This is a genomic window from Paraburkholderia sediminicola (genome assembly GCF_046027355.1).
GTDB lineage: Bacteria > Pseudomonadota > Gammaproteobacteria > Burkholderiales > Burkholderiaceae > Paraburkholderia > Paraburkholderia sediminicola_B.
In genome coordinates this window covers 169092-226762 of sequence record NZ_JAQQEK010000002.1, presented here as the reverse complement: position 1 = coordinate 226762, position 57671 = coordinate 169092, and the positions used below count along the sequence as shown (strand labels likewise).

The 57671-nt window shown below is 62.4% G+C and carries 55 protein-coding genes and 1 pseudogene (2 of these 56 cut by a window edge); 30 read left to right on the top strand and 26 right to left on the bottom strand.

Features of this window, described 5'->3' with window-relative positions; genetic code table 11:
- Positions 1-433, bottom strand: partial view of an acylating sulfoacetaldehyde dehydrogenase gene (sauS, locus tag PQR42_RS04275; protein ID WP_408382661.1) — the 5' portion only. 1013 nt of this gene lie to the left of the window's left edge; 433 of the gene's 1446 nt are visible here — the first part of the coding sequence; its start codon is at positions 431-433; its stop codon lies beyond the left edge, outside the window.
- Between the two features lie 204 nt (positions 434-637).
- Between sauS and PQR42_RS04270 the strand changes: the two genes are divergently transcribed.
- Positions 638-1402 (top strand): IclR family transcriptional regulator, encoded by a 765-nt coding sequence (locus tag PQR42_RS04270; RefSeq protein ID WP_408222415.1) that lies wholly within the window; start codon positions 638-640, stop codon positions 1400-1402.
- Between the two features lie 110 nt (positions 1403-1512).
- Here PQR42_RS04270 and PQR42_RS04265 read toward each other — a convergent pair whose 3' ends face one another.
- Positions 1513-2823: an MFS transporter gene (locus PQR42_RS04265; RefSeq protein ID WP_408382659.1), complete on the bottom strand. Its 1311-nt coding sequence runs from the start codon at positions 2821-2823 to the stop codon at positions 1513-1515.
- Positions 2824-3001: 178 nt separating this feature from the next.
- Entirely contained in the window at positions 3002-4657 is a 1656-nt protein-coding gene (locus PQR42_RS04260) for a GMC family oxidoreductase (RefSeq protein ID WP_408382657.1), read from the bottom strand.
- Positions 4658-4862: 205 nt separating this feature from the next.
- Between PQR42_RS04260 and PQR42_RS04255 the strand changes: the two genes are divergently transcribed.
- Complete coding sequence (locus PQR42_RS04255; RefSeq protein WP_408204992.1) at positions 4863-5699, top strand: IclR family transcriptional regulator; 837 nt, start codon at positions 4863-4865, stop codon at positions 5697-5699.
- Between the two features lie 118 nt (positions 5700-5817).
- The gene (locus tag PQR42_RS04250) at positions 5818-6570 is read left to right on the top strand and encodes an IclR family transcriptional regulator (RefSeq protein WP_408204991.1); all 753 of its coding nucleotides are present in this window, start codon (positions 5818-5820) and stop codon (positions 6568-6570) included.
- A 40-nt stretch (positions 6571-6610) separates the two neighbouring features.
- Here PQR42_RS04250 and pdxR read toward each other — a convergent pair whose 3' ends face one another.
- Positions 6611-8140, bottom strand: a complete 1530-nt coding sequence (pdxR, locus tag PQR42_RS04245) for a MocR-like pyridoxine biosynthesis transcription factor PdxR (protein ID WP_408382654.1) — start codon at positions 8138-8140, stop codon at positions 6611-6613.
- A 289-nt stretch (positions 8141-8429) separates the two neighbouring features.
- Here pdxR and tauA point away from each other — a divergent pair, with 289 nt between their 5' ends.
- The 7 genes from tauA (at position 8430) to PQR42_RS04210 (ending at position 16821) form a co-directional block, all read left to right on the top strand.
- Positions 8430-9488 carry a taurine ABC transporter substrate-binding protein gene (tauA, locus tag PQR42_RS04240; RefSeq protein WP_408382652.1) on the top strand — a complete coding sequence of 353 codons (1059 nt, stop codon included), beginning with the start codon at positions 8430-8432 and terminating at the stop codon, positions 9486-9488.
- A 33-nt stretch (positions 9489-9521) separates the two neighbouring features.
- Positions 9522-10337, top strand: coding sequence for a taurine ABC transporter ATP-binding protein (locus tag PQR42_RS04235; protein WP_408204988.1), 816 nt, complete (start codon positions 9522-9524; stop codon positions 10335-10337).
- Entirely contained in the window at positions 10330-11250 is a 921-nt protein-coding gene (locus PQR42_RS04230; RefSeq protein WP_459252313.1) for an ABC transporter permease subunit, read from the top strand. The genes PQR42_RS04235 and PQR42_RS04230 overlap by 8 nt, the downstream gene beginning before the upstream one ends.
- A 191-nt stretch (positions 11251-11441) precedes the next feature.
- Positions 11442-12899 (top strand): phosphonoacetaldehyde dehydrogenase, encoded by a 1458-nt coding sequence (phnY, locus tag PQR42_RS04225; RefSeq protein WP_408382650.1) that lies wholly within the window; start codon positions 11442-11444, stop codon positions 12897-12899.
- Between the two features lie 153 nt (positions 12900-13052).
- On the top strand, positions 13053-14885 hold the full coding sequence (gene xsc / locus PQR42_RS04220; protein ID WP_408382648.1) for a sulfoacetaldehyde acetyltransferase: 1833 nt from the start codon (positions 13053-13055) through the stop codon (positions 14883-14885).
- A 140-nt stretch (positions 14886-15025) separates the two neighbouring features.
- Positions 15026-16063, top strand: coding sequence for a phosphate acetyltransferase (gene pta, locus PQR42_RS04215; protein WP_408382646.1), 1038 nt, complete (start codon positions 15026-15028; stop codon positions 16061-16063).
- Complete coding sequence (locus PQR42_RS04210; protein WP_408204984.1) at positions 16060-16821, top strand: TSUP family transporter; 762 nt, start codon at positions 16060-16062, stop codon at positions 16819-16821. Before pta ends, PQR42_RS04210 begins: the two co-directional genes overlap by 4 nt.
- 25 nt (positions 16822-16846) lie before the next feature.
- Here the strand turns inward: PQR42_RS04210 and PQR42_RS04205 are convergent, their stop codons facing one another.
- The 5 genes from PQR42_RS04205 to PQR42_RS04185 form a co-directional block, all read right to left on the bottom strand.
- The gene (locus tag PQR42_RS04205) at positions 16847-18574 is read right to left on the bottom strand and encodes a cobaltochelatase CobT-related protein (protein ID WP_408204983.1); all 1728 of its coding nucleotides are present in this window, start codon (positions 18572-18574) and stop codon (positions 16847-16849) included.
- Positions 18571-19560 carry an AAA family ATPase gene (locus PQR42_RS04200; protein ID WP_408204982.1) on the bottom strand — a complete coding sequence of 330 codons (990 nt, stop codon included), beginning with the start codon at positions 19558-19560 and terminating at the stop codon, positions 18571-18573. Before PQR42_RS04200 ends, PQR42_RS04205 begins: the two co-directional genes overlap by 4 nt.
- Positions 19561-19699: 139 nt before the next feature.
- Positions 19700-21130: an amino acid permease gene (locus PQR42_RS04195; RefSeq protein ID WP_408204981.1), complete on the bottom strand. Its 1431-nt coding sequence runs from the start codon at positions 21128-21130 to the stop codon at positions 19700-19702.
- Positions 21131-21368: 238 nt separating this feature from the next.
- Positions 21369-22784: an NAD(P)/FAD-dependent oxidoreductase gene (locus tag PQR42_RS04190; protein ID WP_408204980.1), complete on the bottom strand. Its 1416-nt coding sequence runs from the start codon at positions 22782-22784 to the stop codon at positions 21369-21371.
- A gap of 13 nt (positions 22785-22797) precedes the next feature.
- A complete protein-coding gene (locus tag PQR42_RS04185) occupies positions 22798-23208 on the bottom strand; it encodes a nuclear transport factor 2 family protein (RefSeq protein WP_408382645.1) in 411 nt (136 codons plus the stop codon).
- Positions 23209-23552: 344 nt separating this feature from the next.
- Between PQR42_RS04185 and PQR42_RS04180 the strand changes: the two genes are divergently transcribed.
- The 4 genes from PQR42_RS04180 to PQR42_RS04165 are packed head-to-tail and all read left to right on the top strand — an operon-like array spanning position 23553 to position 27767.
- Positions 23553-23762, top strand: coding sequence for a DUF3311 domain-containing protein (locus PQR42_RS04180; RefSeq protein WP_106300676.1), 210 nt, complete (start codon positions 23553-23555; stop codon positions 23760-23762).
- Positions 23763-23774: 12 nt separating this feature from the next.
- The gene (locus PQR42_RS04175) at positions 23775-25160 is read left to right on the top strand and encodes a sodium:solute symporter family protein (RefSeq protein ID WP_408382643.1); all 1386 of its coding nucleotides are present in this window, start codon (positions 23775-23777) and stop codon (positions 25158-25160) included.
- 22 nt (positions 25161-25182) lie between these two features.
- Entirely contained in the window at positions 25183-26841 is a 1659-nt protein-coding gene (locus PQR42_RS04170; protein ID WP_408382640.1) for an amidohydrolase, read from the top strand.
- Positions 26838-27767 carry a CobW family GTP-binding protein gene (locus PQR42_RS04165; protein ID WP_408382638.1) on the top strand — a complete coding sequence of 310 codons (930 nt, stop codon included), beginning with the start codon at positions 26838-26840 and terminating at the stop codon, positions 27765-27767. Before PQR42_RS04170 ends, PQR42_RS04165 begins: the two co-directional genes overlap by 4 nt.
- Before the next feature lie 67 nt (positions 27768-27834).
- Here PQR42_RS04165 and PQR42_RS04160 read toward each other — a convergent pair whose 3' ends face one another.
- Entirely contained in the window at positions 27835-28056 is a 222-nt protein-coding gene (locus PQR42_RS04160) for a hypothetical protein (protein ID WP_408382635.1), read from the bottom strand.
- Between PQR42_RS04160 and PQR42_RS04155 the strand changes: the two genes are divergently transcribed.
- From PQR42_RS04155 to PQR42_RS04145, 3 genes are read left to right on the top strand one after another with little or no spacing between them, the layout of a single operon-like run.
- Complete coding sequence (locus PQR42_RS04155) at positions 28025-28579, top strand: hypothetical protein (protein WP_408382633.1); 555 nt, start codon at positions 28025-28027, stop codon at positions 28577-28579. The two genes, PQR42_RS04160 and PQR42_RS04155, sit on opposite strands and share 32 nt — an antisense overlap.
- Positions 28576-29646 carry a hypothetical protein gene (locus PQR42_RS04150; protein WP_408382630.1) on the top strand — a complete coding sequence of 357 codons (1071 nt, stop codon included), beginning with the start codon at positions 28576-28578 and terminating at the stop codon, positions 29644-29646. Before PQR42_RS04155 ends, PQR42_RS04150 begins: the two co-directional genes overlap by 4 nt.
- A gap of 13 nt (positions 29647-29659) precedes the next feature.
- On the top strand, positions 29660-31420 hold the full coding sequence (locus PQR42_RS04145) for a ShlB/FhaC/HecB family hemolysin secretion/activation protein (RefSeq protein ID WP_408382628.1): 1761 nt from the start codon (positions 29660-29662) through the stop codon (positions 31418-31420).
- A 22-nt stretch (positions 31421-31442) separates the two neighbouring features.
- Here PQR42_RS04145 and PQR42_RS04140 read toward each other — a convergent pair whose 3' ends face one another.
- Entirely contained in the window at positions 31443-32264 is an 822-nt protein-coding gene (locus PQR42_RS04140; protein WP_408383019.1) for a LysR substrate-binding domain-containing protein, read from the bottom strand.
- A 126-nt stretch (positions 32265-32390) separates the two neighbouring features.
- Here PQR42_RS04140 and PQR42_RS04135 point away from each other — a divergent pair, with 126 nt between their 5' ends.
- Complete coding sequence (locus PQR42_RS04135) at positions 32391-33242, top strand: alpha/beta fold hydrolase (RefSeq protein WP_408382626.1); 852 nt, start codon at positions 32391-32393, stop codon at positions 33240-33242.
- Between the two features lie 95 nt (positions 33243-33337).
- Here PQR42_RS04135 and PQR42_RS04130 read toward each other — a convergent pair.
- The 4 genes and pseudogenes from PQR42_RS04130 to PQR42_RS04115 form a co-directional block, all read right to left on the bottom strand.
- Positions 33338-33622: pseudogene (locus tag PQR42_RS04130) on the bottom strand (VOC family protein); the annotation flags it as partial.
- Positions 33623-33629: 7 nt separating this feature from the next.
- Entirely contained in the window at positions 33630-34652 is a 1023-nt protein-coding gene (locus PQR42_RS04125) for an aldo/keto reductase (RefSeq protein ID WP_408493572.1), read from the bottom strand.
- Between the two features lie 91 nt (positions 34653-34743).
- Positions 34744-35610 (bottom strand): NmrA family NAD(P)-binding protein, encoded by an 867-nt coding sequence (locus PQR42_RS04120; protein ID WP_408382622.1) that lies wholly within the window; start codon positions 35608-35610, stop codon positions 34744-34746.
- A 49-nt stretch (positions 35611-35659) separates the two neighbouring features.
- A complete protein-coding gene (locus tag PQR42_RS04115; RefSeq protein WP_408382620.1) occupies positions 35660-36973 on the bottom strand; it encodes a serine hydrolase domain-containing protein in 1314 nt (437 codons plus the stop codon).
- Positions 36974-37205: 232 nt separating this feature from the next.
- On the opposite strand from PQR42_RS04115, the gene PQR42_RS04110 reads away from it, so the two are divergent.
- Positions 37206-38120: a LysR family transcriptional regulator gene (locus PQR42_RS04110; RefSeq protein ID WP_408382619.1), complete on the top strand. Its 915-nt coding sequence runs from the start codon at positions 37206-37208 to the stop codon at positions 38118-38120.
- A gap of 147 nt (positions 38121-38267) precedes the next feature.
- The gene (locus PQR42_RS04105) at positions 38268-38681 is read left to right on the top strand and encodes a DoxX family protein (RefSeq protein WP_408204966.1); all 414 of its coding nucleotides are present in this window, start codon (positions 38268-38270) and stop codon (positions 38679-38681) included.
- Positions 38682-38726: 45 nt separating this feature from the next.
- Here PQR42_RS04105 and PQR42_RS04100 read toward each other — a convergent pair whose 3' ends face one another.
- Complete coding sequence (locus tag PQR42_RS04100) at positions 38727-40337, bottom strand: Na+/H+ antiporter (protein ID WP_408204965.1); 1611 nt, start codon at positions 40335-40337, stop codon at positions 38727-38729.
- A 184-nt stretch (positions 40338-40521) separates the two neighbouring features.
- On the opposite strand from PQR42_RS04100, the gene PQR42_RS04095 reads away from it, so the two are divergent.
- Positions 40522-41559 (top strand): alpha/beta fold hydrolase, encoded by a 1038-nt coding sequence (locus PQR42_RS04095; protein WP_408382617.1) that lies wholly within the window; start codon positions 40522-40524, stop codon positions 41557-41559.
- 70 nt (positions 41560-41629) lie between these two features.
- On the opposite strand, the gene PQR42_RS04090 is transcribed toward PQR42_RS04095, so the two are convergent.
- Positions 41630-43057, bottom strand: a complete 1428-nt coding sequence (locus tag PQR42_RS04090; RefSeq protein WP_408493571.1) for a methyl-accepting chemotaxis protein — start codon at positions 43055-43057, stop codon at positions 41630-41632.
- A gap of 201 nt (positions 43058-43258) precedes the next feature.
- Here PQR42_RS04090 and PQR42_RS04085 point away from each other — a divergent pair, with 201 nt between their 5' ends.
- Complete coding sequence (locus PQR42_RS04085; RefSeq protein ID WP_408204962.1) at positions 43259-43630, top strand: LysR substrate-binding domain-containing protein; 372 nt, start codon at positions 43259-43261, stop codon at positions 43628-43630.
- Here the strand turns inward: PQR42_RS04085 and PQR42_RS04080 are convergent.
- Together PQR42_RS04080 and PQR42_RS04075 are read right to left on the bottom strand one after the other, a co-directional pair.
- Positions 43525-43938: a RidA family protein gene (locus PQR42_RS04080; RefSeq protein WP_408204961.1), complete on the bottom strand. Its 414-nt coding sequence runs from the start codon at positions 43936-43938 to the stop codon at positions 43525-43527. The two genes, PQR42_RS04085 and PQR42_RS04080, sit on opposite strands and share 106 nt — an antisense overlap.
- Positions 43939-43994: 56 nt before the next feature.
- Entirely contained in the window at positions 43995-44441 is a 447-nt protein-coding gene (locus PQR42_RS04075; protein WP_408383017.1) for a GNAT family N-acetyltransferase, read from the bottom strand.
- A gap of 129 nt (positions 44442-44570) precedes the next feature.
- On the opposite strand from PQR42_RS04075, the gene PQR42_RS04070 reads away from it, so the two are divergent.
- The gene (locus tag PQR42_RS04070; RefSeq protein ID WP_408204960.1) at positions 44571-45224 is read left to right on the top strand and encodes a helix-turn-helix domain-containing protein; all 654 of its coding nucleotides are present in this window, start codon (positions 44571-44573) and stop codon (positions 45222-45224) included.
- Positions 45225-45258: 34 nt separating this feature from the next.
- Here PQR42_RS04070 and PQR42_RS04065 read toward each other — a convergent pair whose 3' ends face one another.
- The 7 genes from PQR42_RS04065 to PQR42_RS04035 form a co-directional block, all read right to left on the bottom strand.
- Positions 45259-45864, bottom strand: coding sequence for a hypothetical protein (locus PQR42_RS04065; protein ID WP_408222358.1), 606 nt, complete (start codon positions 45862-45864; stop codon positions 45259-45261).
- Positions 45865-45965: 101 nt separating this feature from the next.
- Positions 45966-46721, bottom strand: a complete 756-nt coding sequence (locus PQR42_RS04060; RefSeq protein WP_408382613.1) for an amino acid ABC transporter ATP-binding protein — start codon at positions 46719-46721, stop codon at positions 45966-45968.
- Between the two features lie 29 nt (positions 46722-46750).
- Positions 46751-47371: a type 2 periplasmic-binding domain-containing protein gene (locus tag PQR42_RS04055; protein ID WP_408382611.1), complete on the bottom strand. Its 621-nt coding sequence runs from the start codon at positions 47369-47371 to the stop codon at positions 46751-46753.
- 60 nt (positions 47372-47431) lie between these two features.
- Positions 47432-48199 carry an ABC transporter permease gene (locus tag PQR42_RS04050; protein WP_408382609.1) on the bottom strand — a complete coding sequence of 256 codons (768 nt, stop codon included), beginning with the start codon at positions 48197-48199 and terminating at the stop codon, positions 47432-47434.
- Positions 48200-48202: 3 nt separating this feature from the next.
- Complete coding sequence (locus PQR42_RS04045) at positions 48203-48880, bottom strand: ABC transporter permease (RefSeq protein ID WP_408382607.1); 678 nt, start codon at positions 48878-48880, stop codon at positions 48203-48205.
- Between the two features lie 13 nt (positions 48881-48893).
- Positions 48894-49691, bottom strand: coding sequence for a transporter substrate-binding domain-containing protein (locus tag PQR42_RS04040; protein WP_408382605.1), 798 nt, complete (start codon positions 49689-49691; stop codon positions 48894-48896).
- 153 nt (positions 49692-49844) lie between these two features.
- Entirely contained in the window at positions 49845-51083 is a 1239-nt protein-coding gene (locus PQR42_RS04035) for a LysR family transcriptional regulator (RefSeq protein ID WP_408382603.1), read from the bottom strand.
- Between the two features lie 143 nt (positions 51084-51226).
- On the opposite strand from PQR42_RS04035, the gene PQR42_RS04030 reads away from it, so the two are divergent.
- From PQR42_RS04030 to PQR42_RS04000, 7 genes are all read left to right on the top strand, one after another.
- Complete coding sequence (locus tag PQR42_RS04030) at positions 51227-52078, top strand: amidohydrolase family protein (RefSeq protein WP_408382601.1); 852 nt, start codon at positions 51227-51229, stop codon at positions 52076-52078.
- A gap of 35 nt (positions 52079-52113) precedes the next feature.
- Positions 52114-53025 (top strand): substrate-binding domain-containing protein, encoded by a 912-nt coding sequence (locus tag PQR42_RS04025; RefSeq protein ID WP_408382598.1) that lies wholly within the window; start codon positions 52114-52116, stop codon positions 53023-53025.
- A gap of 68 nt (positions 53026-53093) precedes the next feature.
- Entirely contained in the window at positions 53094-54452 is a 1359-nt protein-coding gene (gene dctA, locus PQR42_RS04020) for a C4-dicarboxylate transporter DctA (protein ID WP_408493570.1), read from the top strand.
- 166 nt (positions 54453-54618) lie between these two features.
- Positions 54619-55659, top strand: coding sequence for a porin (locus tag PQR42_RS04015; protein WP_408382594.1), 1041 nt, complete (start codon positions 54619-54621; stop codon positions 55657-55659).
- A 64-nt stretch (positions 55660-55723) separates the two neighbouring features.
- Positions 55724-56749, top strand: coding sequence for an amidohydrolase family protein (locus tag PQR42_RS04010; RefSeq protein ID WP_408382592.1), 1026 nt, complete (start codon positions 55724-55726; stop codon positions 56747-56749).
- Positions 56750-56751: 2 nt separating this feature from the next.
- Entirely contained in the window at positions 56752-57435 is a 684-nt protein-coding gene (ligK, locus tag PQR42_RS04005) for a 4-carboxy-4-hydroxy-2-oxoadipate aldolase/oxaloacetate decarboxylase (RefSeq protein ID WP_408382590.1), read from the top strand.
- An 88-nt stretch (positions 57436-57523) separates the two neighbouring features.
- Positions 57524-57671 carry the start of a thiamine pyrophosphate-binding protein gene (locus tag PQR42_RS04000; protein ID WP_408382589.1) on the top strand. 1790 nt of this gene lie beyond the right edge of the window, so only the first 148 of its 1938 coding nucleotides appear in the window; it begins with the start codon at positions 57524-57526; the stop codon falls past the right edge of the window.

Here is a 57671-nt window from a genome sequence, read left to right as displayed (position 1 = left end):
TGAGCGCGTTGATGATCTTGTTGGCGGGCGTCGCCGCCGGATTCGTCGACGGCGTGATCGCCGCCACCACGCCGACCGCGCGAGCGATCTCGACGATGCCGCTCGCCCTGTCTTCCGCGATCACGCCGGTGGTCTTCTGTCCGTGCAGGTCGCGTAGCAGGCCGAGCGTTTTGCGATAGTTCTTGCGGAACTTGTCGTCGGCGTTGCCGAGACCCGTATCGTGCACGGCGCGTTCCGCCAGTTGCCGGTTGCGCTCCGGCTGCATGATGGCCCACGCGGCGGCGTCGGCGGCGGTGTCGAGCGCTGGTTGTCCTGCATTTTCGAAAGCGCGCTGCGCCGCGCGCGCCCTCGCGACGAGCGATGCAACGACGCGTTCGGTTTCGCCGTCCGCATGGTGGCCCGCGATTTCGGCTCCTGTGGCCCTGACGTTCATAGGGATTCGCTCCGTGTGAATAGATCGATTGCAGTGCTATCAATCTAGCCAGCCGCGCCGTAAGCGAAGTCCCGTTTTTCGAGCTATCCATTGCGGTGCGTTCGCCAGCATCGGAAAACGCAAATTTCGGTACTTTCCATAGTCCCGAAAAGCAATGAAGTCGATGCAAAATCAACGCTGTGAATACGCTGGCGAGGGAGTGGGATGTCGACGTCAAACCAGTCGAATGCAGCTGCAGTGCGCGCGTTTCGCGTTCTCGAAACGCTTGCCGAAGCGGGCGGCCCGCTTTCGATGACAGAACTCGTCAATGCGCTCGGACTGCCCAAGCAGACCGTCCACCGGATCCTCGTGCAATTGATGGACGCGTGGCTCGTCACGCGTGGCGCGGGCGATCGTCTTTACGAATGTTCGCCACGTGTGCGCATGCTCGCGGTCAATGTGCTGATGCATGCGGGACCGGCCGCCGCGCGCCACGTGCTGCTCGAACAACTGGTGGCGAAAATCGGCGAGACCTGCAATCTGACCATGCTGTCAGGCAACGATATCGTCTACGTGGATCGTGTCGAAACCGAATGGCCGCTGCGCATGCATTTGCAGCCGGGTTCGCATGTGCCGCTGCATTGCTCGGCGAGCGGCAAGCTGCTACTGAGCTTTCTGCCGAAGGACCGACGCGAGCGTGTGATCGAGACGCTGCCGCTGCGCGGCTATTCGGAACGGACCATCACCGATCGCGACGCGTTGCGCAAGGAACTAAGCACCACGCGGCGGCGGCTTCTCGCGATCAACAACCAGGAACATCTGCAAGGGCTGATCGCGATTGCGGTGCCTGTCATGCTGGATCGCAATCGCGCCTGCGCGGCGATTGCCGTGCAGGCGCCGGTGGGCAGAGTCACGCTCGACGATTTGCTCGCGTTTGTGCCCGACTTGCGCCACGCGGCGGAAGAGACTGCGAAGACGTTTCGGGAATGACGCGACGCGAGGCCGCGCCAACGTAGCTGCGGCGAGTAACCCGCTTTAACGAGTGGCGCACCGCACCACGCAGCGCGCCGCGCTTCTGCGATCCAAAGCGAAGTGCAGAATCACGACCGCGCATGCACAACCGCATCGAACGTCCCCGCCCGCTTCTTTTCGATCGCACGCACCGATAGCGCCGATATCAAAGCCGAGAACAGCACGTACGCGCACACCGTCCACGGTTTGCCGCCGTTCAGCCGCATCAGGATCGTCGCAATGATCGGCGTGAGCCCGCTCGCGAAGATACCCGAGAACTGATACACGAACGAGATACCCGTATAGCGCACTTCGGCGTCGAACAGTTCGGCAAACAATGCAGCTTCGGGACCGTACACCATTGCGTAGAAAATGCCGAATGGCACCACGATGGCCGCCCAGATCAACAGCGCGTTGGCCGGCTGCATTTCAAAGAGCCAGAAAGCCGGAAACACCGACACGCCGCAAATCAGCGAGCCCCAGAAATAAACCCGCGCGCGGCCGAGCTTGTCGGACATGCTGCCGAACAGCGGGATGAAAAAGCACATCACGCCGGCCGCGATCATCACGCCTAGCAAGGCGTCGGTGCGGCTCATCGAGACATGTTGCGTGAGGTAGCCGATCGAAAACACGGCGAAGATGTTGAAGAACACGCCATCGATATAACGCGCGCCCATGCCGAGCATCACGGCGCCGCGGTAGCGCGTGATCATGTCGACGAACGGAATCTTCGCTTCGCGCCGATTGCGTTTGAGCGTGAGGAATTCGGGCGTCTCCATCACCTTGGCGCGAATGTAGAGGCCGATCAGAACCAGGCCGAGCGATGCGCCGAACGCGATCCGCCAGCCCCACGACAGAAAAGCCGTTTCGGGCAGCAAGCGCGACAGGCTCGCAACCATCCCGGATGCAAGGCATAGGCCAATGGAAAGACCAATCTGCGGCAGGCTCGCATACAAGCCGCGCTTTTCAGGCGGGGCATATTCATACGCCATCAACACCGCGCCGCCCCATTCACCGCCGAGCCCGATCCCCTGCAACACGCGCAGCGACAGCAGCAGGATCGGCGCCCAGATGCCGATCTGCGCATAGGTCGGAACGAACGCGACGCCTGCCGTCGAAATCCCCATGATGATGAGCGTCAGGATTAGCGCCGACTTGCGGCCGATACGATCGCCGAAGTGGCCGAATATCACGCCGCCCAGAGGCCGCGTCACGAAGCCCACCGCAAAGGTCGAATAAGCGAGCAGCGTCGACACGAGCGGATCGCTGGCGGGGAAATAGAGCTTGTTGAAGACGATACCGGCGACCACGCCGTAAAGAAAAAAGTCATACCATTCGACGGTTGCGCCGATCACACTGGCGAACGCAACGCGCCGGATAGCGCGGGGATCGATTGCCATAGCAGCAGCTCCTCAATGGACGGCCATGCCGCGCGTATCGACACGCGTGCCCGGCCGATAACCCCAGTTGTCTCCTCCGGGGCGGTTTATGTGCAGCCTCCGAGGCGTCCATTCGCTGGCCGTCCCGCGACTGCGTATTGCGGCGGATATTGCTCGCCGTTGTTTTGCATCAACTACGCTACGCGGCCACTTTCGCCGCGGGCGTCGTCGCCACGCCTCGATCGACACCGCTCGCGTCGTGCAGAATCATGTCCGACGCTTTTTCAGCCACCATCACGATTGGCACGTTGGTATTGCCCGACACGAGCGTCGGCATGATCGAGCAGTCGACCACGCGCAGCCCCTGCGTGCCGTACACGCGCAGACGCTCGTCGACCACCGCGAGCGGATCGCCTGCCGCTCCCATCTTTGCTGTACCCGATGGATGGAAAATTGTCTGTCCGTACTCCCGGCAGAAATCGAGCAGTTCGTCGTCGGTCTGCGCGTCCGCGCCTGGCCGCACCTCACGCTTCATCAGGCCGGCCATAGGTTGCGCAGCCGCGACGCGGCGCGCGAAACGTACGCCGGCGAGGGTCGTGCGCCGGTCCAGATCCGTGTCCAGATAGTTGGGCTGAATGGACGGCGCCTCACGCGGATCGGCGCTGCGAATGCGCACCACGCCGCGCGATTCGGGGCGCAACTGGCAGATCGAGTAAGTGCAGCCAGGAAAGTCGTGCACGTTGCCGCCTGCGGAGTCCGCCGACAGCGTCGAGAAATGGAACTGGATATCCGGTGTCGCCGATTCTTCAGGCAACGCCCGGCAGAACATGCCGCCCTGGTTGATGCCGACCGCGAGCGGACCGCTGCGCATCAGCGCCCATTGCAGGCCCATCTTCGCGCGCCCGGTCCAGGAACGCAGTTGATCGTTGGTCGTGATCGGCTTCGTCACTTCATAGATCAGACGGATTTGCAGATGGTCCTGCAAATTCTCGCCGACGCCCGCGCGATTGGCCACCACGGGAATGCCGAACTCGCGCAGCAACGCGGCCGGTCCCACGCCGGACAGTTGCAGCAGTTGCGGAGACTGCAGCGCCCCGGCGGTCAGGATCACTTCGCGATTGGCGCGCACTTCCCGCAACTCGCCGTGCTGCCGATACTGCACGCCGCAGGCGCGAGTGCCTTCGAACAGAATCTTCGAGGCCATCGCGTCGGTTTCCACATGCAGGTTCTGGCGGTGCCGCGCGGGCTTCAGATAAGCAACGGCCGTCGAGCAGCGGAACCCGCGGCGAGTGGTCAACTGATAGTAGCCGACGCCCTCCTGATCGCCCGTGTTGAAGTCGTCGATGCTTGCCACGCCTAGCGAATTCGAGGCGGCGATAAACGCGTCGACCAGTTCATGCCGCTGCTTGATGGTCGAGGCCCACAGCGGTCCCTCGACACCGCGCGTCGGCCCTTCGCCCAGTTCGTTGTGTTCCAGCCTTTTGAAATACGGCAGGCAGTCTTGCCAGCTCCAGCCGCGATTGCCGAGCCGCGCCCAGTGGTCGTAATCGTCCTTCTGTCCGCGCACATAGATCAGACCGTTGATCGAACTGCTGCCGCCCAGCGTGCGGCCGCGCGGCCAATAGAGCCGGCGATTGTGCATGTTCGGATCGGGATCGGTATAGAAGCCCCAGTTGTAGACCGGGTGAAACATGGTCTTGCCATAACCGATGGGGATATGAATCCACATGAAGCGATCGGCGGGGCCGGCTTCGAGTAGACACACCGAGTAGCGGCCGCCTTCGGAAAGCCGGTTCGCCAGCACGCAACCCGCGGATCCCGCGCCGACGACGACAAAGTCGAATCGGTCTGCCATGTGACCTGTCTCCTGCATGTTTTATAAAAAACGGTATGTTTCGTTGAAATTTATGTTCAGCCCGTTTCCTGTTCAAGAAATTCCCGCTACTATCGGCTGATCTGAAACAGAAACAGCGTTTTTTGTTTCACTTTTAGAAATGACCGGCCGGCCCGCGCAACGTACGCGGACGCTGGACAGCCACTGATCGACAGCAAGGAAGCGTATGCAAGCACTCTGCTCGTCCCCACGCGGTGAACCTCTCGCCGAGGACTCACGGGCGCTGCGCGCCTTGGCCGTGCTCGAACAGCTCGCGGCCGCCGGACAGCCGTTTTCGCTTTCGCAACTCTCGCTGCGCCTGCACATTCCCAAAGCGACGCTGATGCGGCTGATCGAATCGCTCGAAGCGCAGGGCTATGTGACGCATCTGCCCGATTCGCGCGGCACGGACCGCGGCATCACGCTGGGCCCAAAAGCGGCGCAGCTCGCGCTCACTACGCTGTCGAATAACACGTTCGGGCGAGCCTGCCGCTCGCTGCTGCGCTCGCTGGTGGATACGCTCGGCGAAACCTGCAATCTCACCGCGCTGGATCGCGACACCGTCCTGTATCTGGAGCGCGTGGAGACCACCGAACCGCTGCGCCTGCATTTGCAGCCCGGCACGCGCGTGCCGCTGCACTGCACCGCAAGCGGCAAGCTGTTCCTGTCGCAGATGCCGCCGGCCGAGCGCCGCCCCGTGCTCGCGCGGCTGACGCTGGAGCGCAGGACGCAAGGCACGCTGACGGAACTGAGTCTGCTCGAAGCGGAACTCGACCGGCTCGCCGTGCGCGGCATCGGCATCGACAACGAGGAGCTGGTGCGCGGCATGGTGGCGGTCGCGGTGCCGGTGCGCGATGCCGCTGACGGGCACGTGCTGGCCGCGCTGGCGATTCACGCGCCGACCGCGCGCGCGAGTCTGAACGACCTGCTGAAGGCCGTGCCGAAACTCAAGGACGCGGCGCTGAAGCTGGTTCCGCTGTTATCCGCCGGCCCTTCGACGGAGCATCCGTACCATGAGCGCTGAGGCCTTTCCCATGAGCGATCCGTTAGACACGGCAGAGTCCCCAGCCCGCAGCGCCAAGGCCGGGCGGCCTGAAGCCGAGTTGTACAATGACGCCGATCCATTTTCCGGAACGGCAGGCATGACCAAAGCGGATACTCCGACGCTGCGCGCGTTTGCGTTGCTCGAACACCTCGTCAACGCGGACGGCCCGGTGTCGCTTGCCGATATCGCGCAGGACGTCGCGCTGCCCAAGGCGTCGCTGCATCGCATGCTGGCTTCGCTGGAGGCGGGCGGGCTCGTGATCCGCGAACCCGGCCAGAAGAACGCGTATGTGATCGGGCCGCGGCTCGCGCAACTCGCGTTAGGCGTCGTGATGCATTCCGGCGCACGACGCCTGCGTCATGCGATCCTCGCGCGTCTGGTGGCCGATCTCGGCGAGACCTGCAATCTCACCATGCTGCATGAAACCGAGGTGCTGTACCTCGATCGCATGGAAGCGCCGTGGCCGTTGCGCCTCGATCTCAAACCCGGTTCGCACGTCCCCGCGTATTGCAGCGCAAGCGGCAAACTGCTGCTGTCCATGCTGCCGCGTGAACAGCGCTCGGCGCTCGTGCGCGCGCTGAAACTCGAACGCTTCACGCAGAACACGATCACCGATCCGGAGCTGCTCGAGGCGGAACTCGACCGGACCGCGCACAAGCGCATTGCGATCGATAACGAGGAGTTTCTGGCCGGCATCGTGTGCGTGGCGGCGCCCGTGGTCGATGAGAACGGCACCTGTATCGCGGCGATCGCCGTGCATGCGCCGGTTTCGCGCGCGCCGCTCTCGCGCGCGCTCGAATTCGTGCCGCGTCTTCAGGAAGCCGCCAGGGAACTCGCGGCAACCTTCTGACGCAAGCTCACTTTTTGCTCGTGTTTGGCGACAGGCGCGTTCACAGCGCGGGCTTCTGCTTGCGCACAAGTTCGGCCAACAGGCGTACGCCGGCGTCGATCTTGTCGAGCTTGATCGCCGAGAATCCCATGCGGAAGCAGTTCTTCTGCTCCAGTCCATCCATGAAGAACACGCCGCCCAGTTCGATCAGAATGCCGTGCTGTTCGGCGTCGTCGGCAAGACGCACGGCGTCGAGCCAGGGCGGGCCTTCGACCCAGCATGACGCCCCGCCTGTAATCGGGATGTGACGCGCTTCGGGCATGTGCGTATCGAGCGCCGCCATCAGCGCCAGCGCACGTTCGCGGTAGGCGTGGGCCAGCCGGCGCAATAACGCATCGTGATGGCCGAGCGCGAGAAACGTCGCGAACGCACGCTGAATGTACGCCGCCGGGTGCCGCACCATGAGCCGACGCAGCGCGCGCAATTCGTGGACCAGTTCGCGCGGACCGACGATATACCCGAGCCGCAAGCCGGGCGCGAACGTCTTCGAGAGACTGCCGATGTAGATCACGCGGTCGGCCTTGTCCAGACTCTTGAGCGCCGGATGCGGCAGGCCCGAGAAGTTGTTTTCGCTTTCGTAGTCGTCTTCGATCAGCACGAAGTCGTGCTTCTGCGCGAGTTCGAGCAACGCATGCCGGCGTTCGATCGGCATCGTAGCCGTGGTCGGGCATTGATGGCTCGGCGTCACGTAGACGTAGTCGCACTGGGCGAACAAATGCGCGTCCTCGACGGGGCGCACGCCGCCTTCATCGACCGGCAGCGGCACCAGTTGCGCATTGCGGTTCTCGAAGATATTGCGCGCGTCCGGATAGCCGGGGTTCTCGAAACCCACCGTGGTGCGCTGGCGCGCGAGCAGATCGGCGACCAGATATAACGCCTGCTGGCAGCCGATCGTGATGACGATCTCATCCGGCATCGCGAACACGCCGCGCCGCGGCAGCACGCGCGTGCGGATCTGCTGGATCAACGTGTCGTCGTCGCGGCCGATCAGATCGGGCGCCCAGTTGCGAATCTCCATCACCGACAGCGCCTTCATACAGCATTCGCGCCAGTCGTTGGTCGGAAACAGCGACTGGTCGAATTGCCCATAGATAAAGGGATATTCGTAGTCCTGCCAGTTGCCCGGCTTGACGATATTGCGCTGCGCGGACGGTGGCCGTTGCACACGCTGGGCCCAATCGGGCCGCGCGGGCGCCTGCTCCTGCTCGCTGCCGGGCACCGTCTGCGCCGGCGCCTTGAAGCCGTGGCGTCCCTCCAGCATCGCCGGATTGACGAAGTGCCCGCTGCGCTCGCGCGAAATCAGATAGCCCTCCTCCACGAGTTGCTGGTACGCCAGCACCACCGTATTTCTCGCGACGCTCAATTGATCGGCCAATTCCCGGCTGGACGGCAACGCGGTCTGCGGCGGCAGTTGGCCGTCCAGAATCGCGGCCACCAGCATCTGGCGGATCTGCCCCTGCAGGCTCATGTTCGAGTCGCTCGGACGCTGAAAACGCTGCGTCCAAAGGGCCGTCGCTGTACGGCTAGACATGCTTCCTCCTGAAAGTGAAAGAGCCGCGCCAGTCGCGACGATGCTGCGCGTGACAGCCCCTGCCGCCGTGGCGGAGACGGGCGCGGGCCGGCCAGATCGGTTCGGCGCGCCGATGTGGACTCAACGATCGGCACCGTCTGGCACTAACTTGCTCTATTTTTTACTGACGATACTCGACTCACCCCGTCCAAGGCGATTGGGACAAGCACCCGTCGTGGCCACACGACTTCCATGCTCCATAGACAGGCGCTGTTCAGACCCGCTGTTCAAACCTATTGTGAGACCTATTATGAAACGCCATAAAAACTCGACATTACGGCCCTGGTTCCAATGGACGGCGCGCTGCGTCCTGTCGCTGGTTTTCGCCGCCACGGCGAGCCTCGTGGCGACGCCCGGCCACGCCGAAGACAAGGAAATCACGATCGCCTATCAGCAGATCGTCGATCCGTGGGTGGTCGGCATCGCGAACGGGTCGATCGAAAAGGCCACCGGCTACAAGATCAACTGGCGACAGTTCGAGTCCGGCGCGAAAGTCGCGACCGCGCTCGCCTCCGGCGACGTCAAGGTGGGCGTGATCGGTTCAAGCCCGCTCGCCGCCGCCGTGAGCCAGGGTCTCGATCTGCAACTCTTCTGGATTCTCGACAACATCAACCAGGCCGAAGCGATGGTGGTGCGCAACGGCTCCGGCATCACGAAGCCGGCGGATCTGAAGGGCAAGACCATCGGCGTGCCGTTCGTGTCGACGACCCACTATCACACCATGTTCGCGCTGCAGCACTGGGGCATCAATCCGTCTGACCTGAAGATTCTCAACATGCAGCCCAATCAGATCGTCGCGGCCTGGTCGCGCGGCGACATCGACGCCGCCTACGTGTGGGATCCCGCGCTCGCCGAGCTGAAGAAGAGCGGCAAGGTGCTGATCACCTCCGGCGACCTCTCGAAGCTCGGCAAGCCGACCTTCGACGGCATTGCGGTCGATCGCAAATGGGGCGAGGATCACAAGGACTTCATGGCGAAACTCGTCAAGGCCATCGCCGACGCCGACCAGCAATACCGCGGCAATCCGTCGCAATGGAATGCGACGTCGCCGCAAGCCGCGGCCATCGCGAAGATGATCGGCGGTTCGCCGGCGGACGTACCGGCGTCGCTGTCGCTCTACGCATTCCCCACGCTTGCCGAGCAGGCCTCCGCGCAATGGCTGGGCGGCGGTACGACGAGCCGCGCCGCGCTCGCGCTGAAGGACACCTCGGAGTTCCTGAAGAGCCAGAAGCAGATCGGCGCCGTCTTGCCCGACTACTCGAAATTCGTGACGCCGGCTTATGCCGAAGCCGCCGCGAAACTCAAATGACGTAACCGTGATCCTTTTGGATCGGGAGGCAACATGGAAAACATGACTGTCAGGAACGTGAGCGTGGTGTTTCCGGGGCAACGCCCCGGCCAGACCGTGCAGGCGCTCGACGATATCAACCTGACCATCCGCTCGGGTGACTTCGTGGTCGCGCTGGGTGCGTCCGGCTGCGGCAAGACCACGCTGTTATCGCTGATGGCCGGTTTCATCGCGCCGAGCCGCGGCGAGTTGCTGCTCGGTGGCGAACCCATTGCGGGGCCGGGCGCGGACCGTGGCGTGGTGTTTCAGAAGCATGCGCTCCTGCCGTGGCTCAACGTAATCGACAACGCGGAATTCGGCCTCAAGCTGCAAGGCGTGCCGCGCGCGCAGCGGCGCGAAATCGCCGTGCGCAATCTCGCGCTGGTCGGCTTGCAGGATTTCCACAAGCACATGATCTATCAGCTCTCCGGCGGCATGCAGCAGCGCGTCGGCATTGCCCGCGCGCTCACCTGCGATCCGGCGATGCTGCTGATGGACGAGCCGATGGCCGCGCTCGACGCGCTCACCCGGGAAACCATTCAGGAGCTGCTGCTCGACGTCTGGAAGAAGACCAACAAGATGTTCTTCTTCATCACCCACAGCGTGGAGGAAGCGCTGTTCCTCGCGAGCCGGTTGATCGTGATGTCACCGCGTCCTGGCCGTATCACGCATACCTACGAACTGGACTTCAACCGCCGTTTTCTCGAAACGCGCGACGCACGAGCGATCAAATCGAGTCCCGATTTCATCGCGATGCGCGAGCAAGTTCTCAACATCATCTACGGCGACGAGAAGTTGCACGGCGCCGAGGCCGGAGTCGCTCATGTTTAGTTCTAAATCCGCTCATGCCGTGTTGCACGGCGAGGCCGCGCCCATGGAGACGAACACGCCGGTCCGCCCGCCCCGCCGACCCGGGCGCGGACCTCGTATGCTCGCGAAGAAACCCGCCCGGCCCGGCGACACGTTCGGCGTGCCGGGGCAAGGCAGCAGTGTCGCCACCAGCCTGATCACCGTCGCCGCGTTCATCGCACTCTGGTTCGCGGCGACCAATCTGCACTGGATCAAGCCGCTGTTCCTGCCATCGCCACAGGCCGTCTACGCGAAGTTCATCTATGTCGCGACGGAAGGCTTTGCCAATTCGACGCTCGCCCAGCACACCGGCATCAGCTTGCTGCGGGTGTTCGGCGCTTTCGCGCTCGCCTGTCTCACGGCGATACCCGTCGGCGTGATGATGGGCGTGTCGCGCTTCGCGCGCGGCGCATTCGATCCGCCGATCGAGTTCTACCGGCCGTTGCCGCCGCTCGCCTATTTGCCGCTCATCATCATCTGGTTCGGCATCGGCGAATTCTCGAAGGTGCTGCTGATCTACCTGGCGATCTTCGCGCCGCTCGCCATTGCGGCGCGTGCGGGCGTGCGGTCGGTGTCGATCGAACAGATTCACGCCGCCTATTCGATGGGTGCCTCGCGCACGCAAGTGGTGCTGTACGTGATCCTGAAGTCGGCGATGCCGGAGATCTTTACCGGCATGCGAATCGGCATCGGCGTGGGCTGGACCACGCTGGTGGCCGCCGAAATGGTTGCCTCGACCAGCGGCCTCGGCTTCATGGTGCTCAACGCAGCGGAATTCCTCGCGAGCGACGTGGTGATCATGGGGATCATCGTGATTGGCTTCTTTGCGCTCTGCTTCGATTTGCTGATGCGTTATATCGAGCGCGTGCTGGTGCCGTGGAAAGGCAAGGTCTGACACGCGTCGCCGTACTTCGCTGACAAGGGCCCTTCTTCGGGCCCTTTCTTTTTTGCGCCACGTAGTGACACGGCGCTGGACTCAGCGACTCCCCCAAGCTGGCTCTACCCCGTTGGCGGGCCCAACGGCAATATCAACCTCATCGGTAAGACATTTACCTTCCACGATCGTCAATCCAGTCAGGGGGCCGCGTGAACGCCATCGTTGAACCGAAGCTGTCTTTTGAGGGGCGGCACGAGGCCATGCGCATCGGCGGTGAAAGGGTCACGCGCGCCGAAGTCATCGAGGTATTCAACCCTTATACGTGCGAGCGGGTCGGCACCGTTCCGAAAGCCACGGTCGACGACGTGCGCCACGCGTTCGAGTATGCGCACGCCTATCGCGCCCGGCTCACACGCTATGAGCGCGCGCAGATTTTGCGGCGCGCGGCGGATATCGTGCGCGAACGGACCGGTGAAATCGCCGACCTGATTACAGCGGAATCGGGGCTCTGCAAAAAGGACTCGCTCTACGAAGCCGGCCGCGTCAGCGACGTATTGATCTTCGGCGCCAATGAAGCGCTGAAGGACGACGGCCAGATCTTCTCCTGCGATCTGACGCCGCACGGCAAACAGCGCCGCGTTTACACGCAGCGCGAGCCGCTGCTCGGCGTGATCTGCGCGATCACGCCGTTCAATCATCCGATGAACCAGGTGGCGCACAAGATCGTGCCGTCCATAGCCACCAATAACCGTATCGTCGTCAAGCCGTCGGAAAAGGTGCCGCTGTCCACGTGTCTCCTCGCGGAGATTCTTTACAGCGCCGGCCTGCCTCAACAAATGCTCCAGGTGGTGACGGGCGACCCGAAAGACATCGCCGACGAACTCATCACGAATCGGCACGTCGACCTGATTACGTTCACGGGCGGGGTCGCCATCGGCAAAACCATCGCGAACAAGATGGGTTACCGGCGAGCGGTTCTGGAACTGGGCGGCAACGATCCGATCATCGTGATGGAAGACGCGGACCTCGACGAAGCGAGCACGCTGGCCGTTTCGGGCTCGTACAAAAACTCGGGGCAGCGCTGCACCGCCATCAAGCGGATGCTCGTGCATGAAGCGGTGGCGGACCGCTTCGTCGAATTGCTGGTGGAGAAGACCCGCGCGATACGCTACGGCGACCCGGACGACCCCGCCACCGACATGGGCACCGTGATCGACGAGGACGCCGCGAAGTTCTTCGAAGCGCAAGTCAACGATGCCGTGAGCCGCGGCGCGAAGCTGCTGGTCGGCAACGTGCGCCGCGGCGCGCTCTATTCGCCTACCGTGGTCGATCACGTCACGCCGGACATGCCGCTCGTCCGCTATGAGACCTTCGGGCCGGTTTCGCCGGTCATCCGTTTCCGCGATATCGACGACGCGATCCGTATTTCCAATTCCACCGATTACGGCCTGTCCTCTTCCGTCTGCACGAACCGGCTCGACTACATCACGCGCTTTATCGCGGAGCTGGAGGTGGGCAGCGTGAACGTGCGCGAGGTGCCGGGCTACCGGCTCGAACTGACGCCGTTCGGCGGCATCAAGGATTCGGGGCTCGGCTACAAGGAAGGCGTTCAGGAAGCGATCAAGAGCTTTACCAACGTGAAGACGTACTCGTTGCCGTGGCAGTGAACGTCTGCCTCACAACGAAACAAATTTTTGATACAAAACGTTCCGTTTATTTGAATTTTGGTTGACTGACGGAAATCGCTGGCCTACATTTCAGACACCAAGCATTTTTCGGTATTTTTTGTTCCACTTATCTCAAAGAGCTGGAGACACCCCATGAGCGAGCAGAATCCTTCCCCGCGTGACGCTACCGCCGACAACCGTGCCAGCGGCCCGCAGGCCATGACGCCGTCGGAAGCGTTTGTCGAAACCCTGGCGGCCAACGGCGTGACCGATATGTTCGGCATCATGGGCTCCGCCTTCATGGACGCCATGGACATCTTCGCGCCCGCCGGCATCCGCCTGATTCCGGTGGTGCACGAGCAAGGCGCCGGCCACATGGCCGACGGCTACTCGCGCGTCTCGGGACGTCACGGCGTGGTGATCGGCCAGAACGGCCCGGGCATCAGCAACTGCGTCACCGCCATTGCGGCGGCTTACTGGGCGCACAGCCCGGTCGTGATCGTCACGCCGGAGGCCGGCACCATGGGCATCGGTCTGGGCGGCTTCCAGGAAGCCAAACAACTGCCCATGTTTCAGGAGTTCACCAAGTATCAAGGCCACGTCACTCACCCGGCGCGCATGGCGGAGTTCACGGGCCGCTGCTTCGACCGCGCGATGGCGGAAATGGGACCGACGCAGCTCAACATCCCGCGCGATTACTTCTACGGTCAGGTCAAGGTGGAAATCCCTCAGCCGCAGCGTCTCGATCGCGGCGCGGGCGGTGAGCAAAGCCTGAACGAAGCGGCCGAACTGCTCGCGCAAGCCAAATTCCCGGTGATCATTTCCGGCGGCGGCGTGGTGATGGCCGATGCGATCGAAGAGTGCAAGGCGCTCGCCGAGCGCCTGAACGCGCCGGTGGTCAACAGCTACCTGCACAACGATTCCTTCCCCGCCAATCATCCGCTGTGGTGCGGCCCGCTCGGCTATCAGGGCTCGAAGGCGGCGATGAAGCTGCTGTCGCGCGCCGACGTCGTGATCGCGCTCGGCTCGCGCCTCGGACCGTTCGGCACGCTGCCGCAGCACGGCATGGACTACTGGCCGGCCAATGCCAAGATCATCCAGATCGATGCCGACCACAAGATGCTCGGCCTGGTGAAAAAGATCTCGGTGGGCATCTGCGGCGACGCGAAAGCCGCAGCCGTCGCGCTGACCGAGCGCCTTGCCGGACGCAAGATCGCCTGCGACGCCACGCGCGAAGAGCGCGGCAGTCAGATCGCATCGGAGAAAGCGGCCTGGGAGAAAGAACTCGACGATTGGACGCACGAACGCGACGCCTACAGCCTCGACATGATCGAGGAACAGAAGCAGGAACGCACGCCCGGCGGCGGCACCTATCTGCATCCGCGCCAGGTGCTGCGCGAACTGGAAAAGGCCATGCCGGAAGACGTAATGGTTTCGACCGACATCGGCAACATCAACTCAGTGGCAAACAGCTATCTGCGCTTCAACAAGCCGCGCAGCTTCTTCGCGGCGATGAGCTGGGGCAATTGCGGCTACGCGTTCCCGACCATCATCGGCGCCAAGGTCGCCGCGCCGCACCGCCCGGCCGTTTCGTATGCGGGCGACGGCGCATGGGGCATGAGCCTGATGGAAACCATGACCTGCGTGCGCCACAACATTCCGGTGACGGCGGTGGTGTTCCACAACCGTCAGTGGGGCGCCGAGAAGAAGAACCAGGTGGACTTCTACAACCGCCGCTTCGTGGCGGGCGAACTCGACAACCAGAGCTTCGCGGCCATTGCCCGCGCGATGGGCGCCGAGGGCATCGTGGTGGACCGTCTCGAAGATGTGGGCCCGGCGCTCAAGCGCGCGATCGACGCGCAGATGAACCACGGCAAGACCACCATCATCGAGATCATGTGTACGCGTGAATTGGGCGATCCGTTCCGCCGCGACGCGCTCTCCAAGCCGGTGCGCATGCTCGACAAGTACAAGGATTACGTCTGAGCGTTTTGGGCGCGCGGCGGGCTCCATGCCAAGGCGAATGGAGCACGCCGCGCTGACTGGCCGGAAACAGGGCGCGCCCGCGTGGACGCTCTGTTTCCGGCTTCTTCGTTACACCTCTCGCTGCCTCTTCGGCCATTCCTATGAAAGCCATCAACCGCATCATTGAACAAGCGCGTCGTTCGCCGATGCGCATCGTGCTGAGCGAGGCCGAGGATCCGCGCGTGTTGCAGGCGGCGCAACGCGCGACCCGCGAAGGCATTGCGCGCATTCTGCTGGCGGGCAACGCCACGCGCATCCGCGACGCCGCCACCCGCTTCGACATCGATCTGTCCGGGATGGAACTGGTGGACCCCGCCGCTTCTGCGCTCGCACCGTTATATGCCGACGAACTGTTCGCATTGCGCAGCAAGAAAGGCATGACGCTCGAACAAGCGCAGAGCGAAATCCTCAACCCGCTGTGCTTCGCGAACCTGATGGTGCGTCTCGGCCACGCAGACGGTTCCGTGTCCGGCGCCGTCAACACCACCGCCGACGTGGTGCGCAACGCGATCCAGATCATCGGCATCGCGCCTTCATTCAAGCTCGTGTCGAGCTTCTTTCTGATGATGCTGTGCGAGCCGTTCCACACGCTCAAGGGCGGCCTGATCTTTTCCGACTGCGCGCTCGTGGTGGAACCCGATGCCGCCCAACTCGCCGAGATCGCGATGGCCGCGGCGGACAGCGCAAAAAGCCTGCTGATGGACGAGCCGCGCGTGGCGATGCTGTCGTTTTCGACGAGCGGCAGCGCTCATCATGCGGCCGTCGACAAGGTAGTCAACGCAACCCACATCGTGCAGGAACGCCGCCCGCATCTCGCGATCGACGGCGACGTGCAGCTCGACGCGGCCATCGTCTCCGAAATCGCGCTGCGCAAGGTCAAGCATTCGCAGGTGGAGGGCCACGCCAACGTGCTGGTGTTTCCGAGTCTCGAGGCGGGCAACATCGGCTACAAGCTGGCCGAGCGGATCGGCGGCGCGAAGGCGATCGGCCCCTTGCTGCAAGGCCTGCGCAAACCGGCCAACGACCTCTCGCGCGGCTGCAGCGCGGACGACATCTACTACGTCACCGCCGTCACCGCGGTTCAGGCGCAAGCCGCGCTCACGCATCCCGACGCCCTCCTCACACCGTCTCATTCATGATCGTTCAGAAGTTACTGCCTCTCCTCGCGCTGATGGGCGTCGCGAGCTATTTTCAAACCATCACCGGCTTTGGCCTGAGCATGATCGTCATCGGCGCCGCCAGCGGTTTTGAACTGGCGCCGGTGACGAGTCTCGCTGCCTTGCTCAGTCTCGTGACGCTCGCCAATAGCGCGACCGCCTTGCCCGGCAAATTCCATCACATCGACTGGCGCGCGGTGGGCGCCGCCACGCTGGGCATTCTGCCGTCCGTGGTGGCGGGCGTGCTGGTGCTGGATCTGTTGAGCAATGCGGCTTCCAGCGTGTTGCAGCTGCTGCTGGGCGGCGTGGTGCTGTATGGGGGCTTGAGCGCGGCGCTGCGGCCGGCGCCGCTCGCTTGCCGCTCGGGCGATCGGAGTTTCTTCGTCAGCGGCATCTTTGGCGGCCTGCTGAGCGGCATGTTCGGCGTATCCGGACCGCCCTTGATTTTTCAGTTCTATCGCCAGCCGCTCTCGCTCATGCAGATCCGCTATGCGCTGATTCTGATCTTTACGGTGACTTCGATCACTCGCACGCTGTTCAGCGCGTACCAGGGCCAACTCGACGCCGATATCTGGATGCAGGCCGCATTCGCGGTCCCGGTCGTCGCGTTGATGACGCTGGTGGCGCGGCAGTATCCACCGCCGCTGTCGGGTGTGATGACGCGCCGCATCGCGTACGCGATTCTGGTGGTGATCGGCGGCTCGTTGATCCTGCATGCGTTGCAGCAGTTGATCCACTAAGGCGCCTGACAACGTCACAATCCACCTACCGCCGTGCGCCGATCCATCCGACGAGTTCGGCGAACAGCGACATGTCGGGCGGTGCGGATAGATCGACAGCAAGACAACGGCGGTAATACGGGCTGAGATCGAGTCCGACGCCAAGGCCCAGCAACTCGACGTCGCGCGCGGCTTCGTTGCGTGCGACTACTTGCTTCAGGTGATTGTCGAGGTAATAGGTATCGTTGACCTGAGCGGTGGCGCTATCCATCGGACTGCCGTCCGAGATCACGACGAGAATCCGCCGCGCCTCGGCACGCGCGCGCAGCCGCGTGCACGCCCAGTCGACCGCCTCGCCGTCCACGCCTTCGCGGAACAGATCGGCCTTGAACAACGCGGCGATGTCGGCGCGAGCGCGCCGCCAGCTCGTCGCCGCATCCTTGAAGACGAGGTGGGCAACCTCATTGAGCCGCCCCGGATGATGCGGCCGGCCGCCGGCCAGCCAGTCGAGCCGCGCGCGGCCGCCATTCCAGGCGCCGGTCGAGAAACCCAGCACCTCGCTGGCGACACCGGCCTGGTCGAGCGCGCGAGTGAGCACGTCCACCAGCAGCGCCACCGGCTCGATATAGGTTCGCATGGACCCCGAACAATCGATGAGAAAACTCACCACGCAATCGGCGTGCGGCTTGTGCCGTTCAAGCAGAAACAACCGCCGCTCGGCCGGCGAACTGACCAGTTGAGAGAGACGCCGGCCGTCGATGCGGCCGTGCTCTTCGCCGAACGACCAGCCGTCGCGTTGCGGCACGGCGAGCGCGGCCTTGAGCGCATACGCGAGTCGCGGCACGTTGATACGCTGCGCGGAGATCCGCTTGTCGAGCTGGTCGCGGTATTCCGCCAGCAACTCACTGCGTATGCGTGAGCCCGGCGCGAACTCGCGGTCGTAGCGCGTGGTGTACGCCAGGTAGCGATGTTCGGCGTCTCTGAGAACGCGGCTGTCGCCCGTGGCCGCGAGGCCCATGTCGACCTGCTCGCCGTCGTCGGTGTCGAACCAAAGCGCGAACATGGCGCGCACGGCTTCGTCGTCTTCCGGCGCTTGCTGGTCTTCTTCTTCGAGCGACTGCCCGCGGGCGTCATGCATCATCTGGCTGACGAGACGGGCCAATTCGAGCGCATGAATCGCGAACTCGCCCTGCTCCGTTCGGTGCCGCCGCATTGCCGCGAGCGGCACGCCCAAGCTCGGCGTGATCGCGGCGCGCGTGGCCTCGATCAGGCCTTCGGTTTCTTCCAGCACGGGCCAGCCCGACAGACGCGACCAGACGATCTGAGCCACGGTGTAAAGCAGAATGCCCAAGTGGCCGTCGATCAGGCCAGTGCGATAGAAAGCGCGCGACCATGTCTCGAAGCGATGGCGCAGATTCTGCGCGAGCCCCGGCATGCCGGAAGGCGCAAGCGCTTCGCAACGCAGTTGTTCGAACAGTTCGAACAGCAGCCGCTCGACCGGCTCAGCGGGACACAGACTCGCGTGGAGCTGCGTATCGGAATGCGTCAGACGTAATGCTGCGCCGTCCGCGGCGCCGCGCAGGGAACGCAGATCATCTAGTTGCGAGTCCGTGCGCAAATGCGGCGCATGCAGATGCACCGGACGCAGTCCACGGAATAAACGGCCGGCGCGGTAATGCAGCTCAGCATCCCCGGTCAATGCGCGCACCGTCGCCGCGCACAGGTTCTGACGCTGTTCGGCGCGGCGTGTCGCTTGCCGCTCGGCAGGCGTCATTGCGGCACCGTCGAGCGCGCCTCGCGCTCCGCCGCAGTCTCCAGTTCCCTATCGAAGCAACGCTGGAAATACTCGGCCACGATGGGCCGTTCCGCTTCGTCGCACTTATTGACGAAGGTCAGGCGAAACGCCATCGCCGGATCGCGGAAGATCTGGCAGTTTTCCGCCCAGTCGATCACCGTGCGCGGCGACATCAGCGTGGACAGATCGCCGGTCGCGAAGCCTTTGCGGGTCAGTTCCGCGACGCTGATCATCGACTCGATCAGCGCGCGGCCGGCCTCGTCGGCGAGTTCCGGCACACGCGCCAGCACGATGCTGGCTTCCTCGGCGCGCGGCAGATAGTTGAGCGTGGCGACCACGTTCCAACGGTCCATCTGCGCGTGATTCAACAACTGCGTGCCGTGATAAAGACCGTTCAGATTGCCCAGGCCAACCGTATTGGTCGTGGCGAACAGCCGGAAGTACGGATGCGGATGAATCACACGGTTCTGATCGAGCAACGTGAATTTTCCGTCGCGCTCGAGAATGCGCTGGATCACGAACATCACGTCGGGACGGCCGGCGTCGTATTCGTCGAAGATCAACGCCATGGGCCGTTGCAGCGCCCACGGCACGATGCCTTCCTGAAATTCGGTGACCTGCACGTCGTCGCGCACGATGATGGCGTCTTTGCCCACCAGGTCGAGACGGCTGATATGCCCGTCCAGGTTCACGCGTACGCAGGGCCAGTTCAGGCGCGCCGCGACCTGTTCGATATGCGTGGATTTGCCCGTACCGTGCAAGCCCTGCACCATCACGCGGCGCTCGCGCATGAAGCCGGCGAGAATCGCCAGCGTCACTTCAGGATTGAAGCGGTACACCTCGTCGATTTCCGGCACGTGGTCGTCGCGTTCACTGAAGGCCGGCACCATCAAGCCTGAGTCGATGCCAAACAACGTGCGCACCGAGACCATCCGGTCCGGCTTGCCTGTCACGATATCGGTCACTACGGTCTCCTCCGCACTTCGTCACGACGGCGGCCGGCGCCCAGCAAGCAGGCGGCGCGGCCCCGCCGGTCCATCATACGCACTTTCTTTTTTCGATACAAATCATCTCGTTTTTTAAAACTACCGCGCAACTCCGATATCAGTGATGGTGGTGCCGGTATTCCAGCGTGTCCGGTTCGCTGAATCCAGCGTCGGTTTTGCGGACGCGCAGCAGATAAGCGAGAAGCAGCACGCCGAGGCTCGCGACCCCGAACCACAACGGCTGACGCTGCTCGGGAATGAACGCCATCGCCACCAGAATGCCGACCATGCCGATGATCGCAACCCACGTGAGGTACGGGTAGCACCACATCCTGACGCGCAGCTTCTCCGGCGCATCCCGCTCGATGCGAGCGCGCAGTTTCAATTGCGATATCGCGATCAGGACGTAGACAAAAATCGCCACCGTGCCATACGAATTCACGAGGAAGGCGAACACCGTATCCGGCGACACATACGACATCACCACCGATGCGTAGCCGAATACCGTGCCGATCAGAATCGCGCGAACCGGCACGCCGCGGCGGTTGACCTTGGCAAGCGCGGCGGGCGCGTCGCCGTGGCGCGTCAGCGCGAAGATCATCCGCGACGCGGCGTAGAGCCCCGAATTGAGCGCCGACAGTACCGCCGTGAGCACGATGGCGTTCATGACGCTGGCGGCCGCCGGAATACCCATGGCATCGAGCGCGCTCACGTACGGCGTCGCCATCTTCGGAGAGTTCCAGGGCACCAGCGCGACGACGAGCAGGATCGAGCCGACATAGAAAACCAGCACGCGCGTGATCACCGAGTTCGTCGCTTTGGCGACGGCCTTGGCGGGCTCTTGCGCTTCGGCCGCCGCGATCGTGACGATCTCCGCGCCGAAGTAAAAGCCCGTGGCGGCGACCGCACCGCTCAGTACCGGTCCGATGCCCTTCGGCATCAAGCCGCCGTGCGAAAGCAGCGTCGGCAGCACGGCGGTGACGTGCTTCGCCGCGGGCCACAGTCCCAGCACATACATGCCGCCGAGAAACAGAAACACCATGATCGCCGCGACCTTGATCGACGCGAACCAGAACTCGAACTCGCCATAACTGCCGACCGAGACCAGGTTGGTCGCCGTGAGCGTCACCAGCAACACGAGACTGATCGCCCACGCCGGGACATCCGGTAACCAGAATTGCACGAGCTTCGCCCCCGCCACGGCCTCCACCGCGACGACGATGACCCAGAAATACCAGTACATCCAGCCGGTGAGAAAGCCCGCGAGGTTGCCGGAGGCGCGCTTGCCGCCGAACGCGAGCCGCGCGTATTCATAGAACGAGCCGACGGCCGGCATCGCGCAGGCCATTTCGCCGAGCATCCGCATGACCAGCACGACCAGCGCGCCGGTGATCAGAAACGACAGCACCGCCGCGGGGCCGGCCTGTTGCACGACCACGCCGCTGCCGACAAAGAGCCCCGCGCCGATCACGCCGCCGAGCGCGATCATCGTCATGTGGCGCTGCTTGAGGCCCGCTTTCAATTCCGTTGTGTCTGTAGATCGCTGCATGTCACCTCCACGTTCCGTTATCCGATCGCGGACCGGGCCGGTCTGCCTGCGCAGCCGCCGAGTCCTGACGTCGTCAATACTGGATGGGGCGAGGACGCCCATGCGTCTCGCCTTATGATTTTTTATCAAGCACCGCGCAGCTCTCGCGCATGGCGCAAGTGTGCGCCGTTTGCGCAGCGCGCGCGGCAAGTTGCGAGTTCAGCGCCGCATGCGCACGGGCGAATCTCCGCCCGCGGCATCAGGGCTTTTCGTCGCGGCGGAAATAGAGCTGATACAGCATCCGCTGGCCGATTCGCCGGAATGGCGCAAACGGGTGCCCCGGCAAGGGTGACGTGAAGATCGGCAACGTCTGTTTCGCGCCCTTTCCCGCGATGCGTTCGGCGAGCCGCCGCCCGGCCTGCTGAGAATACGACACGCCGTTGCCGCCGTAACCGAGCGCGTAGTACACGGTCTGCATCGGATCCGGCTGATACACGCGCGGCATCATGTCGTGGCTGACGTCCACCCAGCCCCACCATGAATAATCGATCGGAACGCCGCGCAAAGCGGGAAACTTGCGCAGCATGCCTTCGACCAGCAGATCGTAATGGCGCGAATTGGGCGCGTCGGCGCCGGTGATCGCGGAACGGCTGCCGATCTGCAAGCGGTTGTCCGGCAGAAAGCGATAGTAGAAGCGCAGCGTGCGCGTATCGGTCAGCACCTGGGTCGTGCGAAAGTTGCACGCGTCGATTTCCTGCTTCGTGAGCGGTCGCGTGACCATTGAATTCGACAGGATCGGCATGATGCGGCTACGCAGCGAAGCGTGCAGCGTTTGCGCCGTATAGGCACCCGTTGCAATACCGACCGCGCGCGCACGCACGATGCCGCCAGGCGTGCGCAAATGATGCACGCCGTTGATCGTTTCCCAACCGAGCACCGGGCTCGCCGGATGCACCTTGGCGCCCGCTTCACGGGCCAGCCGCAGATAACCGAAGGCGAGCTTCAGCGCATGAATGCCGATGCCCTCGGGCTCGTGCAGCGCGCCGGCCGCTTCGTGATCATTGACGTACTCGCGCTGGAAGGTCTGCTTGTCGATCAGTTCGGACGGATAGCCGAACACGTCCTTCCAGACCTTGGCCTCGGCGGCGAGCTTCTGCATGATGCGCGGGCGGTGCGCGATCAGAAAGTGGCCGCCGGGTTGCGGATCGCAATCGATCTCCGCGACCAGCGACTTGAAGTTGTCGAAACCTTCCTGAATCTCGTCGTGCATTTTCAACGCGACGTCTTTACCCCAACGCTCGATCCATTGGGAACGCGACAGCCGGCCCGAGGCGTTCTGACCTTGCCCGCCGTTGCGGCTGCTGCAGCCCCAGCTCGTCTTGTTGGCTTCCAGCACGACCGCCTTGATGCCGTGCTCCCGCGCGAGACAGAGCGCCGTGGCGAGCCCGGTATAGCCGCCGCCGATGATCGCCACATCCACGTCGACATCCGCCGTGATCGGACCATCGTCTTCGGGCGGCGTGCCCGCGGTCGCGACCCAGTAGGTCGGCGCGTATTGCTTGCCCCAGCCCGGTCCCGGCGACACCAGCGGGTCGTACGCCGGATCGTAGCGCGTATCGTCTTCGCGGCCGGACGGCATGCCTTGCGCGACCCGTTCGATTTCACTGTGCTCCATGTGAAGCTCCCGATCAGCGTGCGAGGTTCTGCTTCGGACGTTCCTTGCGGAACGCCCGCTTGACCGCGATGAGGCCGTCGCGGAACTCGAACAGGTCGCAACCTTCCGCCTCGATACGCCAGCCTTCCGCGTGCGTTCCCGTGAACACCCACTCGGAGACGCCGCGTTCGCCGCTCACGTAGTGGCGGCCCTTGCCCCAATGCGCGTCGGGAAAGGTCCTGAAGACCGCTTCGAAGGCCGCACGCGTCGCCTCGCGGCCTACAAAGCGCGTGCCGAAGACTTCCGGACCGCCTGCTGCATCGAACACGCAATCGTCGGTCATGAAGGTCATCAACGCATCCGCGTCATGACGATTGAACGCATCGGAAAACGCGGCCAGCGTCTCGGCCGTGACGTGCTGCAGCGGGGTCTGTGTTTGAGTCATTGCTTGCTCCTCCTGGATGACTTTCGCTTTCGTTTCGATAAGGCATGAGACGCAGCCAGTGGCTGGCGATCCGTGAGCAAATTGTAGGCAGGGGGTTTGTCCGACGGGTAGGTCCAGTGCGGTGCTTTCGCCTGGTGCAGCGAAGCGGGACGCGGGTTTTGCCGTATCCGCGGCATGTGCTGAATTGGACTCATCGACTCCCGTCAACTGGCTCTATGGTTCTATTTTTTTGTTCGGCAACACTGAGGGTACTGGCCGTTATCTTCACCGATTGCCTGTCCTTGCGCGACTGCCAGAGCTGTTGGTCGCGCCCCGTCCACGACTTCACGCTGCGAGGAGTTAAGGTGCTCAAACTGTTTATCGGACTCGGCATTCCCTATCTGGGCGTGGTCGGCCTGCTGCCATGGGTGGCGTCCGTCGACCGCTTCGTGTTGGGCGTGCCGTTCATCTACGCCTGGATCTTCGCGTGGTTCATCCTCACCTCCGGGTGCCTGATGATCTGCTGGCGCGTGTTCGACTGCCGCCACGACGAGTCCCACCCGCAAAACCGCTAAAGGAGTGTCCGGATGGCCACCGCAGTTTTTCTCGGCTTTCTCGCTTTCTCGCTCTACCTGGCGATCCGTTCGAACCAGGGACGCGGTCCGCAAAGCGTGCATGACTTCTTCGTGGCGTCGCGGCAGTTCGGCGCCTACCTCGTGTTCTTCCTCGCGGCCGGCGAGATCTATAGCATCGGCACGATGGTCGGCTTTCCGGGCGGCATCTATGCCAAAGGACCGACGTACGGCGTCTGGTTTCTCGGCTACATTCTGCTGGCCTATCCCGTCGGCTATTTCATCGGCCCGAAGATCTGGCAAGCCGGCAAGCGCTATAACGCGATCACCCTGCCCGATCTGTTCAAGGGACATTTTCAGAGCCGCTCGCTCGAACTGATCGTCGCGGGCTCCGCGATCGTCTTTCTGCTGCCGTGGGGGCAGTTGCAGTTCACCGGACTCGTCGCCGCATTGAACGGTCTCGGCTGGAACTTCAAACCGCTGTATCTGATCCTGTTTGCGGCGTTGCTCGCGTTCACCTATATCGCGATCGCCGGTGTGCGCGCATCGGCGTATATCGCCGTGCTGAAGGATATCCTGATGGTCGTCGCGATTGTCATCACCGGCGTCGCCGTGTCGATGGAAGTCGGCGTGACCGAGGTCTTTCATGCAGCCAGCCTGCATGTCAGCAACCGGATGAATTCGCACCAGTTGACCTTCTCGATGAGCACCATGCTGTTCCAGTCGCTCGGCTTCTACGTCATGCCGTTCGCGGTGCAGAACTTCTTTACCGCGAAAAGCGCGAACACGATTCGCCGCACGCAGGTCGCGATGCCGCTTTACATGCTGATGTATCCGTTTCTCGTGGTCGCGTCGTACTATGCGATTAGTCAGAACCTGCATCTCGCGTCGCCCAACGAAGCGTTCTTCGCTGCCGCGATCCGCCTGTTGCCGGGCTGGCTGCTCGGGCTCGTGGCCGCCGGCGCGTCGCTCTCCGGCTTGCTCGTGCTGGCCGGCATCTGTCTCGCCATCGGCCCGATCGTCACACGCAATCTCTTGCCGGGCATGCCGGAGGCTCGCCAGAAGACCAGCGCGAAAGTGGTGATCGTGCTGTACCTGCTGGTCTCGATCGTAATGACGCTGCTCACGCCGAATCTGATGCTCACGCTGATCAACACCACGTATTACGGCGTGACGCAGTTCTTCCCCGGCGTGATGGTCGTGCTGTTCGGATTGCGCGTGCGGCCGTCCGCCATCGCCTCCGGCATGTTGACCGGACAAGTGCTGGCGATCATCCTGTACATGCTGCAGATCGACCTCGGCGGCTTCAATCTGGGACTGGTATGCCTCGGCGTGAACCTGCTGGTGCTTACCGCGGTGAACCTCACCGCGAAACCGAGCCGCGCGCACGCGCTGAGCTGAACGAACTTCAATCACTGCACTTATGACCCGACCAGTGGAAAAGAGCCCGACACAAGTCTTCGTTGCGAAGAAGATCGTGACGATGAATCCCATGCAACCCTATGCGACGCATGTCGCGATTCGCGACGGCAAGATCCTGTCGGTAGGCAATGCCGACGACGTGAAGCAATGGGGCGACGCGGAAATCGTCGATACGTTCAGCGATAAAGTGCTGATGCCCGGGTTTGTCGAAGGCCATTGCCATCTGATGGAAGGTGCGATGTGGGACGCCGTCTATGTCGGCTACTACGACCGCCGCGGCCCCGACGGCCGGCGCTGGCCAGGCCTGACAACACTGGACGCCGTGATCGAGCGCCTGAAGGCGGCCCAAGCCGAGATGACGTCGGCCGACGCTCCGCTGCTCGCGTGGGGCTTCGATCCCATCTTCTTCGGCACCCAACGCCTGAGCGTGCGCGAACTGGACACGGTGTCGGCCGAACGGCCCATCGTGATCCTGCATGCGAGCGTCCACCTGATGAACGTCAATTCGGCGATGCTGTCCCTTGCGGGCATCGACGAAGAAACGGATATCGACGGCATCGACAAGGACGAGAGCGGACAGCCGACCGGCGAGTTGCAGGAGTTCGCCGCCATGTTCCCGGTCTACCGCGTGATCGGCGCCGGCCTTTCGATCGCCGCGAGCGAAAGCGCGAAGGCCATCTGGAATTTCGGCCGCGTCGCGCAACTCGCCGGCGTGACGACCGCCACCGATCTGGTCAACGACTTCTCCGAACTGGGCAATCGCAACCTGCGCGAAGTCACCGCGAACGCGGATTTTCCTGTGCGCATCGTGCCCGCCTTCGCACCGCAACGCAGTCCCGAAGGTGGCGCGCAACAAGTGCTCTCCGCCATGCAAACCGCGACGCCGAAGCTGCACTTCGGCCCCGTCAAGTTCATCGTCGACGGTTCGATTCAGGGCTTCACGGCACGCCTGAAATGGCCCGGCTATCTGAACGGCAAGCCCAACGGTTTGTGGCTGATTCCGCCGAGCCAGTTCGTCGAGGTGTTCACGCCCTTTCACGAAGCCGGCCTGCAACTGCACGTGCACACCAACGGCAACGAGGCGACCGAACTCGTGCTCGATGCCTTCGAGCGGCTTCTCACGCTTCATCCGCGGCCCGACCACCGGCATACGCTGCAGCACTGCCAGATGGCGGACGCGAGCCAGCTCGCGCGGGCGGCGAGCCTCGGCCTGTGCATCAATTTCTTCTCGAACCACATCTACTACTGGGGCGACGCGCACTATACGCAGACCATGGGCGCGGATCGCGCGAATCGCATGAACGCGGCGGAATCCGCGCGCCGCCTCGGCATTCCGTTCGCCTTTCATTCCGATGCGCCGATTACGCCGCTCAATCCGCTCTTCACCGCATGGTGCGCGTCGCAGCGCGAGACCGCATCGGGCCGCGTGCTCGGTGCGAACGAACGCGTGCCGATCGCCGACGCGTTGCGCGCGATCACGCTCGGCGCCGCCTACACGCTCAAGATGGACCATCTGGTGGGCAGTATCGAAGTCGGCAAATTCGCGGACTTCGCGGTGCTCGCCGAAGACCCGGCCGAGGTCGCGCCGCAACGTCTCAAGGATCTGGAAGTGTGGGGCACGGTGCTCGGTGGCCGCATCTTCCAGGCGCCGGCGGGATGAGTGCGATTCCGCTTGTCGTTATCGGCGGCTATCTCGGCGCCGGAAAGACGACACTGCTCAACCATATTCTGAGCAACGCCGGATCGCGACGCATCACCGTGCTCGTCAACGACTTCGGCTCGATCAATATCGACGCTTCGCTGATTCGCCAGCGCACCGACGACGTGATCAATCTGGAAAACGGCTGCGTCTGCTGTTCGATCGGCGGCCGGCTGGTCGAAGCGCTGCTTGCCGTGAGTTCGCGCAGCGACGCGCCGGATCTGCTGATCATCGAGGCGAGCGGCGTGTCCGACCCTGTGCGTATCGCGCAGATCGGCTTGCTCGATCGCGCGTTTCGTCTCGACGGCATCGTCGTGCTGGTTGACGCGGAACGCGTCGAAGAGACGCTGGCCGATCCTTATGTCGGCGACATCGCGCAACGGCAGATTGCGGGCGCCACGGCTATCGTGCTGAACAAGATGGATCTACTTAGCGAGCCTTCGCGCGAGGCCGTAAAAGCGCGCGTTGAAGCGCTTGCGAATAGCCGTGTCATCGTTCAGGCGACGCACGCAGCCGTGCCGCTCGGTTTGATCTTCGACCGGCATGTGCTGCCCGCGCGCAACGCCGGCGCACTGCCACTCGCCGCTTCCCCCACCCCGCGCGATCTGTGCAGCTTTTCGTTTACCACCGACGCGTGCCTGAGCCGCAAGCAGCTCAAGGAAGCGCTGCGGAGTTTTTCGGCAAAGCTATTGCGCGCGAAAGGCTTCGTGCGGCTGGAAAGCGACGGCGCGTTGCATGAGTTGCATGTGGTCGGCAATCGCGTCGTGCTCAGCGCGTCGCCGGCCCGCATGTCTGCGGAATCGCAGATCGTTCTGATCGGCATGTTCGATCACGAAGACGAGTTGCACGCGCGAGCCGCGCTCAAAGCCGCCGAAATCGATTCCTGATCCTGGGCAGCGAAAACAGCGATCGCCTTCGATTCACAAAATGAGCGGCGGCGACGTGTTCCTCGTGTCACGCCTGAGTGTCAGCAACAACGGCAGCATCGACGCGCCACAAGGCAGCGCCGAACTTGCGGCGGGGCAACAGGTATTGCTCAACGATTCTTCCGCGGGACAGCAGGTGTTCGTGCAGGCCGGCGCTCACGGCGCCGTGCTCAACGCGGGCGCGATCCGCGCCGCGCAGGTGAGCCTGCAGGCCGCCGATGGAAACGTTTTCGCGCTCGCCGGCAATCACGCGGCGATCCGCGAGCGGCACCGCATTGCGCGACGGACATGTCTGGCTCGTCGCGGACCGTGGCACCGTGCATGCACATGGGGCGATCTCGGCGGTCAATGCCGACGGCAGCGGCGGCACTGTCGAGACCACCGGCAGCGCGCTCGACATCGTTGGCGCGAACGTGAGCGCGGGTCTCTGGAAACTCGGCTCGCCGACCTTCACGCTCGACGGATCCAACGCGGCGACGCTCGCGAGCAACCTCGGCAACGGCACCTCGGTCGATGTCGAGGCGACGGGCGCCAACGGTCAAAGCGGCAACCTCCAGGTGAACTCGAACATGCAGTGGAGCGGCGGCGCGTCGTTGACGCTGGGCGCCGCACATAACGTGACGACTGCGCCGAACGTGACCATCAGGAATACCGGCACCGGCGACCTCACGCTGCGCGCGGATGCGAACGCCGTCGACAACGGCGGCAGCGTAATCAACCACGGCACGATCGACTGGTCGGCGAGCAAAGGCAGCGTCTGCTGTACGACATGAAGGGCAGCTACACGCCCGGCACGATCCTCGCCAACGCGGCATGGAAGCCGGCACAATTCAGCGGGCTCGTCACACAGGTCACCGCCTACAAGCTGGTCAACAACCTCACCGACTTGCAGAACGTGTCGCAGAATCTCGCCGGCAACTACGCACTCGGCGCCGACATCGATGCAAGCTCCACCTTCACGACGCCGTTTACGCCGATCGCCGCGTCGAGCGCGACGCCCTTCACCGGTCAGTTCGACGGCAGGGGACACACGATCGCCAACCTGTCGGTCAGCACCGCGACGTATACGGTCGACACACCGTTAGGGTTGTTCGGCGTGACGGGTCCGGGCAGCGTGGTGCGCAACGTCGGCGTGACCGATGCGGAAGTGGGCAACCCCTTCGGCATTTTCGGCGCGCTTGCCGGCGTCAACTACGGGCTCATCACGTATGCGTACTCGAGCGGCGACGTGCGAAATCTCTCGGTTAGCGGATACGTCGGCGGCCTCGTCGGGGAGAACTACGGCACCGTCGAACGCTCCTGGAGCAGCGCCGGCGTGGGTTCTCAGACAGTGCTGGGCGGACTGGTCGGCCTGAATGCCGGCACGATCACGCAATCCTACGCCATCGGTGGCGTGGGCGGCGGCAGCCATGGTCAAGTTGGAGGCCTGGTCGGTGTGAACAGCGGGACGATCAGCGAATCGTACGCGACGGGCCGCGCATCCTCATTGCTTGGCGCCGCCGGGCTCGTCTTCGAGAACACCAGGACCGGTGTGATCAAGCAATCGTTCGCCGCGGAGCCAGTGGGCGGCGGACCGCCGTTGGCCGAGTACGCCGGCGTCGTCGCCGCCAACGACGGCACGATCGCCAACAACGTCTACTGGGACGCGCAGGTCAGCGGGCGGCCTCATGCCGTATACATTGGCACGGGCAAAGCGCCGCCTGATTCCAACGGACTGACGACTTCGCGGATGGGCATGGCGTCGAGCTACGATTCGTCGTGGAACTTCAGTGCCGCCGGCGCGTGGGCGATACCGTCCGGTGCGGTCTATCCGGTACTGCGCTGGCAACTGACGCAGTAACGGACCGCGCGGCATGCGGGGTTCGGCGCTGGGCCGTCATTGCCGTGGCAGAGCCATCGCGCCGCAGGTGGCGATCGCGATGGCTCTCGCCGGCGTCTGCAGCCGCGCAGAGGCGCAGGCCTACCACGATGTCGCGCCGATCGCGCCGCCATCCATGGCAAAACCCGCGGCGCCGGTCTTGCCGCCAGAACCGGCCGACTCGTCTCAAGACATTGCCGTCGCCACCTTGCGCGGGCTGCAGTTCGAGGCGGCGGACAGCGCCGCCGCGCCCGCGGCGCGCCACGCTATCGTCGCGATCGACCTGCCGCTGCTCGCGCCGGCTTTCCTGCAAAGCTTCGATGCGGACCTCGGCCGCCCGCTGACTTTCGACCGCCTTGCGCAAATCCGCCGCGCCGTGGTCCAGCGTTACCGCGACGCGCGTCAGCCTCTCGTCGATGTCTACGTGCCCGAGCAGGACGTCAGCGACGGCGTGGTGCGAATCGTCGTGGCGACTTTTCGCGTTGGCCAGGTCGTGGCGCGCGGCAACCGCTATTTCAAATCGAAACTGCTGACCGGCGAGATGCCGCTCAAACCCGGTGAGCCGGTGCACGAGGACGATGTGCTGGCGGGCATGGCACTGCTGAACGCCAATCCATACCGGCGCGTCGACGTGATCTATGCGCCCGGCGCCGCGACCGGCACGACGGACGTCGTCCTGCAAACCGAGGACCGCTTGCCGCTGCGCGTGTATGCGGGCTACAACAACGATGGCGTCCCGCAACTGGGCCGCGACCGGTTCGTGGCCGGCTTCGATTACGGCAATCTGTTCGGACTGGACCAGCGCATCGGCTATCAGGCGACCGCGAGCAACGATCTGTTCACAGGCAATCCGGATGTGCCGGGCCGGCCGGATCACGCGCGCTACATCGCACACGCAATCGACTATGTCGCGCCGCTGCCCTGGCTCGATCGCGTCGAGATTTTCGGACTGTTCGCGCGCGCCACGCCGCGTTTGCCGGAGAGTTTCGGACAGACGGGGTTGAGCAGCCAGTGGAGTTTTCGCTATGACCACCGCTTGCCGACGCTGGCTGACTGGCAGCAGCAATTGCAGATCGGCTACGACTTCAAGCGCTCGAACAACGATCTCGAGTTCGGCGGCTTCCAGGTTTTCGCCACTAACACGCATGTGCACCAACTGATGCTCAGCTACGACGCCGTGCATAGTGACAGCCTCGGCCAGACCCATGCGACGGCCACAGTATTCTTCAGCCCCGGCCATCTCGACTCTTCCGACAATGACGAAGCCTACGACACCGCACGCGCCGGCGCGACACCGCGCTACGGCTATCTGCAGTTGTCGGCGCAACGCGACCAACCGCTGTTCGCCGGTTTCGGCTTGACCGCACACGGGCAATTCCAATGGACCGCGAACACGCTGCTGCCGAGCGAGGAATTCAGCCTTGGCGGCGACGCGAGCGTGCGCGGTTACGATCCCTACGTGGCGCAGGGCGACCGCGGCTGGAACCTGCAGACCGAGCTCAGCACGCCACCGCTGACACTGGGCAGCGCGGTGCTGCAACCGTTCGTGTTCTTCGATGCCGGACACGTATGGAATCGCAGTGTGCAGGTGCCTGAAGCAAACAATGTGTCGCTGGCAAGTGCCGGAGCGGGCGTGCGGATGCAGTTCAGCCGCTACGTGACCATGCACGGCACGATCGGCTGGCCGCTAAAAAGTGCCGTGCCGAATGGATCGAAGGCCCCGCTGTGCGAGGTGTTCATCGTGATCGGCAGTTAGGATGCCGTCCGTCGGCAGTCCACTAACGCCTCAACTCGGAGACAATCTTCTCCGCCAGAAAATCGCACGGCGGACGATTCGAAGCCGTGCTGCGTGCCAGCACCATTTCGAGCGCGGGGATCTCGGGCAATCCGTGCGCGCGTCCAAGCAGCGTGAAGTGCGCCGGCACCGCGCATCGCGCGAGCGGAACAATCGCCAGCCCCGCTTCGGCCATCGACAGCAGGCCCAGCAGACTTGGACTTTCATACGAGGTGCGGTAGGGAATCTTCGCCCGCTCCAGGCTGCGAATCGCGTTCTCGCGCGCGACGCTGCCCGGCAGGAACACGGCGATCGGCAACGGCCGCTCGCGCCATATTTCATCGGCGCTCGGCGCCGCCGCCCATTCCATCGGCTCGAGCCGGATGAACTCTCCCGACAAGCCCTTGACTCGCGTCGCGCACACGAGATCGACGGAACCGTCTTTCACCATCGGCGCGAGTGCCACGCTCGGCAAACCGACGACCTGAATCTCCACCTTCGGATAGGTCGCGGAAAACTTCTTGAGGATCGGCGGCAGCAGCGACGACGCATAATCGTCCGGCACGCCGATGCTCACGCGGCCGGTCACGTCCGGTCGAACCACCGCCGCCCACGCCTCGTCGCGCAAGGCGAGCATGCGGCGAGCGTAGGTCAGCAGGACTTCGCCGTCCTGCGTCGGGACCACGTTTCTCGGCTTGCGCACGAACAGCGGCTTGCCCAGCGCGGTCTCGAGCGTCTTGATCTGCATGCTCACCGCCGATTGCGAGCGATGCACGACTTCCGCCGCCCGGCTGATGCTGCCGGTGTCGGCGACGGCGACGATCATGGTCATCACGTCCAGGTCGAGGGCTTTCAATGGGTCTGGTATCAGAAAAGTAGATAGATTCGATCAATATTACGCGATTTTCTAAAGTAGCGACATGGGGCATAGTGGCCGCAAAGGAGCCAGTCCATGAACGCCCGTACCGACCTCTCAGTGCTTGCCGTACCCGAACTGTCGTTTGCGACCATCGCATCGGGCATCTGCGTGCCGTACGTCGAGTGCGGAGAAGGCGAGCCGCTCGTGTTCGTGCACGGCTCGCTGTGCGACTATCGCTACTGGAATGCGCAGACCGCGGCGCTCTCGCAGCATTTCCGCTGCATCTCGGTGAGCCTGAGCCACTACTGGCCGGCGAGCGAGGCATGCATCCAGGGCGAGTTCGGCTGGCAGACGCACGTCGCCGAGCTGGCCGAGTTCATCGAGGCGATCGACCTAGGGCCCGTCCATCTGGTCGGCCATTCGCGCGGCGGCTGCGTGGCCTTTCATGTCGCACGCGACTATCCGCGGCTCGTGAAGACGCTGACGCTCGCGGACCCGGGCGGTCCGCTGCAGATCGACGGCATGCCGGACGCGACGTTGCCGGCCACGACCAATGTGCTGCGTGCGCGCGTCGCTGAACTCATCGAGAGCCAGCAGATCGATGCGGGTCTGGAGCTTTTCGTCGATTCGGTGAGCGTGCCCGGATCGTGGCGCAAGAGCCCGATAGCGTTCCGCACCATGGCGATCGACAACGCGGGCACGCTGCCCAAGCAGCTCCGCGATCCATTGCCCGCCTATTCCCGCGAAACCGCGCGCGGCGTGAAGTGCAGGACGCTGCTGATCGACGGGCAACGCAGCCCGCGCATGTTTCGCAACAACGTCGAAAAGCTCGCGGATTGGATCGACTATGCGGAGCGGCAAACCATCGCCGGCGCGTCGCACGGCATGAATGTGTCGAACGCCGGCGCTTTTAACCGGCTCGTGCAAGCATTCGTCAGCTTCTGATTCCGGCGTTCCGGTTCAGCATTCAGCATTCGGCATTCGGCATTCGGCATTCGGCATTCGGCATTCGGCATTCGGCGGCACGTTCGTCGAGAACCTCAGAGGTCGAAGGTGCCACGGTATTGCTCGTCGGCATCCGAACGCGTATTGATTTCGACGAGCACGCCGCCGGGCACCTCGCAGAAAAACCGCGAGCCGCGTTCATGCTTGAACACACCGGTTTTCATCACGACACCCGCGGCGGCCATCTGCTCGTAAAGCGCGCGAACCTCGTCGAGGGACACCAGCTCGAAACCGATGTGAAAGTTGTGGGGCCATTCGACCGGATGGTCGGCGGCGGCGTCGATCACGATGTCGAAACCGGGGCGTTTCAGAAACCAGCTCGTCCAATCAGACCACTACCCGATCCTTGTCGTGGAACTTCTGCATCCAGTACGGATAAGGCAGGTGCGGCCGCGAAACCTGATTCAGACGTTCGGTCTGCGCGGCGTTCAACGCGATCTGCTGAGCGTCGAGGTTAGCGGTCAGTTGCTCGGGCGTGCGCGCGCCCACAATGACGGAACAGACTTCACGGCGCGCCAGAATCCACGCCAATGCCACCTGAGCCGGCGACGCGTTCAATTCCGTGGCGATGTCGCGCAATACGCGCACGATTGGATCCGCCTTTGCGGGATCGATCGGCGGAAAATTCAGCCTGGTTCGACGCCCGCTTTCGCCGCTGCTTCCCTGCGTGTACTTGCCGCTCAGGTACCCGCCCGCGAGCGGACTCCACACCAGAAGCGCAACATCATTCGCCTTTGCGACGGGCGCGATCTCATGCTCGACGTCGCGGCTCGTCAAAGCATAGTGAACCTGATTGCTGACAACGCGGGCCCAGTGCGTGCGAGCGGTGATGCCCTGCGCACGCTCCAGGTCGCCCGCGCTGAAGTTGCAGACCCCGAGGTGCCGCACCTTGCCTTGCCGCACAAGGTCGTCGAGAGCACGAAGCGTTTCCTCCAGCGGAACAAGTTCATCGCGGTCGTGCAACTGAAACAGGTCGATATGATCCCGGCCGATCCGCCGAAGACTCGTTTCCACCGACCGCATGATGTGCGAGCGGCCGAGCCCGACGTCGTTGTGGCCGGCTCCTGTGCGCAGCCGGACTTTGGTCGCGACCAGCATGCGCGATTCGTCGAGTCCAAGGTCGGCCAGCGCCTGACCGACGACCGCTTCGGATTGCCCTTGCGAATAGGCGTCAGCCGTATCGATCAGGTTGATACCGCGCTCGACGGCCATCGCAACAAGCCGTGTGGCCTGGGCACGGTCGAGGCCGGCAATGTCGCCCCAGATTCCGATACCGGCGCCAAAGGTCATGGCGCCAAGACAAAGACGGGAAATGCGCAGCCCTGACCTGCCGAGTGTGCTGTATTCCATAGCGAATCCTTGATATGAATCCATTGATGAACGATGGGCGCAATGCACCCGGCGACGCGCCATCCTGCACGCGTCACCGGATGCGCCCGCGTTAGCCCGCCTGCGCGACGAGTTCTCGCAGAACGGTTTCCAGTTCCACCTCGCCTTTGACAATGTCGGCTTCCTCGCCTTCGAAGGCGATCCAGCCTTCATTGAACCCGTCGAGCATGCGCATGCGCGGCAACGGGTCCTTCGTACCTTGGGAGCGGAACAGCGCGCCCCATGTTTCGCGCGGCACCACCTCCACACGAACCGGACGACCGAGCACCTGGGCAAACGCCTCGGCCAGATCGTTCGGGCTCACACGTTGCGGCCCCTCCAGTTCGACGACACGCACGCCGCGCCAGGTTTGTTGAAGCAGTTGCGCGGCAACGCGGCCCACGTCCGCGGTCGCGACCATCGGCACAGCCTTGTCGAGCGGCTGCAGAAAGCTGGAGATCATCCCGTTGTCCCGGGCCGGCGCAACGTCCCATGCGGCGTTTTCCATGAACCAGCCGGGACGCAGGAATGTCACGGGCATCGGTAAATCGCGCAGCGCCTGTTCCATCAGCGTACGTTGCGTGAGCAGGTTGGTCTCGGTGGCCTGCGCGCCGATCGTCGACAGGCAGACCACCTTGCCCGGTGCCGCCGACTGAAGCGCCTCGCGCACGGCGTCAATGACAGCACGCGCCTCGGGAAAGCCCGGCGACGGATCGAACTCGGACGGCGGCAGAATGAACACGCCTTGCGTGCCCTCGAAAGCGGCGCTAAGGGATGCCGCGTCGTCCATGTCGGCTGTCACCACTTCACACCCGCGCTCAGCCCACGAACGTGCCCGCGCGGCATCCCGTACAACCGCGCGTACCGGCTGGCCCGCGGCGAGCAACGTGCGCGCCACCGCGCCGCCGACCTTTCCTGTTATCCCTGTGATTGCATACATTGCAGTTTCTCCTTGCGTAGATAGATGTGTGTCGATCCGTGAGCGGCGCTCACGCGTGTTGCAAGCCGTGATACAGCCCCTGCTCGAACTGTCCGTACAGGTCCACCACACGAGGGTCGTAGAACGGCAGGATCTGCGTGAACAGCGTGCCGGCCACCTTCCTGACCGGATCGACCCAGAAATAGCTGTTCAGCAGTCCCGCCCAGCTGATGCTGCCCGCGCTGCGGCCATGCGGACCCGGCTGTGTGTTGATGTCGAAGGAGAGCCCCCACTTGTGAGCCGTCCCGGGAAACTGATCGAAGCTGTTAGACCACGCCGGCTGCGCCGTCTTCATTTCGGTTACCTGAAGATCGCCGATCTGATTCTGGAACATCGTCGCCACGGTGTCGGCACGCAGGATTCGCTCGCCGCGGTACGTCCCACCGTTCATCAGCATCTGCAGGAGCGCCATGTAATCGCGCGGCGTGCTGAATGCACCGCCGCCGCCCATGAAGAACTCGGGCCGCTGGTTGATCTCGAACGGCGCGGGCTTGAGCGATCCGTCGGGTTGCCGGTTGTGCATCGTCGCCACGCGCTGCTTCTGCGCGCCGCTGATCAGAAATCCCGAATTGCTCATGCCGAGTGGCGTGAAAATGTGCTCCCGGAAGTAGACCTCCAGCGACTGATCGGTCACTGCCTCAACCAGCTTGCCCACCCAGTCCATCCCGATGCCGTACTGCCAGCGCTCGCCCGGTTCGAACTCCAGCGGCGCCTTGAACGCGCCGTTCATCGAGTAGCCGATATCCGGCATGCCGGTCACCTTTTCGTACCGGCTGATGTTTTCGCTCCAGATGCTGTACGTGAAGCCAGACGTGTGAGTCAGCAGATGACGCACGGTTATCGCGTTTCGTGCAGAACGCAGTTTTGGCTGTCCGGATGCATCGAAGCCGTCCAGCACTTGCGGCGACTTCAGTTCCGGAAGGATCTCGCCTGCGGGCTGATCGAGCCGGAGCCGGCCCTGCTCGATGAGTTGCATGCAGGCCGTGGCGGTGATCGCCTTGGTCATCGATAGCAGCCAGAACACCGTATCGGGCGTCATTGCCGTACCGGTCTGGGGATTGGCATGGCCCGCTGCGCCCTCGTAGACGAGGCCGCGCTGCGTGGCGCCCATCGCTACCACACCGGCTACGGTGCCGTTGTCGACGGCCTGCCGCAAGGAAAGGTCAATCGTGGCAAAGGCAGGGTTGCGGACCAGAACGCGATCACGCGCCTGATGCATCTCCGCGGCGTCTGTTTCGATGCTTGTCAATCCGCCCACTGCGGCGACCGCCAGCAGGCCGGATGCTCGCTTCAACAGGTCGCGGCGGGTGAGTTGAACGGTCATCTCCTACTCCTTGAAAATTGCAAACTATGATTGGTGTGACGTGCCAATCAGATGTGCGTAAAGCGTGGATCGCTGAGGTTGAAACGAACTGTTGGGATGCATTGTGGGCAAACGCGATGAGAAACTAAATGACACCAATGACACTTGTGAAGTGACTGTTGGTTACTAATGAGTCATAGTGCGGTTTTTGACGCACTGTGCAGAGGCAGCCAATGACCAGGATGCAGCGCCCATGAGATCGTCCAGCGAGAATCTCTCTAGCGGTATCAGCGTGTTTGCCGCCGTCGTCGATGCGGGGACGTTCGCAGCCGCCTCCGAATTGATGGGTATGTCGCCGCCCGGGGTTAGCCGGGCAATCGCTCGACTCGAAAAGCGGCTGAAAACACGGCTCTTCAACCGGACGACCCGCGCCGTTTCCCTTACCGAAGAGGGCCGAAGGTTTTACGAGCAGGTCATGCCGCACTTGAGGGGAATGGAGGGAGCGGCCGCAGCCGCGGCAGGAGGCGCCGCGACAGTGCGCGGGAAGCTGCGAATCAATCTTGACCCGGTTTTTTCGCGAATCATTCTGGGCCCGAAACTCGATGAATTCATGGATGCGCATCCTGAACTCGAGCTTGAGTTCATTGCGAGAGATCAGCTCGGCGACCTCGTCATGGACGGCTTCGATCTCGCCTTGCGATTTGGCGAACCTCGCTCATCCAGTCTGATTGCGCGCAAGCTCCTCGACACCGCGGTTGTCACGGTCGCATCGCCTTTGTACCTCGCTCGCCGTGGGCGGCCGGCGGAGCCTCAAGAGCTGGGTCGCGGAGAGCACAGGTGTCTTGAATTCCGGAACCCGGATACCGGCAAGCCGTATCCGTGGGAGTTTCATCGCAAGCGCAAAAAGCTTGTTGTCGAAACGAATGGCCGGCTTACAGTGAACGATCCGAGCGCACTCCTCAACGCGTGTCTGGCTGGCTCCGGTGTCGCGCAGATGCTTCTGCTGGGAGCCGAGCCCCTGATCCGGGAGGGACGACTCGTCAACCTGTTCCCCGACTGGCCGGATGAGCGCTTCCCGCTCTATGCGTACCATCCATCGCGGCACCACATGCCGGCCAAGGCAAGGGTATTTCTTGACTTTATCGTCGCTTTGACGAGTACGAGTTAGCAAGTCGAAATAGGCCGCGTTGTTCAGGTTAGCGGCTCAAACGTACACTTTTTACCTCACGCTTAAGAACAATTAAGGAGTCTGGAAGGACGTTTACTCCGCGCTAACCTATGATCGCTCAATCTAGGCGAAATCAAGGAGGCGTGCGTGAAATCAAGGGCAACGACCACGGATCTCGGGCTGTTGTATTTGCGAGTGACCGCGAGCCTGCTCGTCCTCCTGGTTCACGGTTTGCCGAAAGCGATGCACTACGCGAGCCAGGCAGCGGCGATCGAGGATCCGTTTCACCTGGGCAGAACAGTGTCGATTACATTCGCGATTTTCGCGGAAGTCATCTGTCCGCCCCTGATGATCCTCGGGATCGCGACGCGACTCGCTGCGTTGCCGATCCTCATCGTCACGGTGGTCGCGCTGGCCTTCGTCCATCGCGACTGGTCGCTGGCGGAAGGACAGTTCGCGTGGATGCTGCTGATTCTGTTCGGCACGATCGCGATTGCCGGGCCGGGCCAGATCCGTTTTGGCGGCCGAGCGGAGCAGCGCGACGGAACAGCCCGGCAGTAAGCGTCGTGCTTTCCACTTGTGCCGTTTTCCTCGCGCATCGCCGCTTCACGGCCCCAACAGTCTTTTCAGCCGTGCCTCTTCGAAATCGAGTTCCGATTCGATCCGGTGCAGGGTCTTGTCCTTGATCCGGTTCTCGTCGTGCAACTGAAGCAGCGCCGCGCGGCCCGCCTGGACCGCTCGCAGCCCGAGGTTCAGCCGCGTCAGCCGCAAATGCACGAGCGTTTCGCCGCCCGTGTGCGCACGCGCGTTGCTGTCGATACGATAGCTGTATTCGTCGATCAGCCGCAGCACCACGTCCTCGTTGCCTTTGCATTGCGTGAGATCGATCTGCTTCAGCGCGTCCAGTGACGCCTGAAACGTGAGGGATCGGGCCTGATATTGCGTGAGATATTTCGAGTCGGCGGACGCGTGAGCATCGTTGAAACCGATCAGGCGCGCGAGCGGCGCCAGCGTCAAACCTTGCACAAGGACCGTCACGAAGATCACCGCGAATGTCGAGAAAATCAGCAGATCGCGATCGGCCAGCGACTCGGGCAGCGCCAGTGCAGCGGCAAGACTCACAACGCCGCGCATTCCGGCCCAACCGAGGATCGTCGCCTGCTTGAGGTCCGTTCTGGGCTGGGTGCCACGCGCGCGTGAGAGGAGATATTCGGGCAACGCGATCGCCGCCATCACCCAGACGATCCGCGCGACGATCACAACCGCGACCGTTACGCCGGCCACCACCCACACACGCTCGGGCAGCCACCACGAGAACGTGTGTCCCGCGTCGAGCTTTGCCAGCGTACCGGGCAGCGACACGCCGATCAGGATGAACACGAGCGCTTCCAGCACAAAGACGACGACGTCCCACGTGCCCGTGGTTTTCAGCCGCGTGGTCGCGTCGAGTGTCATGTGCTGGCACAGTCCGACGATCAGGCCGCACACCACCACCGACAGCACACCCGAGCCGTGCAGGCGTTCACCGAGCAGATAAGCGCCCCACGCGGCGAGGAAGGTCAGCACGACGGCCAGATGCGTGTCTTCGAGCCAGCCGAGCAGCTTGATCGTTGCCCAGCCGATCAGCGCGCCCGTTGCGATGCCGACCAGCGAAAGCGTTGAAAAGGTGAGGATGGCGTCGCTCGCGCTGAAGGTGCCCGCCGCCAGCGCAACCAACGCAAAGCGATAGATCACGAGCCCTGACGCGTCGTTGACGAGGCTTTCGCCCTCGAGCACGGTGACCAGGCGCTCCGGCAACGGCAACTCGCCGAGCAGGGCTTTGGCCGCGACCGCATCGGGCGGCGACACGATCGCGCCGAGGGCGACGCACGCGGACCACGGCAGTTGTGGATCGACCCAATGGACGGCGCACGCGACGCACGCGGTCGTGAAGATCACCGACCCGAGCGCAAGCGATGCGATTGGCGCGGTCTCGCGGCGAAACTCTCGCCAGGCGGTATAGAACGCACTGGACATCAGCAGCGGCGGAATCAGCACGACCATGATGACGTCGGGGTCGAGCGCAACGACGGGCGCATCGGTCGCGAAGCCGATCGCCGCACCGCCGACCAGCAATACGGCAGCCGACGGCAGATTGAAACGGCTGGCAACGAGCGATAGCACGCACGCGCCGAGCAATACGAGAAGCAGGCCTTCGAAGAATACGATGTGGTTCATCAGTGGGCGCTCAAGGGTGCGGTGGCGGCCGGCCGTTCCCGACGCCGTGATGCTTGCATGACTGTAATGTACAAACATTTTCAGTGTCGTCGAGGTATATGCTACGCACACCCCGCCACTCTTCCCTTCGCGAAGCAAGATACCCCTGATGGCCGTCGGCGAGGATTGGCGCACGGAGGGTCGCATGTATCGCCACGCCATCGTGTCTGCGTTCGTTCTCGCCACCGTCATCCCCGTCGGCCCCTCGATGCACACCAACACCGCACAGGCGGCCGCCCCGGCGGCGACTTCTCCGGCAACATCAGGCGATTTTTCCGGTCGGGTCGATATTGGCGGAAGATCGCTCTATCTGGAGTGCCGCGGCCAAGGGAGCCCCATCGTCATTCTTGAAGCGGGCGCCATGGGCCGTGCCGATGTCTGGAGCCGGGATAGTCTGCACCCTGCCGGCGAACGGACCATGGTCCTGCCTGGCGTGGCCGAATTCACCCGCGTCTGCGCCTACGATCGGCCGGGCACACTCGGCGAGGTTAACCCAAAACTCGACCCGCGCGGTCCGCTGTTCTTTCCCGGTCGCAGCGACCCGGTTCCCCAGCCGCGTACCACGCGAGACAAGGTCGCCGACCTGCACGCGCTGTTGAGCGCCGCCCATGTGCCGGGCCCTTACGTCCTCGTTGGCCACTCCGCGGGCGGCCTGGTGGTGCGGCTGTACGCAAGCACCTACCCGGACGAGGTGGTGGGCATGGTGCTGCTCGACACCACCCACGAGAACACATGGCGCCGCTTTCACGAAGCGCTAGCACCCGCACAGTGGGCGCAGTTCGAAGCGCTCACCGTGAAAAACCAGGAGATGCTGGACGCCTATCCGGAGGCCGAGCAGTGGTGGACTGCCCCGCTGGACGACGACGCCTCCACGGGTCAGGTACGTGAGGCGAGAGATGGCGCGCCGCTGCGCTCGATGCCGCTTGTCGTTCTGGCCCACGGCATCCCTTTTGCCGCGCCGTTTCAGGGCTGGCCGAGCGACAAGATGGAACGGATCATGAGCGCCCTGCAGAAGGATCTCTCCCAACTCGCCTCGGGCGCACGATTCAAAGTCGCGGCGAAGAGCGGACACAACATCCACCAGGATCAACCCGAACTGGTCATCGCAGCGATTCGACAGGTGGTCGAAGCGGTGCGCGATCCGAGCGTCTGGAGCCCCTCGCCAGCGTCGCCCGCAAAGTAATCGAACCGCGCGGCTGCGTCATCGGCAAATGCGGATGAGGGGCTGGCGGGAAAACAGCCCGCCTCCCGGATTAGTTCATGTCGTGCTCAACGAGGAAAATCGACATCGCCTCACGCAAAGTCCGCGCTCTCTCTCGCAAGCTTGCCGACGCTGAAGCGACGCCCTTCACGTGCTCGACATCGCGCTCCAGCATCGCATCCATCTCACCCATGCCCTGACTGAACCGGTCGACATCGCGGCTCTGGGCATCACTCGACGCGCTGATATGCTCGATCAACCTGGCGACGTCCGCCACATCGCCGACAACGCGCCGCATGGCCACCCCGGCGCGTGTCGCAAGGGTCGAGCCGTGCTCGACGCGCTGCAACGAATCGCCGATCAGGCCTTTGATTTCGCGCGCGGCGCTCGCGCTCCGATGGGCGAGCGTACGGACCTCCTCGGCCACCACCGAGAAACCCCGTCCGTGGCTACCCGCACGGGCCGCCTCGACCGAAGCGTTGAGCGCGAGAAGATTGGTCTGAAACGCGATGCTCTCGATCATCGCGATCATGTCGCCCATGCGGTGCACGGCCTCGTCGATCTCGTTCATCTTGCCGACGACCTCGCTGACGACTTGTTCGCTTTGCTGTACCACGCTTGAGGTTTGCCGCGCAAGGCTGTTTGCCGACGCCGCATGTTCCGCGCTTTCCCTGACCCGTTGCGCGATCTGCTCCATCGCCGTATTGGTCGCGTTGAGCGTTTCGGCTTGGGTGGTGAATTCTTGGGACAAGGTGTGATTTTCGGCAGCGATGTTGTCCGATGAAACCGCCATCTGGTCGATCGTCGTGGTGATTTCGCGCATCGTATCGTGGATGGCGTTGAGTGTGTCCTTGAAGGTGCGGCTGCTGGTCCCCTCAAGCTTCATGGGTGGAAGGCGCAGATCGAATTGACCCGCTTGCCGTGAGAGGTTTTCGCCAAGAACGGCGAGTTCCCGGCCCGTTTGTGCATCGGCTTTCATATGCCGTGCAATGAAAATCAGCAACCCGGCCTGAACGACGACGTAAGCCGCATGTAACAGCACAATCGACCACGCGGGCTCGGTGAAGCAATAGGCGTCCAATCCAGCAAGCTGGAAATAATTGAATGTGAAGTGATGCACCGCGATGACGCAGGCGGCACAGAGGATCGGTCGCCAGTCCCGATAGGCCAGCAGGAACGACATCAGGACAAAGATGCCAAAGTGCAATTCAGTCAGGCCGCGCTCCTGATGAATCTGCAACGCAGCGAATGTCATCAGACTGGCAGCAAGGAAGAGGCGCGTCACCAATGCGCCTGCGCGCAAGTAAGCTAGCATCGACGCGATAGCGGCGGTAGGCAATCCGACCCACAGTACGGCGCGCAAGTTGTAGTCGCGTATCGCCAACAGGCAAGAGATCGCGAACAGGCCCCATACGACAACAATCATGAGCCTGTCGGCTTTCACATAAACCGTATGCAACAACTCGTCCGACTGTTTCATGCGGGTCTCCCAGCTATCTGTTCTTTATTTGGTCTGGTACGGTGCGCCATGTCTGCATGCCCAGGGCAGCGTCTCATACGGTCTGCGGGCGGTGATGAGAATCGCTGGCGAGCTCGCCGAATACTTTGGGGATAACGGCGTGAGCGCCGATCGCTGACGTCGGGCTCCGTTCACGGATTGCGCAGATGCATAACGGCAGGCGTGAGCGATTCTTTAGACAAAGATGGGTGGTGCGCGGACGGCTGGCGGAGGTTTCCATCAATTCACGTAGATCTTCGGGAACTGACTTCTACTGAACAGATTGAGAGTCTTCGCGCACGCAGGATTGCCCTTGGAATCGCATGGCTGCCACCGAACAACGCGGCGGCCATGGAGGTGCGCGCCGTTCAAGTGGAGCGATTTGTCGCTGTGCTGCCGAAGGAACCCGCCTTTACAACCCGGCAAAAATGCGCCGCAAGACTTCGGCGTTATTTCCTCAGCGCCGCGACCATCTTGACTTCGACTAACAACTCGGGCCGCGCCAGCGATGCCACACCAAGTATCGTCCATGCAGGAAAGTCGGAGCGGATGTAACGCTCCTTCACGGCCCTGAAATCACCGAGCTGTGACGCGATATCCACGTGATACGAAACCAGTTCGACGAGGTCGGTGAAGTCGAGACCAAGATTCTGAAGAATGACTTCGGCACGCTTGAACGCCAAATCGATTTGCTCTTCAGCCGACACCGGAATGCTCCCGTCCGCTCGCAGCCCGACCTGCCCTGCAATGAAGACCAGACCGTTCGCCGATACGGCAGGCGAATACTGGAAAAGGTCGAAAATCTTGTTGCTGCCGAACGTTGCATCGTTTTCTGGCAATCGCAGGCGCTCGATCTTGCTCATTTTTAACCTCAGCGAAATTCGTATTCTGGTGCTGCCAATTGGCGTGACGGACAGCATCACAAGTCAAGACGCAACCGTGGTCCAACCTCGACAAAACCCGCGGACAGATAGAACGCAAGCGTCCGGGCCCAACGAGGCTGGACAGGAGCGCCCGCGTCGAGTCGCTTCCATCCGCGTTCCTTGCCGAACCTCGCGGCCTCGCGAACCAGCGCCGCGGCTAATCCACCTGACCGGCATTCGGGACGGACGTATAGCTCGGTAATCTGTCCGAAGGCCCCTCCCGCATATATTGCCATTGCTTCTGTCATCAGAAGTACGCCCACCGGACTATCACCTTCGAGCGCCAGATATCCGAAGCAGCGACTCGTTTGGGCCAGAACGGTTTCAGCGATAGACACTCGGTCCGCGGGTTCGAGTTCGCCATGGTGAAGCTCCACGAGAAGCTCATCCACAAGGTGCGCAACGGAACGTGCATCTGTCGGTGCAACAGGGCGAATACGCATCAAGGCAATCTCCTTTGCTATCTCGCGCGGTGCCGCCAAAAAGCGGCTGACTTGACACTCATGCGCGGCAATGCCTCATATAATGGCAACAAGTAGTCATCTTTGAACTGCTCCTTCATTGAAGGCACCATGCCAAAAACTCAGAGTCAGTCACCCGCTGAAGAATCTCCGGACATCGAGGTAGCAGAGAAGCAGACGGACCCTGCAGTGGAGAAAGTGTCCCGTGCTTTGGCTGCACAGATTCATGCTTTCCGAACCTCCGCGGGAATCGCTTCGGGCACCCTCGCGAAAATGGCCGGCATTTCCCATTCGATGCTCTCAAGAATCGAAAAAGGAACAGCTACTCCATCGATAGAAACGCTTACGCGGCTGGCCAATGCTTTAGGCAAACCCGTGTCGCGTTTTTTCGTCGATCAGAGTGAACGCCACGACTGCTCGTTCGTACCCGCGGGACAAGGCGTGACTGTCGACAGGGAAGGTTCGTCGTACGGCCACATCTATCGGCTCGTTGGCCACGTATTGTCCGGGAATCTTTCCGTTGAGCCGTACGTCGTTACGCTCGACGAAAAGTCCCAGCCTTGGTCAACCCACCAGACAACGGGTATTCAGTTCCTTCACGTACTCGAAGGCAAGATGAAATACCGATACGCCAATCGGCTCTACGACCTGAAACCCGGTGACAGCCTGCTGTTCGACCCGAATGCGGCGCATGGTCCGGAAGAAATTGAAAGCGTACCGGTCAGGTTTCTCGCAGTGTTCTTCAACATCCGCGAATACAGCTAGAAAAGAGAGGCCATGCCCTCTCGCGTGTATCGTTTTATCGTTGCGACCGCTGCAGCTCTGCGAATTGCTTTGCCACCGCGCTTTCCCGACTGGCGACAATCTCTCCCGCTCCAACGCGCTCCCGGCCGTAGACAATCCAGGCGTCATCGGGCGAACCGATAGTGGCATCCACTCGCAGCGTCTCCGGTTGCGAATCGAAATAGTATCGATAGACCAGCGCGGAATCGCATTCTCCTTTCATCAGTCGTTCGAAAGCCACCGGAATCGAGACTGCGGGAATCAGTCTGGAATATGCGCCGAGGTCTGCGTAGTCATCGGTTGCAGGAGAAACCAGCGAGATGGTTTCCGGCTTGCCGACGTCCTTACGCGTGAGAATCGCCAATGTCTGACTCGGCGAGATGAAGGTGTCGACAACGAACCGCTCGCGGAAGTTACTGCCCATCACTCGCGGAGTATCCGGATGAACCGCACACTGAATGAGATAGTCGATTTCGTCGGCGTCGAACGCCGCTAGTGCGTCGTCGAAATTATCAAAGAGTTTGACTTCGGCCTCAAGTCCGTGGAATTCAATGTAACGACGAGTCACATACTCGTGGTTCGTTCCGGATGGACCGAGGGTGCCAAATCTGATTGTGGCCATGCTTTACTCCTGAAGATCTGCGGGATACCGTTTTACTGTGGGCGAAGCGTCTCGATCTCTTTGAGGAATTCGAGTTCGCGCGCATGGTCAACATGGCGTATTCATTTGTGAATCATCTGACTGAGGAATCTCCTTGCTCGCTCAGTCCGCGGCGCATCAAAGAAATGAGCCGGCTCGTTGTCTTCCACGATTTCTCCCTGATCCATGAACAGAATGCGGTCGGCCACCGCCCTGGCGAATCCCATTTCGTGGGTGACGCAAAGCATGGTCATGCCGTCTTGCGCGAGCAGCGTCAGCGTGTCGAGCACCTCCCTGACCATTTCCGGGTCGAGCGCCGACGTCGGTTCATCGAGCAGCATGATGGTCGGCGACATGCAAAGCGCTCTTGCGATAGCCACCCGCTGCTGTTGACCGCCGGAAAGCTGAGAGGGGTATTTCGCGGCATGACTCGCCACGCGAACGCGTTCGAGCATTTCAAGGGCCCGTGCTTCGGCCTCCTTCCGCTTCAGACCGCGAACACGCATGGGAGCCAATGTGCAGTTTGCCAACACCGTCATGTGAGGGAACAGATTGAAATGCTGAAACACCATGCCGACATCGGCACGTACCATGCGTACGTGTTTCACATTGTCGGTGAGCTCGATTCCGTCGACGTGAACATCTCCCGAATCATGCCTTTCCAGCCGGTTCACGCAGCGAATCAGTGTCGATTTTCCGGAGCCGGACGGTCCGCACAGAACAATCTTTTCACCTCGCCGGACATTCAGCGAAATAGAATTGAGTACATTGAACTCGCCAAAACTCTTTGAAAGTCCGTTGATAGATATCGCGAATTCGTTGTTCGGGATCGTGTTCATAGCGAAAGTCCTGTGCATATTCGTGCGACTCAGGTGTCGAGCCGCGTGAGTGTCTGAGCGTGGAATGCCTGAGCCGCCGGGCTCTCCTTCCAGGCGACAACCTGCCCGTCGGACAGCCGCTCACGGCCATAGACAATCCAGGGGTCGTCGACCGTACCGATCTGCTCGTCGATTCTGAAGCGGGTGGGATTCTCGGTAGCAAGGGACGAGTACGTCAGACCGCTCTCGTATTTGCCTGAGAGGAGTCCATTCGCAACCGAGGCTGTCGACGTCTCCGGAATGAGCGTGAGTCCATCCGTGTTGACATAGTCCCGCGTGGCCGGCTGAAGTGCGAGCGTGCGCGGTGTGTCGACGTCGACGCGGGTCACCACGGCCATGTCCTTGCTGGAAGAGACGAAGGCATCGATGACGAAAAGTTGTTTACGGTACTTCGCAACGATGTCAGCCGTCGAAGGATGGACTGCAACCTGCACGATATAGTCGGCCTCGCCGTCGATCACCATTCGTGCTGCCTCGTCAAAGCTCAACACCAGAGCCATCGACGCCCGCCCTTCAAGACCGTGATGTTGAATGTATCGGGCAGTCACGAACTCGTGATTGCTACCACTTGGTCCAAGTGTCAGAAAGCGAAGCAATTTGTGTTTCTCCATTGACTTTGCATAAGGGACTCGGGAGCATGAGCCCACCTATAAAAATGCGCTACAAGAGGACTAGGTCGCGTGAGCGTCGCCAGAATCTGAAGACTTCAGCATCGCGGTTTGCTTAGCCTTTCCAGGGTTGACGACGTTGACGTCCTTCCCCGTTCTGCGTGCAATGTTCAACTCGAGAATCCGGAACGCGTGCGAGAGGACAAACGTCATTGCGAGATAAATCATTCCAGCGGCGACAAAAATCTCATAGGGCGCGTAGGTCTCACTAACCAGCAGCTTCGACGTTCCCGTCAATTCCATGATGGTTACGGTCGATGCCAGCGACGTCGCTTTCAGGTTCAGAATCGTTTCGTTCGCATACGCGGGGATGGCAATACGAATGGCAATCGGCGCCTTGATGCGAGTGAGTATGGAAGCTCGACTCAATCCGAGTGCCTCGGCAGCTTCCACAATGCCTTTCGGTACGGCAGACAGTGCTCCCATCAGAATGCGCGCCGTGTACGCGCCCGAGTTCAGCCCCAAGGCAATCACCGCGCAGGTGAATGGGTCACGCAAGAGCGGCCAGACGACGGAATGTCGAATAAAAGAGAACTGCCCGAATCCGTAGTAGAGAAAGAACAATTGCACGAGCGCCGGCGTGCCGCGGAATGCGCCGATGTAAAACTTGACGCTGCCGCTCAGAACCCTGGACGAACTCAATCCCACCAGCGCCGCGGGCACACCCACAATGAGACCGACGACCACGATGGCGACGAACAACTCGAGCGTGATGGGCAACGCAGCCAGCAGACGCGGAAAGCTCGAAATGAGCAATGAGAAGTCAAACATGCGTCACCTCGCCAATGCGGTCGACGTCTTGCGACGAACCGTGCTAAAAACGTTTGTCAAAGCGAAGCTGAGGACAAAGTACAGCACGCCGGCAACCAGGTAGAAGAAAAACGGGCGATTCGTTGCCTCGACGGCGAAGCCTGTTCGTCGCATCAGGTCTTCCAATCCGACCAGCGAGACAAGCGCAGTTTCTTTCAGCAATACGGTCAACTGATTCCCGAAAGCAGGTACAGCGAGGCGCCACGCCTGCGGTGCAATGACATGCACGAAGCCCCCTGCGCCCGTCAATCCCAGCGCTGCGGACGCTTCAAATTGGCCGCGCGGAACTTCCAGGATTGCGCCCCGGAAGATCTCCGTCGCATAGGCGCCGAACACCAGTCCCAGCGACACGGCACCCGCACCGAACGCATTGATTTCAATAGGCCGGCCCAGGACATGAGAAAGAGTCGCGCTGCCGCCGTAGTACACAAGGAAAATGACCAGCAGGTCCGGCACACCGCGTATGGTGGTCGTGTATGCCCCGGCGAACTGCCTGAGAACCCGCACCGGAGACAGCTTCGCAGCCGCCATCAGAATCCCGATTACCGAGCCGATTGCTGTGGCCGCGAGCGCGACCAGCAGCGTCGTCAGGGCCCCAAGCAGAATGAGTCCGCCATAACCGTTCAGAGTAAAGCTGACCATGCTGGCTCCCGCATTACATCAGAGAGAAAGGGAAATACTTCTTTCTGATCTGGTCGTAGGTTCCGTTCGCCATGATTGCGGCCAACGCTGCGTTGATACGATTGCAGAGTTCGGTATCGTCGAGGCGAACTGCAATGGCGTTGCCGTCCCCGAGTACGCCGCCTTTGAATTCAGGTCCGATAAAGGCGAAGTCCTTCGAGTCAGGCCGTTTGAAGAAGTCGGAATAGAACGTCGCCTTGTTGCCGATGATGAGGTCGACACGACCCGCGACGAGGTCCAGTTCCGGCTGACGGGTGTCGTCATACAGCACGAGTGACGCCGCCTTGTCGTAACCGTTGGCGACGAGCCACTGGTGCTGGGAGGCGCCGCGTTGAACGCCGATGCGCTTGCCCTTCAGTGCCGCGGGCGAGACGTCCTTGATCCCGCTGTCTTTTGCCGCGATAAAACTCGACGTGGTGTCCTTGTACTTGTTGGTGAACAGAACCTGTTTGCGTCGCGCGGGTGTCGTCGACATCGACGCAACGATGGCGTCATATCGATTGGCCTGAAGACCAGGAATGATGCCGTCCCACGCTTGCGCAACGATCTGGCATTTCAGCTTCATCTGCGCGCAAAGGGCATTCGCAATGTCCACGTCGAAGCCCTGAAGCTGACCGGAGGCGTCCTTGAAGCTCCACGGCGGATAGGTGCCCTCCGTTGCGACTCTCAGCGTGTCGCCGGCCGAAAAGGCGGGCGCCGACATGACCAGTGCCGCGCCCGTCAGGGCGCTGATGACCAATCCTCGAAAACGTCGAAACAGGGTGTGTGACATGGCAACTCTCTCGTCGCGATTGCTGCGCCCCGGGTAATCCGTCGCATTAGAGGTAAAGGTAGTCGGTCGTTAATTTAACGTCAATATTTTAATTTTATGCAAATTCCCTAATCGGGTTTACCCCTTGAGCGCCGTTCGCGCGGCAGCCGGGCGTCACGGCTCGTAGTGGGATTCGGCCGCGCATTCTCCGCGCAGAACCTCGACGAATGCCTGCTGCACAGCCGTGCCCAGCCAGTCGGTGCGCACGGTATAGCCGACCGCCCGGCTTGCCTCGGGCATCTCCAGTTCCAGCGCGACCAGCTCGCGCCCCGGATAGGCGTCGCGAATCTGCGCACGCGATAGCAGCGTGATGCAATCGCTTTCCATCAGCATGGCGAGCATCATCGCGAGCGAACTGGTCTCGAGCACCAGAGGCGGCTTGACCGGCAACTGCCCGAAAATCGAATCGATTACCGCGCGTCGCGGCACGTTGCGCTGAGGCATGACCCAGTCGTAGTCGGCGAGATCGAGAAGCCCGACAGTTTTCCGCCTGGCCAGTCGATGCCCCTTGCGCACGGCCACGACGTAAGGATCGGCAAACAGTTCGGTCTCCTGCACGGACCCCGTGAGGCGAGGCTCGCGCAATCCGCCGACGATGATGTCGATCGTGCCGCTGCGCAGTTCATGCAGCAAAAGCGCGTGGGAACCCTCTTCGACCGTGACGCGCGCAGCGGGATAGCGCTCGCGCAGCCGTTGAATGGCGCGCGCGACGAGGCGTGGCGGCAGCAGCGGCAAGACGCCGATCGCCACCTTCCCGGTGAGCTGCCCACGGGCGTACGCCAGATCTTCCCCTGCCTGCGCGATCTCGTAGAGCGCAAGACTCAGACAGCGCGCGAACTCGATCCCCGCGGCGTTCGCCGACACGCTGTGCACACGCCGCCGGTAAAGCGACACGCCGACGTTCTGCTCGATTTGCCGCGCGGCCCGATGCACCGCCGGCTGCGAGACGCCCAGTGACAGCGCGGCCTCCGCCGCGGATCCCGCGTTGGCGATGGCGATATGACAACGCACCTGCGCGTCGGTCAGACGCCGGCAAATCTTCGCCGCGTTCGCCGCCGATTGGCCGCTCAGGCTCGTCACGGCACGCTCTATCTGATCGAGCATGCGGCGCACGCGCCGTTGCAGGATCGCGCCCTCGCCCGTCAATTCGCTGCCGCCGAAACCGCGCTCGAACAGTTGGCCGCCAAAGCTCGCTTCCAGCTTGCTGATGGCGACGCTCACCGCCGGCTGCGTGCGCCCCGCGCGGACCGCCGCCTGCCCGATTCCACCGGCTTCGCACACCGCATCGAACAGGAAGAGACGCCTCAACCGCGCCAGATCGTCATCCGACGATGCATGTTCGATAGCCTGCATCGACCCTCCAGACCGGCTATGTGAAAACCCTTAGCTTAACGTAAATTTATGTGCTGGGCCTCACTTCATATTGAGGACTTCAGCTACATCGCGCTTACAGTAACGCTCATTCCATTAGAAAGTTTTCAGTCAGGAGCGCCTTCATGTCCGTCGTCATCGACACGCACACTCACGCAATTTCCCCGGATAAACAACGTTATCCACTCGCGCCGGTCGGCGGCCATCAGTCGGAGTGGTCGGCGAAGCGCCCTGTCAGTTTCGAAGGTCTGCTCGCGTCGATGGACGAGGCCGGCATCGACCGCGCGGTGGTGGTGCAAGCTTCGACGGTGTATGGCAACGACAATAGTTATGTGGTGGAAGCGGTGCGCAGCCATGCGGATCGTTTCGCGGGCGTGTTTTCGATCGATGTACTGGCAAGCGATGCCGTCACGCAGATGCAGCGCTGGCTCGACGCGGGTCTCTCGGGTCTGCGCCTTTTCACGACGGGCAGCACGATGCCCGGCCAGGCGGGCTGGCTCGACGACGAGCGCTCGTTCCCGGTATGGGAATACGCGCAGCGACACAACGTGTCGATCTGCCTGCAGATGACCGCGCAAGGCATTCCCGCGCTCGTGAACATGCTCTCGCGCTTTCCGGACATCCGGGTCCTGCTCGATCACCTCGCACGTCCCGAACTCGCTGGCGGCCCGCCGTACGAAGCAGCGGCCCCCCTCTTCAGTCTCGCATCGCATCAGGGTGTGTTCCTGAAGCTCACGAATCGCACGATCGTCGAAGCTTCGCGTGGCGCCTCGACGCCCGCCGCGTTCTTCCCGCGCGTGCTCGACGCATTCGGCGCACATCGCATTGCGTGGGGCTCGAACTTCCCGGCTGCCGAAGGCGCGCTGCCGCAGCTGCTCGCCGAAGCCCGCGAGAGTCTGTCGATGCTGCCTGCCGACGCGCGCGAAGCGATCTTTGGTGGTACCGCGTATGCGGTTTATCCGGCGCTCGCCGCTTGATTTCTTCACCTCGAACGAAACAGGAAAACCCGATTGTGAGCCCCCCCACGCAACCGCTGCGCCTGAAGACCGCGCTGAAAACCTACCCGCACACGCGGGCACTGAAAGCCGGCGAGCTGACCGACCCGGCCGTCGAGTTGCTGTTCGAGGACGTCGAGCCGATTCATCGTGCGTTCGCGCCGATGGCGCGCCGTCAGGCGTACGACGTCAGCGAACTGGCGATCGTCACGTATCTGCAAGCGAAGGCCTACGGCAAGCCGGTCGTGCTCTTGCCCACTGTCGTGGCCGCGCGCTTTCAGCAAGGCTGCATTATTTATAATGCGGAGCGGGGCAAACTCGATGTCGGCAGTCTCGCGGGCAAGAAGGTCGGCGTGCGCGCCTACTCGCAGACCACCGGCATGTGGGTGCGCGCCATTCTCGGGCAAACCTACGGCGTGCCGCTCGAACAGATCGAATGGGTGACAATCGAAGGCGCGCATCTGGAAGAGTATGCCGATCCGGCTTTCGCGCACCGCGCCGCCTCCGGCAAGCAGCTACTGCCGATGCTTCGCGCGGGCGAGATCGACGCCGCCATTCTCGGCAACGATCTGCCGGACGAGCCCGAATTCAAACCGCTGATCGACAATGCGGCCGCCGCTGACCGCGAGTGGTACACGCTTCATCATTACGTGCCGATCAATCACGTCGTGGTGGTGACGAAAGCGCTGGCCGATTCGAACCCGCAAGCCGTGCGTGCCGTGTACGACCTGCTGAGCCGCGGCAAGGCATTGGCCGCCGCGGAAAACGCCAACAAGCCGGACAAGCTGCTATTCGGCTATGACGCACTGCGCGGGCCGCTTGAAGAAACCCTTGCGTTCTGCGAGCAGCAGCGACTGCTGCCACGCAAGCTGAGCGTCGACGAGATCTTCGCCGACAGCCTCGACATTCTGGGCGACGCCGCACGCTGACACAGATTTCATCCGTTTCACGATTTTTGAGCGAACCCGAGTTCGCCGCAGTTTGTTAAGGAGACACCATGAGCTTGCCCGGCAAGTCCACCGCCGCGAAACCCAAGGAACGGCAGCCGTTCTATCTCGACCTGTCCTTCCAGGTGCTGGCCGGCATGGCGCTAGGTATCGCCACGGGTTACTTCTTTCCGAAGTTCGGCATCAATCTGCAGCCCGTCGGCGACGCCTTTATCCGCATCATCCAGATGCTGATCGGCCCGATCATTTTTTGCACCGTATGCAGCGGCATCGCGGGCGTCAACGACTTCAAGAAAGTCGGCCGCGTGGCGATCAAGGCGCTCTTCTACTTTGAAGTGGTGACCTCGCTCGCACTGGTGCTGGGCCTCGTGGTCATCAATGTGCTCAAGCCCGGCGTCGGCATGAACGTGGACATGCACAGCGTGCACTCCGCCGCCGTCGATACCTACGTCGCCAACGCGCATCATGTCGTCACGACAAGCGAATTCCTGCTGAATGTGATTCCGCACACGGCGATCAGCGCGTTCGCCGGCGGCGACGTGCTGCAGATGCTGTTCTTCTCGGTACTGTTCGCATTCGGGCTCGCCGCAATCGGCGAGCGTGCGCAGCCGGCGTTGAACCTGATCGACTCGGTGTCGGGCTCGCTGTTCTGGATCATCGGCCTGACGATGAAAATCGCGCCGCTCGCCGCGTTCGGCGCGATCGCCTTCACGGTCAGCAAGTTTGGCTTCGGCACGCTGATCTCGCTCGGCAAACTCGTGCTCGAGTTCTATCTGACCTGCGCGCTGTTCTTCTTGCTGATTCTCTGGCCGATCGCGAAAGTCAACGGCTTCAGTCTGCTGCGTTTGATGCGCTACATCGGCGCGGAGTTGTTGCTGGTGATCGGAACGAGTTCATCGGAGACGGTCTTCCCGCAACTGATCGACAAACTCGAGCGGCTCGGCTGCGAAAAATCGGTGGTCGGTCTGGTCCTGCCGACGGCGTACTCGTTCAATCACGACGGCACATGCCTGTATTTCGCCGCAGCCGCCGTGTTCCTCGCCCAAGCCACCAACACGCCGATGAACTGGCACGATCAGCTGGTACTGCTCGCTGTCTTGCTGCTCACGTCGAAGGGCGCGGCAGGTGTGTCCGGTGCGGCGATTGCCGTGCTGGCAGCGACCCTCGCCGCATCGAACACCATTCCGGTCGAATCTATCGCCCTGATTCTCGGCATTCACAAGGCCATGTCCAGCGGATTCGTGTTCACCAACATCGTCGGCAATAGCGTGGCGACCATCGTGGTGGCGAACTGGGAGAAGGCACTCGACCGCGTCGCGCTACGCCGTGAACTGAAAACCGGCTTCAAACCGGTTCCGCCCTCCCCCGGGCGCCTCAATCAGACGAGCAGCGGTCAGGCGGGCAACTAGCCACGTATGACCGTAAGGCCGGCGGCACCGACAGTGAGTTCCGCCGGCCCGATGAAATTGAAAACAAAATCTGAAAACAGAAGTTTTATTTAGTCATACGAATCATATGGTGCGGCCCTGCCATTGCTAGCCGTTCCACACAACGACATTAGATCGGAGACATATTATGAAAAAAGAGGTTTGGAGAACCATTGGGGTTGGACTGTCGGCAGCGGCCTGCACGCTCGGCGCAATGTCCGCACATGCGCAATCGAGCGTCGAGATATACGGTACGGCGGACGGCGGCGTGCGTTACCAGACGAACGCCGCAAAAGGTGGTGGCACAGTGGTGACGATGAATTCGAACGGCTACTACAGTTCGAACAAACTCGGCTTCCTGGGAAAAGAAGACCTGGGTGGTGGCTGGAACGCGCACTTCCGGCTCGAGAGCGGCTTCAACCTTGGCAACGGGCAGTTCGACAACACCACTGGCACGGAATTCAACCGGCAGTCGTTCGTCGGCATCGGAAATACGAAGTATGGGTCGCTCGACCTCGGCCGCCAGTACACGATCTCGCATGACATCATCAGTATCTACGATCCATTCGGTTTCCACTTCACGCCGATTCTTCCGTTGACCACCGCCTCGGACGGCACGCGCAACAACAACGCCGTCAAGTACAAGAACGTCTTCGGGCCTTTGCTGTTCGAAGTGGACAACTCGTTCGGCGGCGTCGCGGGAAATTTCGCCAGCGGCGCGACCCGCTCGGTCGGCATGAGTTATAACGCGGGTCCGGTTGACCTCGGCGGCGTATACGGGCATCGCAACATACTGACTGGTACGACCTACGTCGGCGACAGCTATTACATGGCCGGCGCCGCCTACAGAATCGGCCCGGTGCGGGTGTCGGGCGGCTTCATGTCCGAGGACCTGCAGAATCCGGCCGCACCGCATCAGGTGACCAACAACGCCTTCGGCGGCATTTCCTGGACCATCAGGCCGGACATTGTTTTCGACGGCGGCTACTACCAGACCACCGTGTCGAACGACAAGGCCAGCCGCCGCGGCCTGTCGATCATTTCGCTCGCCTATCTGCTGTCCAAGCGCACCACGCTCTACGGCGAAGTCGATTACACGTCGTACAAGCACGCGGTGGTCAGCACGCTAAATCCATCCGGCGCGTCGAGCCAGACGGCCGTCACCGTCGGCATCGACGTGCTGTTCTAGTACGTCGGACTCACATCCCGATGCGCGTGATCGATGCACGCGCCGAATTTCCCAGGAGCCAACCATGATCATCGACATCCACGGGCACTACACGACCGCGCCCAAAGCGCTGGAGACCTGGCGCAACCGCCAGATCGCGGCGATCGGCCAGCCTTCGGACAGACCCAAGCCTTCCGAGCTGAAGATCAGCGACGACGAACTGCGCGACTCGATCGAGACCAACCAGCTGCGACTGATGCGCGAACGCGGGCTCGATCTCACCGTGTTCAGTCCGCGCGCGAGCTTCATGGCGCATCACATCGGCGACTTCGCGGTGTCGAGCACCTGGGCGGCGATCTGCAACGAGTTGTGCTATCGCGTGAGCCAGCTGTTTCCGCAACATTTCATTCCCGCGGCGATGCTGCCGCAGAGTCCGGGCGTGGATACGGCGAGCTGCATTCCCGAACTGGTGAAATGCGTCGAAGAGTACGGCAACGTCGCGATCAACCTGAATCCCGATCCGTCCGGCGGACACTGGACCAGTCCACCGCTTTCCGACCGCTATTGGTATCCCATCTACGAGAAGATGGTCGAGTACGACATTCCGGCAATGATTCATGTGAGTACGAGTTGCAACGCGTGTTTCCATACGACCGGCGCGCACTACCTGAACGCCGATACGACTGCTTTCATGCAGTGCCTGACGTCGGACCTGTTCCATGATTTCCCCACGCTGCGTTTTGTGATTCCGCATGGCGGCGGCGCGGTGCCGTATCACTGGGGTCGTTTCCGCGGTCTCGCGCAGGAGATGAAAAAGCCGCCACTGGAAGAGCACCTCCTCAACAACGTGTTCTTCGACACCTGCGTGTATCACCAGCCCGGCATCAATCTGCTTACCGAAGTGATTCCCGTCGACAACATCCTGTTCGCGAGCGAGATGATCGGCGCGGTGCGCGGTATCGATCCGTACACGCAGCACTATTTCGACGATACGAAACGCTACATCGAAGCCGCCGACATGCACCCCGAACAGCGCTTCAAGATTTACGAAGGTAATGCACGCCGCGTCTATCCGCGTCTGGATGCCGCCCTCACCGCGCAAGGACGTTGATCATGTACGAACTCGGAGTCGTTTATCGCAACATCACGCGCGCGCACAGCCGCGTCGCGGACGCACTCGGCGCGCTCGGCAGCGCTACCGTGCATGAAGCAATGGGCCGCACCGGTCTGCTCAAGCCGTATATGCGGCCGATCTATGCCGGTGCGAATGCATCGGGCACGGCCGTCACCGTGTTATTGCACCCTGGCGACAACTGGATGCTGCATGTGGCCGCCGAACAGATTCAACCCGGCGACCTGGTGGTCGCCGCCATCACGGCCGATTGCACCGACGGTTACTTCGGCGATCTGCTCGCCACCAGCTTCAAGGCGCGCGGCGCACGCGGACTGGTGATCGATGCGGGCGTACGCGACGTCAGCGTGCTCGCCGAAATGAACTTCCCCGTGTGGAGCAAGGCGATCTCGTCGAAAGGCACGATCAAGGCGACGTTAGGTTCGGTCAACGTGCCGGTGGTCTGCGCGGGCGCGCTCGTCACGCCTGGCGACGTCATCGTCGCGGATCAGGATGGCGTGGTCGTCGTGCCGCAAGCGATGGCGGCGCGCACGCTCGAGAACGCGAGCGCGCGCGAGGCGAACGAAGCGCAGAAGCGCGCGAAGCTCGCCGCGGGCGTGTTGGGGCTGGACATGTACCAGATGCGTGAGCCGTTGGCGAAGCTGGGGCTGCGTTATATCGACTGACAGGCGTCCGTGTTCGACGCAGCGTCGGTGGCGCCGCGCACGCTACGCGCATGAGCCGGCTTCATGAATAGAAAAAGGAAACAGAAACATGACTGGCCGACGTAAGTTTCTGAAAGAGGCGCTTGTCACCGGCACGGCTGCCGTGCTCGCAACACCGAACACCGGCGCCGCACAACCTGCTGCCGGCAAGGAACCGGCAGTGGGCAGACCGTCCCAGGCGCTGGTCGCGTCCGAGA

Coding starts and splice junctions, on each gene's coding strand:
- PQR42_RS04145 (WP_408382628.1), top strand. CDS start 29,660: ATGCGGGGTTCGGCGCTGGGCCGTCATTGCCGTGGCAGAGCCATCGCG.
- PQR42_RS04080 (WP_408204961.1), bottom strand. CDS start 43,938: ATGAGCAAGATCGAGCGCCTGCGATTGCCAGAAAACGATGCAACGTTC.
- PQR42_RS04070 (WP_408204960.1), top strand. CDS start 44,571: ATGCCAAAAACTCAGAGTCAGTCACCCGCTGAAGAATCTCCGGACATC.
- PQR42_RS04010 (WP_408382592.1), top strand. CDS start 55,724: ATGATCATCGACATCCACGGGCACTACACGACCGCGCCCAAAGCGCTG.
- PQR42_RS04055 (WP_408382611.1), bottom strand. CDS start 47,371: ATGGAGAAACACAAATTGCTTCGCTTTCTGACACTTGGACCAAGTGGT.
- PQR42_RS04170 (WP_408382640.1), top strand. CDS start 25,183: ATGACCCGACCAGTGGAAAAGAGCCCGACACAAGTCTTCGTTGCGAAG.
- PQR42_RS04155 (WP_408382633.1), top strand. CDS start 28,025: ATGGAAACGTTTTCGCGCTCGCCGGCAATCACGCGGCGATCCGCGAGC.
- PQR42_RS04265 (WP_408382659.1), bottom strand. CDS start 2,823: ATGGCAATCGATCCCCGCGCTATCCGGCGCGTTGCGTTCGCCAGTGTG.
- xsc (WP_408382648.1), top strand. CDS start 13,053: ATGAGCGAGCAGAATCCTTCCCCGCGTGACGCTACCGCCGACAACCGT.
- PQR42_RS04050 (WP_408382609.1), bottom strand. CDS start 48,199: ATGTTTGACTTCTCATTGCTCATTTCGAGCTTTCCGCGTCTGCTGGCT.
- PQR42_RS04065 (WP_408222358.1), bottom strand. CDS start 45,864: ATGGCCACAATCAGATTTGGCACCCTCGGTCCATCCGGAACGAACCAC.
- PQR42_RS04270 (WP_408222415.1), top strand. CDS start 638: ATGTCGACGTCAAACCAGTCGAATGCAGCTGCAGTGCGCGCGTTTCGC.
- PQR42_RS04120 (WP_408382622.1), bottom strand. CDS start 35,610: ATGTATGCAATCACAGGGATAACAGGAAAGGTCGGCGGCGCGGTGGCG.
- PQR42_RS04075 (WP_408383017.1), bottom strand. CDS start 44,441: ATGCGTATTCGCCCTGTTGCACCGACAGATGCACGTTCCGTTGCGCAC.
- PQR42_RS04095 (WP_408382617.1), top strand. CDS start 40,522: ATGTATCGCCACGCCATCGTGTCTGCGTTCGTTCTCGCCACCGTCATC.
- pta (WP_408382646.1), top strand. CDS start 15,026: ATGAAAGCCATCAACCGCATCATTGAACAAGCGCGTCGTTCGCCGATG.
- PQR42_RS04210 (WP_408204984.1), top strand. CDS start 16,060: ATGATCGTTCAGAAGTTACTGCCTCTCCTCGCGCTGATGGGCGTCGCG.
- PQR42_RS04125 (WP_408493572.1), bottom strand. CDS start 34,652: ATGGAATACAGCACACTCGGCAGGTCAGGGCTGCGCATTTCCCGTCTT.
- PQR42_RS04205 (WP_408204983.1), bottom strand. CDS start 18,574: ATGACGCCTGCCGAGCGGCAAGCGACACGCCGCGCCGAACAGCGTCAG.
- PQR42_RS04150 (WP_408382630.1), top strand. CDS start 28,576: ATGAAGGGCAGCTACACGCCCGGCACGATCCTCGCCAACGCGGCATGG.
- PQR42_RS04255 (WP_408204992.1), top strand. CDS start 4,863: ATGCAAGCACTCTGCTCGTCCCCACGCGGTGAACCTCTCGCCGAGGAC.
- PQR42_RS04140 (WP_408383019.1), bottom strand. CDS start 32,264: ATGATCGTCGCCGTCGCCGACACCGGCAGCATCAGCCGGGCGGCGGAA.
- PQR42_RS04260 (WP_408382657.1), bottom strand. CDS start 4,657: ATGGCAGACCGATTCGACTTTGTCGTCGTCGGCGCGGGATCCGCGGGT.
- PQR42_RS04230 (WP_459252313.1), top strand. CDS start 10,330: ATGTTTAGTTCTAAATCCGCTCATGCCGTGTTGCACGGCGAGGCCGCG.
- PQR42_RS04185 (WP_408382645.1), bottom strand. CDS start 23,208: ATGACTCAAACACAGACCCCGCTGCAGCACGTCACGGCCGAGACGCTG.
- PQR42_RS04250 (WP_408204991.1), top strand. CDS start 5,818: ATGACCAAAGCGGATACTCCGACGCTGCGCGCGTTTGCGTTGCTCGAA.
- PQR42_RS04115 (WP_408382620.1), bottom strand. CDS start 36,973: ATGACCGTTCAACTCACCCGCCGCGACCTGTTGAAGCGAGCATCCGGC.
- PQR42_RS04035 (WP_408382603.1), bottom strand. CDS start 51,083: ATGCAGGCTATCGAACATGCATCGTCGGATGACGATCTGGCGCGGTTG.
- PQR42_RS04190 (WP_408204980.1), bottom strand. CDS start 22,784: ATGGAGCACAGTGAAATCGAACGGGTCGCGCAAGGCATGCCGTCCGGC.
- ligK (WP_408382590.1), top strand. CDS start 56,752: ATGTACGAACTCGGAGTCGTTTATCGCAACATCACGCGCGCGCACAGC.
- pdxR (WP_408382654.1), bottom strand. CDS start 8,140: ATGTCTAGCCGTACAGCGACGGCCCTTTGGACGCAGCGTTTTCAGCGT.
- PQR42_RS04135 (WP_408382626.1), top strand. CDS start 32,391: ATGAACGCCCGTACCGACCTCTCAGTGCTTGCCGTACCCGAACTGTCG.
- dctA (WP_408493570.1), top strand. CDS start 53,094: ATGAGCTTGCCCGGCAAGTCCACCGCCGCGAAACCCAAGGAACGGCAG.
- PQR42_RS04040 (WP_408382605.1), bottom strand. CDS start 49,691: ATGTCACACACCCTGTTTCGACGTTTTCGAGGATTGGTCATCAGCGCC.
- PQR42_RS04030 (WP_408382601.1), top strand. CDS start 51,227: ATGTCCGTCGTCATCGACACGCACACTCACGCAATTTCCCCGGATAAA.
- PQR42_RS04195 (WP_408204981.1), bottom strand. CDS start 21,130: ATGCAGCGATCTACAGACACAACGGAATTGAAAGCGGGCCTCAAGCAG.
- PQR42_RS04175 (WP_408382643.1), top strand. CDS start 23,775: ATGGCCACCGCAGTTTTTCTCGGCTTTCTCGCTTTCTCGCTCTACCTG.
- PQR42_RS04015 (WP_408382594.1), top strand. CDS start 54,619: ATGAAAAAAGAGGTTTGGAGAACCATTGGGGTTGGACTGTCGGCAGCG.
- PQR42_RS04060 (WP_408382613.1), bottom strand. CDS start 46,721: ATGAACACGATCCCGAACAACGAATTCGCGATATCTATCAACGGACTT.
- PQR42_RS04045 (WP_408382607.1), bottom strand. CDS start 48,880: ATGGTCAGCTTTACTCTGAACGGTTATGGCGGACTCATTCTGCTTGGG.
- tauA (WP_408382652.1), top strand. CDS start 8,430: ATGAAACGCCATAAAAACTCGACATTACGGCCCTGGTTCCAATGGACG.
- PQR42_RS04235 (WP_408204988.1), top strand. CDS start 9,522: ATGGAAAACATGACTGTCAGGAACGTGAGCGTGGTGTTTCCGGGGCAA.
- PQR42_RS04165 (WP_408382638.1), top strand. CDS start 26,838: ATGAGTGCGATTCCGCTTGTCGTTATCGGCGGCTATCTCGGCGCCGGA.
- PQR42_RS04090 (WP_408493571.1), bottom strand. CDS start 43,057: ATGAAACAGTCGGACGAGTTGTTGCATACGGTTTATGTGAAAGCCGAC.
- PQR42_RS04100 (WP_408204965.1), bottom strand. CDS start 40,337: ATGAACCACATCGTATTCTTCGAAGGCCTGCTTCTCGTATTGCTCGGC.
- PQR42_RS04110 (WP_408382619.1), top strand. CDS start 37,206: ATGAGATCGTCCAGCGAGAATCTCTCTAGCGGTATCAGCGTGTTTGCC.